Source organism: Pseudomonas sp. DY-1, from assembly GCF_003626975.1.
Taxonomy (GTDB): domain Bacteria; phylum Pseudomonadota; class Gammaproteobacteria; order Pseudomonadales; family Pseudomonadaceae; genus Metapseudomonas.
Window position 1 is genome coordinate 5,316,994 of sequence record NZ_CP032616.1, and the last position, 54,003, is coordinate 5,370,996.

The following is a 54,003-nucleotide window of genomic DNA, read 5'->3' on the forward strand; positions in this document are numbered from 1 at the left end:
CCGAGGCGTTGTGGATGATGGCGCGCAGGCTGTTGGTGCAGGCTTTGAGCGAGTCGATGAAGGCAAGGATCCCGACTTCGCTGGCGAAGTCCGCCTGCAGCGTCACGGCACCGCGTTGGCGCAGGTGCCGGACGCCGTCACGTTCGGTGCGGTAGCTGATGATCACCGGCTGGCCGTCGTCCAGCAGGCGCTCGGCGCAGTAGAGGCCAATGCGCTGGCTGGCGCCGGTGATCAGGATGGGGGCGGTGGGGCGGCTCATTTACGCCTCGAAATCTGAGGACTATGGCCGGCCACGTTATACCAGGGGTGGGGCTTGTACAAATTTCCAGAAGAGCGGGCTCAGCGTGGTTGCACCGCCGCCGCACCGCGTGCCATGGATTCCCGACCGCCTTGCAGCCACGGGGCCAGCAGGCGGGTGGAGAGCGGGATGAACCAATAAGTCATGAGTGGCGTCAGCGCCAGGGTGCTGATCAGGATCCGCAGGGCCAGCGGCAGGTCACCCAGCGCGCCTTCGAACAGCAGGTTGAAGGCCAGGGATACCGGGAAGAAGGCCAGCCAGATGGCCACGCTCTGCTTCCAGCGGGGCGGGCGCTGTTCGGCCTTGCCGAACCAGGCATCCAGGCCCAGGGCGCGATGTTCTTGGGGTTGCTCGAACAAGCCGGTGCCGCGTTCCAGCCAGGCGCGACGCGAAGCGGAGTGCTCCCAGGCGGTCATGGTCGGCTCGTCGGTGAAGCGGAAGATCATCTGGAATTCGTCGTCATCCGGCGGCGGCGCCAGTACGCCCGAACCGAGATAGCCGGGAAAGTCGGCGGCCAGTTGCTCGCCTTCGCGCAGCCAGGCCATGAAGTCGTGGTAGCGCTCGCGGGCGACGCGGCGGGCCACCATCAGGGTGACGGGATCGGCAGACATCGTGTATCTCCTTGCAACCGGGTGCCCGCCCGGGTAGGGCTGTGGCACATCACGCAGCGCCGGGGTGGTGGGCTGCGCAAAAAAAGAGGCAAGGATTATTCCGTTTTTTCAACAAAGCGCCAGCGTGAAGGATGACTGGCGGGTCGTAGCGCGCTTTCCGTGGCCTGCGGCCAATTGGAATCCCCGCCGCAAGGTTTAAACTGCGTGAATCTTTCCCCTGACGATTGCCTGCCATGACCGAATCCGGTGCATCCCTCGCATCCCGCGCCCTGAAACAGGAAGAACTCTTCCCGATTCGGGAAGTTTCGCGCCTGACGGGCGTTAACCCGGTCACCCTGCGGGCCTGGGAACGGCGCTACGGGCTGATCCAGCCGACGCGCACCGACAGCGGTCACCGCCTCTATTCAATGGCGGATGTCGAGGCGGTGCGCAGCATCCTCGCCTGGATCGAGCGCGGCGTCTCGGTGAGCAAGGTGGGCAAGCTGCTGGCCCGTAGCCACGCGGCGAAGGTGCCGGTGGCGCCGGTTCACCACGAAGCGGCCGCAGGGGAGTGGAGCGAGCGGCGCGCCCAGGTGCACAAGGCCTTGTCCACCCTGGACGAGGCGGAGCTGGAACGGGTCTACGGCCAGGTGTTCTCCACCTATCCCCTGCATGTGGCCTTCGCCGATGTGCTGATGCCGGTCTGGCAGGCACTGTTGCTGCGCCAGGATGAGTTCGGCCGTGGCAGCGAGTGGGTCTTTTTCGACAGCTTTCTCCGCGCCCGCGTCCTGCAGCGTCTGCAACTGGCCCGCAGTGGCCAACAGCAGCGCGTGCTGCTGGCGCCGTTGCCAGGGCAGGGGCGTGAACTGGAGCTGCTGGTGGCCGGCCTGTTGCTTGGCAGCAGCGAGGTGGCCGTCAGCGTGCTTGGCCTGGGCCAGCCGCTGGCCGAGCTGGAGATGGTTTGCGGCAAGCTGCAGCCCCAGGCCATGGTGCTGTTCTCCAACCAGCCGCCGGACGATGACCTTGGCCAGCAACTCACCCGGCTGGCCCAGGGCCTGGACTGTCCTCTGGCCCTGGCCGGCGATACCTCCGACCTGATGAGCGAGGAGCTCGACGGCACGCCCGTCGCCTGCCTCGGCAGCGAGGGACGACTGATGCAGCGGCGCCTGCGGCAGTTCCTTTCCGGTCACCTGGATACCTGAAGCTGCTTTCGCCCGTCTTTCGCCGAATTCATCGAGGCTAAGGCTGCTGGCCGGCTAGCGGCCCGACACGCTGCGCTTCAAGCGACCGTTCGGCAGGAAGAGTCCAGCAACCCCTTGCTGGCGTGCTGATCAAATTCTATACAATAACTTGTACATAAATTTGTTTTGTACAGATTTTGTCTGCGCTACCGGTGGCCGATTTGTTCACCCTTCTTGGGCTACCGGTTTTTTTCAGCCTTTCAAGGCCGCCAGCTCGGCCTTGAGGCTGGCCAACTCCGCTTCCAGTTCACGCACCCGCTGACGAGCTTCCACCTGTTCGGTGACATCTTTCTGGATGCCGATGAAGTAGGTGAGTTGGTCGGACTCGTTCAGAACCGGGGTAATCGACAGCTCGTTCCAGAAGGGACTGCCGTCCTTGCGGTAGTTACGTAGGATCTGCCGGCTCGGCTGGCCATTGCGGATCGCCTGGCGAATGGCGGCCAGGCCCAGCTGGTTGCGGTCCTTGCCCTGGAGGAAACGACAGTCCTGATAAAGGATTTCGTCGCGGGAGTAACCGGTCAGGCGTTCGAAGGCGGCATTGGCATAAATCAGGATATTGTCTTCGCCTTCCTGCTCGGCGACCACGATGCCATCGTTGGAGGCGTCTATTACCAGTTGCAGCAGCTTGGCATTGATCATTTTTTCGGCTCGTTCGACCTGACCGGAAGCAGTCTAAGGCATCCTGCGCCCGCTGCCAGTTGCGGCATAATGCGCGGCATTTCGCCCCAGACTCGGAGTACCCATGAAAGTCGCCATCCTGTCCGGCTCGGTCTACGGCACCGCCGAAGAAGTCGCCCGTCACGCAGAAAAGCTGTTCAAGGCCGCCGGCCTCGACGCTCACTACTTGCCGCGGGTGAGCCTGGACGACCTGATCGCCTTCGACCCCGAGGCGCTGCTTACTGTGACCGCCACCACGGGCATGGGCGAACTGCCGGACAACTTGCTGCCCCTCTACGCCGAGCTGCGCGACCGCCTGCCCAACTGGCGTGGCCGCGCTGGCGCCATCCTCGCCCTGGGCGATTCCAGCTACGACCTGTTCTGCGGCGGCGGCGAGATGATGCGCGAACTCTATGCCGAACTGGGCCTGCGTGAAGTGGTGGAGATGCAGCGCCTGGATGCCAGCGAAACCGTCACGCCGGAACTGGATGCCGAGCCCTGGCTGAACAGTGTCGTCGTTGCGCTGAAAGCCTGATGCATCCGCGCGCTGAACAGCTGATCCGCGAACTGCAACTGCTGCCGCACCCGGAGGGAGGTTTCTACCGCCGGGTGTTCGAGTCGGCCATCACCCTGCCAGGTGGCCGAGCGGCATCGTCAGCCATTTTCTTCCTGTTGCCGCAGGGCGGCGTGAGCCGCTGGCACCGGGTGGATGCCGACGAGATCTGGCACTTCTATGAAGGCGAACCGCTGGAACTGCTGGTTGCCGATTCTCCGGAAGAGGTTCGCCGGGAAATCCTCGGCCCGGTCGCGGAGGGCAGCCTGCCCCAGCGTTCCGTACCCGCCCACGCCTGGCAGGCCGCCCGCGCCCTCGGCGCCTATACCCTGGTGGGCTGCAATGTGGCGCCAGGCTTCGAGTTCGCCGGCTTCCGCCTGCTGGCAGACGATCCGCAGGCGCAGCAGGACTGGCCGTTGCTGGATCGCGAACTGCTCTGAACCTGCCTTGCTTGTGCTGTGGAAGATTCCCTGTCAGTCAGCCGCAGCGTACTCGCAGGTTGGTCCGAGCCCACGAGGCCCAACGCGGCAAGGCACAGGAGCCGCAGCGTTGGGTTTCGCTGCGCTCTACGCCAACCTACGAAAAACTCCGCGCCCTATAAGGTTTCGTCTCGCCCCAGCGGCGAATATTCCCGCAACAGCTCCAGCCACGCCTGTGCGGCCCGTGACAGGTAGGCGCCGCGTCGCCAGACGAAGGCGATGTCCCAGCGCAGGTCCGGTTCGCGCAGCGGAACCAGGCGCAGGCCAGGACGTTGCAGCGGGCGGGCGACGATGCGCGGAAGCAGCACCACACCCTGACCAGCAGCCACCAGCGCGGCGAGGAAATCTGCCTGGCCACTTCGGCCCACTTCGCGCGGAGTGAAGCCGGCCTGGCGGCAGGCCAGCAGCAATCGGTCATTGAGGGTGAAGCTCTGCTGGTAGAGCAGGAACGGCGAGTCGGCCAATTGCGCAAGGGCAAGGCTTGTCTCGCCTACCAGCGGATGGCTCTCGGGTACGAGGACATCCAGTGGTTCGTTGCAGAAGGGCTGGTACTCCAGCACCGGATCGCTGGGCGTCAGGCTGCCAGCCAGTTCGAGTTCCCCCTGCAGCAGCGCCTCTTCCATCAGCTTGCTGCCGCCTTCCTGCAAGCGCACCACGATGTTCGGGTAGCGCCGTCGGTATTCGGCGAACAATTCGGCGAACAGCACTTCACCGCCCAGCAGCGGCAACCCCAGGCGCAGTTCACCCCGGCGCAGCTGGCTGAGGTCATCCAGCTCGCTATGCAGGTCCTGGCGCTGGCGCAGCATGTCTTCGGCGTGGCGCAGCACCACGGCTCCGGCGTCGGTCAGGCGCAGATGCGGGCCACTTCGCTCCAGCAACTGTACGCCCAGCCGCTGTTCAAGCTGGGCCACCTGTTTGCTGACGGTGGATTGGGTGGCATGCAGGGTTTTGCCGGCCTGGGTGAAGCCGCCCTGACGGACGACCTCTACGAAGCTGCGTAACTGGCGGAATTCCATGGCTATTCCAATATCGAATGGCTACAAGTCGAATAATTCGCTTTTGGGATGATAGGCGCGGACCTAAGCTGGCCACCAGTACCGAGGGTCACCGCCATGAACCGTTCCCGCCTGCTCCATATCACTCGCCTCGCCGCCGAACTCGTCGTTCTCCTGGGTCTCTACGCCCTGGGCGGCAAACTGGCGACGGTGCTGGGTTGGCCGATTCCCGGTGGCGTGATCGGCCTCGGCCTGCTGTTGTCGGCCTTTGCCACCGGCTGGGTAAAGCCCGCGGCGCTGCAACTGGGTGCCGGACTGCTGATGGCCGAGATGCTGCTGTTCTTCATTCCGGCCCTGATGAGCCTGCTGGACTACGGAGCGCTGCTGCGCGCGGACGGACTGCGCATACTTCTGGTGATCGGCGCCAGCACCCTGCTGGTCATGCTGGCCACCGCGCTGACGGTTGAATTCGTTTGCCGCTGGAGGGTGCGCCATGAACATTGAGCCCATGTCCTGGTTCTGGCTGGCGCTGACGCTCATCGGCTACCTGGCCAGCCGCTGGATGTACCGGCGCACCGGCCGCTACCTGCTGTCGCCGCTGATCTTCGTGCCCGCGCTGCTGCTCGTCGTGGCCGTTCCGCTACACACCGCCTACGCCGAGTACGCCGGGGCAACCCACTGGCTGATGTTGCTGCTGGGCCCGGCTACCGTGGCCTTCGCCGTGCCCATCTGGCAACAGCGCACCTTGCTTGCCCGTCATTGGGCGGCGCTGCTTCTGGGCATGCTGGCCGGGAGCGCGGTCGCTATTGCCAGCTCCTGGTGGCTGGCCAATGCCCTGGCGTTGGAGTCCGAGGTGAGCCTGTCGCTGGTGCCGCGTTCCATCACCACGCCCTTCGCCATGCCGGTGGCCCAGGACCTGGGCGGCGTGCCCGAGCTGACGGCGGTCTTCGTCATGCTCACCGGGGTATTCGGCGCGCTCGCCGGCAGCCTGCTGATCCGCTGGCTGCCCCTGCGCAGTGCGCTGGCCCGCGGTGCGTTGTTCGGCGTTGGCGCTCACGGCGCGGGCGTCAGCCGGGCCCAGGAAGTGGGCCGCGAAGAGGGCACCGTGGCCGGTCTTGTGATGGTCCTTATGGGCCTGCTCAATCTGTTCGCCGCGCCATTGGTGGCATCGCTGATCTGACTCGCAAGGCCATTAAGCTGGCTGCCAAGGCGACTATCGCCGCGGCAGCCCATGGCTAGACTCCTCGCACACATAACAACAACGAGGTTTCGCCATGACAGCCGCCCAAGCTCTCCCGTCACTCAACCTCAAGGACCAGGTGTCCGCAGCCGAATGGCAGACCCGTGTCGATCTGGCCGCCTGCTACCGCCTGATCGCCCTGTACGGCTGGGACGACCTGATCTTCACCCACATCTCCGCCAAGGTTCCCGGCACCGAGGATTTCCTGATCAACCCCTACGGGCTGATGTTCCATGAGATCACCGCGTCCAGCCTGGTGAAGATCGACCTGGCCGGCAACAAGCTGATGGACAGCCCCTACGACATCAATCCGGCCGGCTACACCATCCACAGCGCGGTGCACGAAGTACGCCCGGATGTGGGCTGCGTGCTGCACATCCATACCGCCGCTGGTATCGCCGTGTCGGCGCAGAAGCAGGGTCTGCTGCCGCTGTCTCAGCAATCGCTGTTCGTCCTCGCCAGCCTCGCCTACCACGGCTACGAAGGCGTCGCACTGAACCACGATGAGAAAGCCCGCCTGCAGGCCGACCTCGGTCAGGCCAACTTCATGATCCTGCCCAACCACGGCCTGCTCACCGCCTTTGGCAGCATCGCCGACGCCTTCCTCGGCATGTTCACCCTGCAGCGCGCCTGCGAAATCCAGGTGATGGCCCAGTCCGGTGGTGGTGAGCTCATCCATATCCCGCAGCAGATTCTCGACGGCGCCAGTGCAATGATCGCCGGGGTGATGAAAAGCTCCACCGGCATGGGCGGTGCCTTGCCCTGGCCAGCCCTGCTGCGCAAGCTCGATCAGCAGTTCCCCGGTTATGCCCAGTAAAGGCCTGTCCGGCATTTGCCTGGGCGACTGGCGCGCCCAGGCGAGGGACATGGACTTCCGGGGCCAGCGCATTCGCTACTGGACGGCAGGGGAGGGCGAGCCGCTGTTGCTGATACACGGCTTTCCCACCGCCTCCTGGGATTGGCACTACCTCTGGGCGCCGCTGGCCAGGCGCTTTCGCGTCATCGCCTGCGACATGCTCGGCTTCGGTTATTCGGCCAAGCCCCGCGGCCATGACTACCGCCTGTTGGAGCAGGCGGACCTCAAGCAGGCGCTGCTCGCCCATCTGGACGTAACCGGGCCAGTGCATCTGCTCGCTCATGACTACGGCGACAGCGTCGCCCAGGAGCTGCTGGCGCGGCACCACGAAGGGCGTTTCAACCTGGCCAGCTGCGTCTTCCTCAATGGCGGCCTGTTTCCGGAAACCCACCGGCCGGTGCTGGTGCAGAAACTGCTGCTGAGCCCCATCGGTGGGCTGGTCGGGCGGTTGTTCTCCCGCCGCAAGCTGGCCGCCAGCTTCGCCCAGGTGTTCGGGCCATACACCCAACGCAGTGAAGCGGAGCTGGATGATTTCTGGCGACTTATCGCCGAGCAGGATGGCCCAGCGGTCATGCACCGGCTGATCCACTACATCCCTGAGCGTCGCCAACAGCGTGACCGCTGGGTGGCGGCCATGCAGAAGGGCGGTGTGCCGCTGCAGGTGATCGATGGTGCGGTGGACCCCATCTCCGGTGCGCACATGGTCGCGCGTTATCGGGAGCTGATTCCGGACGCCAATACCGTGTTGCTCGAAGGTATTGGCCACTATCCACAGACAGAGGCGCCGGAACAGGTGCTGGAGCACTTCCTGGCGTTTCATGATCGAGGCCGATAGCGGCATTTCCCACAGACGAATCGGACTTGCTCGCCTCCAGTTGCTGGCGGCGTAGCACTAGCATTTCCGGCCTCATCCATTGGCCGGGCACGGGTTGCCCGGCGCCATCGAGGCTCGATCATGCTGTTCCGTTTCCTGGTGTTCCTCTATCCCGTCATTCGTAACCTGGGACCGGCTGCCGCCGCCCTGCTGCTCATCGCCGGCATCAGCCTGATTGGTTACGCGGTACTGCGCCAGCCCGGCTGGTGGAGCTGGCTCGCCGCCGGCGCTTGCCTGCTGGGCGCCGGGCTGCTGGCGCTGCTCTGCCACAGCTATCACTGGTGGTTGTTCAAACTGCGGCCGCACGGTTGCCTGTTCATTCCCATCAAGTAGCGTTGCCCTTATCGGGCACCATTCATGGCGGCTCCGATTCTTGTGGGTCCGGTTGAGCTGCCGGAGACTCGGCGGATACCCAGGCGTGCCGAGGAGCCCAGCCAATGAGCGATGCAATCCGCTTCCAAGACAAAGTCGTAATCGTCACCGGCGCCGGTGGTGGCCTTGGCCGCGCCCACGCGCTGAATTTCGCCCGGCACGGCGCCCGGGTGGTGGTCAACGACCTGGGTGGCAGCACCCACGGTGAGGGTGCCAACGCCTCGGCGGCCGACCGTGTGGTGGCGGAGATTCGCGAAGCCGGCGGCACCGCCGTGGCCAGCCATGACTCGGTGACCGATGGCGAGAAGATCGTCCAGGCCGCCCTCGATCACTTCGGCCGCGTCGATGTGGTGGTGAACAACGCCGGCATCCTGCGCGACAAGACCTTCCACAAGATGGAAGACGCCGACTGGGAGCTGGTCTACAAAGTCCATGTCGAAGGCGCCTACAAGGTCACTCGCGCCGCCTGGCCGCACCTGCGCGAGCAGAACTACGGCCGCGTCATCTTCACCTCGTCCACCTCGGGCATCTATGGCAACTTCGGCCAGTCCAACTACGGCATGGCCAAGCTCGGCCTCTACGGCCTGACCCGCAACCTGGCCATCGAAGGCCGCAAGAACAACATCCTGGTCAACGCCATCGCCCCAACCGGTGGTACCCGCATGACCGAAGGGCTGATTCCACCGCAGGTGTTCGAACAGCTGAAGCCTGAACTGGTCAGCCCGCTGGTGGTATTCCTGGGCAGCGAGCAATGCCAGGAAACTTCCGGCCTGTTCGAAGTCGGCGGTGGCTGGATCGGCAAGGTGCGCTGGGAGCGTAGCCTGGGCTTTGGCTTCGATCCCAAGGCCGGCTTCGACGCCGAGGACGTGGCGGCCAACTGGAAGACCATCTGCGACTTCGAAGGCGCCGCGCACCCGGCGGACAACGTCGAAGCCCTCCGCGAGATGATGGCCAACCTGCAGAAGTACGCCCTCTGATCCCGCCGTTCACCGGGGCAGTTCCGCCAGTGGGCTGAACATTCCTTCGGTGAAGCACTATGTTGAAGGCCGGCCTTGTTGCCGGCCTTTTTCATTATGTGGGAACGAGTTCATTTGCGATGCAGGCCACAGGCCTGCCCTACGGAGTGCCCAAGGGGGCTGCCGCGCAGCATCTTCGCGAATGAATCTCCCACAAGAAAACTGCCCCTCCATCTGCCAGACCCAGGAGCCCCCCATGAACGTCAAAGTCGAGAAGAACGGTCCGGTCACCACGCTCATCATCGACCGCCCCGATGTGCGCAATGCCGTGGACCGTCCTACCGCCGATGCCCTGGCGGCAGCACTGCGTGCGTTCGAGGCGGATGAGGAGGCTCGGGTCGCAGTGCTTACCGGGGCGGGCGGCACCTTCTGCGCCGGGGCTGACCTGGGTGCGGTGGCGGAAGACGGTGCGCGGCGCAATCGCCTGGAAACCGAGGGTGACGGCCCGATGGGACCGAGCCGAATGCAACTGGCGAAGCCGCTCATCGCAGCCGTCGAAGGCCATGCAGTGGCGGGGGGATTGGAGTTGGCCCTGGTAGCGGATATGCGGGTAATGGCCGAGGACGCGGTGTTCGGGGTGTTCTGCCGACGTTTCGGCGTGCCGCTGATCGACGGCGGCACGGTGCGTCTGCCACGCATCGTCGGCCAGGGCAGGGCGCTGGACCTGATCCTTACTGGACGCCCGGTGAAGTCACAGGAAGCCCTGGCAATCGGCCTGGCCAATCGAGTCGTCCCAAAAGGGCAGGCCCGTGCCGCAGCCGAGGAGCTGGCCCATGCGATTGCGGCCTTTCCTCAACGCTGCATGCTGGCTGACCGAGCCAGCGCCTATGCCCAGTGGGAGCTGCCGTTCGAGGCGGCCATCGCCAACGAATTCGCGGGAGGGATGGAGGTTATCCGCAGCGGGGAAACATTGGCCGGCGCGCGCTCCTTCAAGGCGGGGCAGGGGCGGCACGGCAGTTTCAGCGATTGATTTCGATGGAACGCTGTAGGGGCTAATTCATTCGCCAAGCAGGGCGCAGCCCTGCCTGGAGGCCAGCTTGATCAGCGCGAGATGATCACGTACGTCTTGCGCAGGGTTTCCTTCACATCCCAGATGCCCAGGCTGTTGGCCGGCAGCAGCAGGGCGTCGCCTGCCTTGATCTCGATGGGCTCGCCACCGTCCGGGGTGAAGGTGCAGCTGCCGTGGGTGAAATGGCAGAACTCCTGCTCGACGATCTGCCGGCGGAAACGACCGGGGCTGCATTCCCAGACGCCGGTTTCCACGCTGTCGGTGCGCTCCACCGAATGCACGCGGGTGTGCGGCACGGGCTCGTCGATCGGCACCGCGACCGGGCTAGGAGCGGACAGGGGCATCTCGTGGGTGTTCTGCAGCAAGGTGGCTTTCATGTCGTTGGCTCCGCAAATGCCTGGGTGTGCGAGCTCTGCTCGCGAATGGGTGCAGTAATGTTTCGCGCGGCTCAGCGCATCAGGCCTTCCATGAGGTTGGCCAGCTTCAGCGCCATGGCGCGGCGCCAGGGCGCGCTGTGAGGATTGGCCAGCACCCGGTCTTCGTGGACGAAGCTGCGGATGATGGCGTTGTAACCGAGCCAGCGGCAGGGTTCCGGCTCCCAGGTGCTGAGGCGCTCCAATGGGCCGTCGCCCAAGACCCAGGGCTGGCGGGTGAGCAGGGTTTCCTTGCCGAGGATCAGGTCGGCCAGGGTGCGACCGCCCAGGTTGCTGGCGCCGACACCTTCGCCGCCGTAGCCGCCGGACAGCGCGATGCCGTTCCTGCGGTCCACCAGCATGTGCGGACGGAAGCGCCGCGCCATGCCCAGGTTGCCACCCCAGCTATGGGTGATGCCCACGTTGCGCAACTGCGGGAAGAGTTCGCCGAGCAGGTAACGACGCAGGCCGACTTCGTCGTCGGTGAGCTGGAAGTCCTCCCGCAAGCGGCCGCCGAAGCGATAGCCGCCCCGTGCGCCGAAGGCCAGGCGGTTGTCCGCGGTGCGTTGTGCATAAGTGACCTGGCGGCTGCTCTCGCTGAACGCCTGGCCGTGTCCCAGGCCGATCTCCGCCCATTGCGCGTCGCTTAGTGGTTCCGTGGCGATGAGCAGGCTCTGTACCGGCAACTGGTATTTGCCCAGCGGGGGCAGGCTGGCGGCGTAGCCTTCGATGGCAGACACTACCCAATGCGCCTTGAGCTCGCCCTGCGCGGTGCGCACCAGTCCTGGTTGCCAGTGAGTGGCTGGGCTCTGCTCGAACAGTTGCACACCCATGCGCTCCACCGCCCGGGCCAGTCCGCGCACCAGCCGGGCCGGCTGGATGGTGGCGCAGTGCGGGGTATGGATGCCGCCGTAGGGGTTGGCCACACGGAGCTGGCCATTCAACTCTTCGGGGCTCATCCAGCGGTAGTCGGCTTCGCTGAGGCCTTCGGCATGCAGGTCCGCCAGTTGGTCGCGCAGACGCTTTTCCTGCTCCGGATAGCGGGCGGCGCAGTAAAGGATGCCGCCCTTGCGGAAGTGGCAATCGATGCCTTCGCGTTGCAGCACTTCGGCCACTTCATCGGGAATGCCGTGCAGCAGGTCGAAGGACGCCTTGCGCACGTCAGCAGGCAGCGGTGCCAGGGCGCGGTCCTCGCCCAGCAGGTTGCCCATCAGCCAGCCGCCATTACGGCCACTGGCGCCGAAGCCGGCGAACTGCGCCTCGACGATGGCGATCTTCAGCTCCGGGGCCTGGCGCTTCAGGTAATAGGCCGTCCACAGTCCGGTGTAACCGGCGCCGATGATCGCCACATCCACTTCGAGCGATCCCGCCAGCGCCGGTCGTGGCTTGAGGTCTTCGTCGAGCGTGTCCATCCACAGGCTGATTTGGCGCCAGTTCGGCATAGGCAGGTCCCCGTTGGCAGGTTGTCGTGGCTGGCAAGGCTAGAGGGTGGCAGGGCGCTTGTCGTGTGCGCGGGCACGCTGGGAATGTGCTGGTTGCACATGCCCTGTCGCAGGGGGCGCCGTGCACACCAGAACCCCGGTGCGGGGCTGAACTCTGCTCGGTGCGCGTAGCGCACCCTACGATTTGGGGTGTTGCTTGAGATAGGCCTTGGGTGATTGGCCGGTGTGCTGACGGAAGCAGCGATAGAACGCCGAAAGGGAATTGAAACCGGCGCTGAAGGCCAGTTCGTCGATTCGAACCGGCGGCAGGGCGGTTTTCAGCAGTTCGAGCAAGTGCTGCAGGCGGGCCTGGTTGACGTACTGGTAGAAGCTCTGGCCAAGCATCTGGTTGAGCAGGTAGGAAATCTGGTTACGGGTGTAGCCGGTGGCGTTCGCTACCTGGTGCAGGTCCAGGCTCGGGTCGAGGTAGGGCTGGGAGCGCTGGAAGTACTCCTCGATGTCCCGCGCCAGCATGCCCAGTTGGCGTGCCGAAAGGCCAAGACGGCTGGCCGCCGGGCGCGGCGACTGGGCCTTGCCGGGCTGGGCAGCGGGTTGTACCAGCAGGGCGTATTCGTTGATCCGCCAGATCAGTCCGTCGCGCACGGTGATGGCTTCACTGGCGCGGAACGTGCCACCGCCGGCGACGCTGATGGCGTACTGGATGAATGCGGTGTCCCCATCGATGCGGATGCGGTCGTTGTGCTCGAGGAAGTCTTCCGGGCCGCTGGGCATGGTGGCGATCAGGTAGTCGCGGAGGTCTTCGCGGCGCATGCAGCGGTTCTGGAAGAAGTCGTTGTATTCCACCTCGGGGTGGTAGAGCGCGAGCACGGCCTCGATGTCACGGGCTTTCCAGCTAAGGTGGTAGCGCATCACCACGTCACGGGTGGCGGTGGTCAGGGGATCGGCAGCTTGATCGTGCGAACTCATGAGGCGGTCACGGCGAGGGGAAGCCCAAAGCATGCCCGAGCCAGAGGGTGGCCTTCAATGCAGGGCTTGAACATGCCCCAGCCTGCGCAGGCGCTGAGCAAGTTGCAGGTGCTGGGTCGGGTTGTCGCAGAGCAGCAGGGCGCGCTCAAGGTCGTAGCGCTCGGCCTGCGGGCAATCCAGACGATGGTAGATGTCGGCGCGCGCCAGATGGTCGTGCATGTTCGGCGGGCCAAGCAGTAATACGCGCTCGGCGTCTTTCAGGGCAGCGAGGAACTCGCCGGCCTCGCGGTGTAGCTGGCTGAGGTTGCGTGACAGACGCTGGATCATGTCTCCGGGGCTGGCGGTCTGCAGGTGCACGGCTTTGAGATCGGCCTGCGGGCCTTGAACGCGTATCAGCAGATCCCGGCAGTCACGGGTATAGAGCCGGCGCCCGCTGCACGGGTCGAGCAGGTGATCGGCGCTCGGCACACGTAGCAGGAAGTGGCCCGGGAAGTTGACCCCGACCAGCGGAATGCCCAACCGGGAGGCCAGTTCCAGGGCGATCAGCGCCAAGGACAGCGGCTGGCCACGTCGCGTTGCCAGCACCTGAGGCAGCAGTGCAGCCCGCGGACGAAGGGGCGTTTCGTCGTCTTCGTGAAAGTCCAGTTCGTTCAGACGCCGCAACAGGGGTTGCGCCAACTCCGTCGGCGGCAGTTGTGGCAAGCCGGCAGCGACCAGTTGCAGCAGTGCGCCGAAGTCACGCAGCACTTGTCCGGGCTCCAGTCTCGGATCGTGTTCGGCGGCAATCCACAGCGCCGCCTCCAGCATCGCTGGAGGGTCGCGTTCGAGGCAGGCTAGACAGTGTTGGCGCGGGTCCATGGGTATCTCCGACGGGTTGATTCCTTGTAGTCAACTGGTTGATTTTCGTCCAGTAGTGGCGCGAATAGCGGTTATCTCGATGGCCAGGCTTATGCCCGGATGCGAGGGGGCGGACGGCGAAGCTCGGCCTATACTGGCCGTAACGTCAGGAAGGGAGCCCGCCATGTTCGCCATGATGGAAACCGCCCGGCTGGAGGCGTTGCACCTCGCCAATGATCCCGCCACCGGACTCAAGGCCATCATCGCCATCCATAACACTCGCCTCGGCCCAGCCTTGGGCGGTTGTCGCTATCTCGCCTACCCGGATGATGAAAGTGCCATTCGCGATGCGATCCGCCTCGCCCAGGGCATGAGCTACAAGGCCGCCCTGGCCGGCCTTGACCAGGGCGGCGGCAAGGCTGTGATCATCCGGCCTTCCCATGTGAATGACCGCGCCGCGTTGTTCGAAGCCTTCGGGCGCATGATCGAGTCCTTGAGTGGCCGCTACATCACTGCCGTGGACAGCGGTACCTCCAGCGCCGACATGGACTGCATCGCCCAGCAGACCGGGCACGTCACCAGCACCACCGCTGCCGGCGACCCCTCGCCGCACACCGCGCTTGGCGTGTTTGCCGGGATTCGCGCCACGGCCCATGCGCGCCTTGGCAGCGATGACCTGGAAGGCCTGCGCGTCGCCGTGCAGGGGCTCGGCCATGTCGGTTACGCCCTCGCCGAACAGCTCCATGCGGTGGGTGCTGAACTGCTGGTCAGCGACCTGGACGCCGGCCGCGTGCAACTGGCGATGGAACAGCTTGGCGCCCATCCGGTGGCCAGCGATGCGTTCCTGACCACGCCTTGCGACATTCTTGCGCCCTGCGGTCTGGGCGGCGTGCTCAACGCCCAGACCGTGGGGCAGTTGCGTTGCGCGGCGGTTGCCGGAGCGGCCAACAACCAGCTCGCCAGCCCCGATATCGCCGACGAGATGGAAGCGCGCGGCATCCTCTACGCGCCGGACTACGTGATCAACTCCGGCGGGCTCATCTACGTCGCGCTCAAGCACAAGGGCGAAAGTCTGCCGGCGATCACCGCGCACCTGTCGCGGATCAGCCAGCGCCTTACCGAGATATACGCGCACGCCCAGGCCGACAAGCGATCCCCCGCGCGGGTCGCCGACGCCCTGGCCGAACGCCTGCTATTTGGCTGAGCGACCGCCAACCAGCGGTCCGGCCCGCACGCTCCCGGCGCCACAAGCCCCGGGCCTCGACAGGCACCCACAAGGTGTAAGGAGAGATGCCATGTCCAATCGAATCGAATTGCCCTATACGCGCTTCCTCGACCCTGAGGGACACCTGGTCGGCGAGCTGCCGGTCTGGGCCGACGACTTCAACCTGCTCACCGACCTTTACCGCCGCATGGTGCTGACCCGCCTGTTCGACCAGAAGGCGGTGGCCCTGCAACGCACCGGCCGCATCGGTACCTACGCGCCGACACTCGGCCAGGAAGCCATTGGCGTTGCCATCGGCAGCCTGATGCAGAGTGAGGACGTGCTGGTGCCTTACTACCGTGACACCGCCGTGCAACTGATGCGTGGCGTGCGCATGGAGGAAATCCTTCTCTACTGGGGTGGCGACGAACGTGGCAGTGATTTCCAGGACCCGCGCTCGAAAGAGGACTTCCCCATCTGCGTGCCCATCGCCACCCAGTCCCTGCATGCCTGCGGCGTGGCGACGGCAATCAAGATCCGCGGCCAGCATCGCGCCGTGGTAACCACCTGTGGCGATGGCGCCACCAGCAAGGGCGATTTCCTCGAAGCCCTTAATGTGGCCGGTGCCTGGCAGCTGCCGGTGGTCTTCGTGGTGAACAACAACCAGTGGGCGATTTCCGTGCCCCGGCGTATCCAGAGCGGCGCGCCCACCCTGGCGCAAAAGGCCATCGGTGCCGGCTTCCATGGCGAACAGGTGGATGGCAACGACGTGCTTGCCGTCTACGACCGCATGCAATGGGCGCTGGATCGTGCGCGACACGGCAAGGGGCCGGTGCTGCTGGAGTGCATCAGCTACCGTCTCGGTGACCACACCACCGCCGACGACGCCACCCGCTACCGCAGTGCCGAGGAGGTCAAGGCGGCCTGGCAGGACGAGCCCATCAAGCGCATGCAGGCCTTCCTCGCCAGTCACAAGGTCTGGGACGAAGGGCGCGAACAGGCGCTGATCGCCGACTGCCAGCGCCAGGTGCAGGTCGCTGTGGATAACTTCGAAGGCGCCGGCGTCCAGCCAGTCGAGTCGGTGCTCGACCACGTCTATGCGCGCTGGCCGGCCGCCCTTGGCGAGCAGCGCGAAATGCTCCTTGAACGGGTCGCCCGCAGGGAGGAACAGGATCATGAGTAACCTCAACGCCACCATCGAAAAACGTGCCCTGCTGGAAGCCGTGAACATGGCCCTGCACCGTGCCATGCAGGAAGACGAGAACGTCGTGATCCTGGGGGAAGACGTGGGCGTCAACGGCGGCGTGTTCCGCGCCACCCTCGGCCTGCGCGACCGCTTCGGATTCAAGCGGGTAATCGACACGCCGCTGGCCGAAGCCATGATCGGCGGACTGGCTGTGGGCATGGCCGCCCAGGGCCTGAAGCCGGTGATGGAGATCCAGTTTCTCGGCTTTATCTACGCCGCCATGGAGCATCTGGTATCCCACGCCAGTCGCCTCCGCTGCCGCACCCGTGGCCGGCTTACCTGCCCGCTGGTGCTGCGTAGCCCCATGGGCGCCGGCATCCGTGCGCCGGAACATCACAGCGAAAGCACAGAGGCCTTGTTCGCGCATATCCCCGGCCTGCGAGTCGTGATCCCGTCGTCACCGGCACGGGCCTACGGACTCCTGTTGGCGGCCATCGACGATCCGGACCCGGTGATCTTCCTCGAACCTACCCGGCTCTACCGGATGAACCCGCAACCCATCATCGACGACGGCAAGCGCCTGCCGCTGGATAGCTGCTTCACCCTGCGCGAAGGTTCGGACATCACCCTTGTCAGCTGGGGCGCCAGCGTCCATGAAACGCTGCAGGCCGCCGCCAGGCTGGAAGGGCAGGGCGTGTCTGCCGAGGTCATAGATGTCGCCAGCATCAAGCCGCTGGATCTCGACACCCTGGAAGCCTCGGTGCGCAAGACCGGCCGTTGCGTGATCGTCCACGAAGCACCGCGCAGTTGCGGTGTGGGCGCAGAGATCGCCGCCAGTCTTTACGAGCGCGTGCTGCTCGACCTGCAGGCGCCGATCCAGCGAGTCACCGCACCGGACATTCCGCCACCGTTGTATCGCCTGGAACAGCTCTATATCCCCAGCCCGGAAGACATTCTCGCGGCCTGCGACCTGGTGCTGAACTACGCCTGAGGAGTGCACGATGAAATACTTCAAACTGCCCGACCTGGGCGAAGGTCTGCAGGAAGCGGAAATCGTCCAGTGGCACGTGAAGGCGGGGGACAGCGTCAAGGCTGACCAGTTGCTCGTCTCGGTGGAAACCGCCAAGGCCCTGGTGGACATCCCGGCGCCCCACGATGGCGTGGTAGCGAAGACGTTCGGCAAGGAGGGCGACATCCTCCATGTCGGCGAACCCTTGCTCGGTTATGAGGGGGAAGATGCCGACGCCGGAACCGTGGTCGGTCGCCTGGAAGGTGGCGGCAATGCTCAGGCCGACAGCTTCTTCGTCGGCGCCGCGCCCTCCACCCGTGAACACCTGGCGCCTCGCGCCACTCCCGCTGTTCGCCAGCTTGCCCGGCAAATGGGCGTGGAGCTTGCGGCCCTGGCCGGCAGTGGCCCGGATGGCCTGGTGACCCGCGCCGATGTGGAGCAGGCCGCGCAAAGCGCCCGCGACAGCTTCGGCGGTGAGCGGCTGCGAGGTGTGCGCCGCAGCATGGCGATCAACATGGCGCGTTCCCACGCCGAAGTGGTGCCGGTGACCATCTTCGGTGACGCCGACCTGCACCGTTGGCCGGAAGCCCGTGACCCGCTGATCCGCCTGGGCAAGGCCATTGCCGCGGCCTGTGAGGTGGAGCCGATCCTCAACAGCTGGTTCGACGGCCGCGCCCTTTCCATCCGCCAGCACGACAAGCTCGACCTCGGTATCGCAGTCGATACCCCCGACGGGCTCTTCGTACCGGTGTTGCGCAATGTGGGCGGGCGCAGCGCGGAAGACCTGAAGGAGGGCATGTCGCGCCTGCGGGCGGACGTGAAGGCACGCTCCATCCCGCCGCAGGAAATGATGGGCGCCACCATTACCCTGTCCAACTTCGGCACCCTGTTTGGCCGCTACGCCAATCCCGTGGTGGTTCCGCCCCAGGTGGCGATCATCGGTGCGGGCGGCATCCGCGACGAGGTAGTGGCCTGGCAGGGCAAGGTGGATATCCACCCGGTGCTGCCGCTGTCGCTGACTTTCGACCACCGGGCCGTCACCGGTGGCGAGGCGGCGAGGTTTCTGAAGGCGCTGGTGCACGCGCTGGAGCAGCCGTAGGGCAGGGCTGTGCCTTGCTCAGCAATTGACATCGCCCCCACAGGAAAAGCACGTCGCTAAGCTCCGGCGCGAACTGTCCCCTCTCCCTTTGGGAGAGGGTTGGGGTGAGGGCTGTGTCAGGCGCCGCTCAGTGCCATTCCATTTCGCGAATGAGTTCGCCCCCAAAGATACCTCGACACTCATCTTGCCGATCCGGCGACCGGCAGCTATTGCTGTCTGCCTTGAGCCGGCAGGAGGCCCCTGATGATCGAGTTACCCTGGCAGGGCGCGCTATGGATGGCCCGCGACTTTTGCCTGCTCGAGGGCGTTGCTGGTAGTGCGCGCCCCCACGCCCACTACGCCCACCAGGCGCTATTGGCCAAGGCCTTGCCGTTTCGCCTGACCCTGGAGGGTGAGCTATTTTGCGGGCGCTTCCTGCTGGTGGAATCGATGCGTTCCCATGCCATCGAGGATCCCAGCCAGGAGGTGGTCGCCGTGTATGCCGAACCCCTGGCCTTCAGTCCGGAGACGTTACGCCAGTTGCTCGCGGATGCCCCGACGAACCTTGAAGCGCTGGCCGACCTGCTGCAGGCTGCGCCCCGGCAACAGTTGGACCCGCGAATCGCCAATGCGCTGGCAACGGTGGATACCTTGCTGGAGGAGAAGGTCAGTGCGGTGGCCCTGGCGCAAAGGGCCTGCCTGTCACTTAGCCAGTTGGAAAGACTGTTCAGCGACCAGGTGGGGCTCTCGGTGCGGCGTCTCGTACTCTGGCGCCGCCTGCGTCTGGCGCTGCGTTTGGCCCTCGAAGGCGCGACGCTGACCCGCGCTGCCATGGACGCCGGTTTCGCCGACGCCGCGCACTTCTCTCGCACCATGCGTGCCACCTTCGGAATCCGCGCCGACCGCAACGTGGCGCGGCTGTCGTTGCGGCTGATCGACTAGACCTGGCGCAGCCCTTCCGGTGCCTCGGGGCTGGCTCCATGCGGCTGAGGGCGGAAGGGTTCGATCAACTGGGCCAGGTAGTTGCGCGGATAGTCCGGACGGCTGCCGATGCCAAGATCATGCACGCCCAAGGGGTAGTCGCTGTGGAAAGCGGTGCCAAGCAGGCGGTCCCAGAAGCTGAAGAACAGCGCGAAGTTCACGTCTCCGGCGCGGCCGTACTTCATGTGGTGGAAGCGGTGTACCGGCGCCCAGGCGAACAGATGGCGTAGTGGGCCGATGCGCATGTCGACGTTGCTGTGCTGCAGCAGGAGCTGCAGGGCGATGGCGAAGGCCAGCAGCGCGGCGATGCCCTGCGGCATGCCTAGTAAGAGTAGCGGTGCGGTACCTGCCAGTGCCTCGACGGCCTGGTGCAGCGGATGCTTCATCAGGCCATTGAAGCCATACAGCCGCTGGACGCTGTGGTGCACGGCATGCAGGCGCCAGAGCGGCTCGAGTCGGTGGCTGAGGTAATGCATCAGGGTAACGCCGAGGTCGGCGACCAGGACGGCCAGCAGCAACTGGAAAATCAGTGGCCAGTGATTGGGCCAGGTATCGAGTCCCTGCAGCCAGGTAGCGGCCAGCGGGATGACCGACACGCCGAGCAGGCTCTGGCTTTCGTTGAACAGCGCGTGCAGGCCGTCCCGTAAGCGGTCGCCCCGTGGTCGGTTCCACTGTGGCTCATAGGGCAGCCCGGCTTCGGCGAGGAAGGACAGGGCAATGGCCGGCACCAGCAGGGCCGCGAGCCAGTAGGTCGGATGATGGGCAGTGGTCCAGAGCCCAAGGGCGAGGAAGCCGAAAAGGAACAGTGGGGCGTAGAGCCAGGCAAAGAGTGAGCGCATGGGAGGTCTCCTTGAAAGGGACCTCCAGCGTGAGGGGAAGGTCCTCCGCCGGATTGAAGAAACCGCGCAAGATGGGATTGGGCGACACCCATTGCAGGGGCAATGGGCGGGGCCGTTGGAGAGGGCGGATTACTCGCCAGCCAGCTCCAGTTCGCCCAGGGCGTCGGGCTGGTTCTTGAAGGCGCGGGCGAAGGTGTCGCGATGCTTGGCCATGAAGATGCCGATGTCTTCCACCTGCTGCTCGCTCAGTGACGGAACCGCCTTGTGCAGGACTTCGGCCAGGGATTCGGCCAGTTCGAGCATCTTGTCGTAACGGTCGGCTTCGGCCTTATCCATGAACAGGCGCTCCGGATCGCGGCTGCTGCGGTACACCACTTCGACGGCCATTCATCACCCCTCACCTTCATTGGTTGGAAAAATACTGGATGTGCGTACAGTATTCGGAATGATGGCAAATGGAAATACCCCGTAGGAAATTTCCATTTGCCGGCCTCTCTCAACGGTCGCTGCGAATCGGCCCGAATTCCGCTGGAACCCAAGCATAGTCCGTGCCTCGTCCCTGCGGAGGGCTGGCTGCGACAACCTGCCTCGTGGCGTGGGGGCCAGGGCGGCCCCCATCCTGCATAACCCCACTGTCATTTTTCGCCGGCACCATCGGGGCCGTTGTCGCAAGGAGCTGTATCGTGAAAATCAACTGGGCTGAACAACTGCGTGCAAATGTGCATGGCCTGGCCGAGTCGCTGGGAAATCTCCTGGTGGAGAGTTTCCACTACCTGGCGCTGTTCGCCATCGGCGGTATCACCGCCTGGGCCGCTGTCGTGGCCTTCCTGGGCATGGTGGAGAAGGGGCACATCACGGTCGATGACATCTTGCTGCTGTTCATCTACCTCGAACTGGGCGCCATGGTCGGCATCTACTTCAAGACCAACCACATGCCGGTGCGTTTCCTGATCTATGTGGCAATCACCGCTCTGACGCGCCTGCTGATCTCCGACGTTTCGCACCATCATCGTCCCGACCTGGGTGCGGTATTCGTCTCCGGCGCGATCCTGTTGCTGGCTCTTGCAATCCTGGTGGTGCGCTTCGCTTCTTCGCGCTTTCCCTCCGAGCAGTCCGACGCCCCGCCGCGTCGGCGACACCTGCGTCGTCAGGTCGAGGCGGAAGAGGAAGCCTGACCTCGTGCACGGATAGCGTGCATCAGATGCGCGCTATCTGTGCGGCATTGACCAGCCCCGCGCGGACCGGCGCCACATGACCTCCTGTCATGCTGGTGAGCAGTTCGCCCACCTTGTGCCCGCTCTCGATGGCTATCCCCAGGCGAATGCTTTCGATCACGCGATTGAGGCGTACCACGTCATTACGCTGTGCCGCACTGATCAAACGCCGCGCCACCACGCCGCGTTCATTGGTGAGGGTCAGCATGATGCTGCCGTCCGGGCTCACGAGGCTGAGGTTGACCCGGTATTCGGCCTGGAATGCGTCGGTGAGGATCTGGAAGGGGTTGTACATGGCCTGTCACCTGGTTGATGGAGCGATGTGTCGATGGACGCCAGGAGAACTGCAAAGTTCGAACCGCAATGACCGACGGACCGACCAGCTGTCGCGTATAGCCTGATCCGGGTCGCTCCCTGATGGCTGATAGTATTTCTCTGTTGCAAATATGATGCGTATGTAAATAATTCGCAGTATATTTCTGAAGATGCCTCTTGCCCTGCTGGAACAATCCCGCCGGGAGCGTCCTTGATCAAGGAACTAACGTGAGCAAAGCCAAGACCTCCACGCGCTGGGACGTGACCGCAAGGATGCTGGCGGCGATTCTCGGTGGCTACGCGGCGGCCTATGCGGCCACGGCGTTCCTGTCCGTTTATCTACCGCTGGTGCGCAGCGACCGGGTGGTGTTCGCCAGTCTGTCCTGCTTCGCCGTCTACACCTTCGCCATCATCTACGCCTTTGCCGCGCGTTCGGCCGTGCGCGCCTGGTTCATGCTGGTCGGAGCGACCGTCCTGATGGCGCTGGCCGCCTACCTGCCCAGCGATTTCGGAGTACGTCCATGAGCCTGCGCCAATCCATGGCGGGACTGCACACCTGGGGCGGACTGCTACCGTCCTGGCTGCTGTTCGTCATCTTCTTCGCCGGCAGCATCGCTTGCTTCGACAAGGAACTGGAGCGCTGGATGCGCCCGGCCCTGCATGAGCCATCCAGCCACAGCATGACCGTGGACCAGGTGCGTGAAGCGATGCTCGCCAAGGCGCCGGATGCCCATGCCATCTGGATTCGCCCGCCGAGCGAGCGCGAGCCCTTCTACTGGGCCGGTTACGAGCCGGCCGACGAAAGCGAGTTCGTGCGTTTCGCCCTCGACCCGGCCACCGGCGAGGCGATGCCGGAAACCGTCGGTGGGCTGTTCTTCTTCACGCTGCACTACGACCTCAACGCCGGCATGATCGGTATGTACATCGTGGCCATCGCCGCCATGTTCATGCTGGTGGCATTGATCAGCGGCATCATCATCCACCGGCGCATCTTCAAGGATTTCTTCACGTTGCGTCCGGACGCCAACGGCCAACGGGCCTGGCTGGACGCGCACAACCTGTTCGGCGTGGTGGGGCTGCCGTTCCACCTGCTCATTGCCTACACGGGCCTGGCCATCTTCGTGACCTTCTACATGCCCGCCGGCATCCAGCTGGCGTACAAGGGCAATGCCGAAGAGTTCTTCAACGACACCATGGGCGCGTACCACCGCGAGGATGTGAAGCGCCCGGCGCTTGCGCCCAAGTCCCTCGATGCGTTGCTGGCCGATGCACATCGTCGCTGGGGTGGCACCGAGACCGGCTGGATCAGCGTGCATCATCCGGGAGACGAAGCTGCAGTAGTGGATATCCGCCGCTACGACCGTTCCGGCATTGTCGACTTCCAGTGGACCCTGTCCTACGACGCGGCAAGCGGTGAGCTGCTCCACGAACAGAAGCCCTACAGCCCCGGCTACCAGAGCTATGCCTGGCTGACCAACCTGCACATGGCGCAGTTCGGTGGGCAGATTGTCCGTGCCCTCTATCTGCTGCTCGGCCTGATGGGCTGCGCGATGCTGGTGGCTGGCCTGCAGGTCTGGCTGCGCAAGCGCGAGGCGCGTGGCGGCTACGGCATCGGTCTCGTGCGGGCGCTGAATGGCACAGTGGTCGGCGGCCTGCCGATCGCCAGCCTGGGCTTGCTCTATGGCAATCGCCTTTTGCCGGCCGGTCTGGCCGAGCGCGCCAGTGTGGAAACCTGGGTCTTCGTCGGTGTCTGGCTGCTGGTGGCAGTCTGGGCCGTACTGCGCCGCGATAGCGGCAAGGTCGCCCGCGACGCGCTGGTCGCCGTGGCAGCGCTGGCCCTCGGCTTGCCGCTGCTTAACGCGCTGGTCACTCCTCAGGGCAGCCTGTTGGCGACTCTGGCGCGCGGTGATTGGGACATGGCGGGCATCGACCTGGTGCTGATTGCGGCTGGTACCCTTTGCGGCTTCCTGGCCTGGCGCCGTTCGCAACCGCAGACGGCGAAGGCCCCGCGCGTCCGCCGCCGCCTGGTAGAGGAAAGCGCCTGATGCTGCTCCTGAGTTTCGCCTTCTGCTACCTGGCCATGACCGGATTGGCCCTGGCCATGTCCCGACAACACAAGCTGCTCTTCAGTGTCGCCCTGAGTGAATTCCGTACCCGACTGCTGCGGGTCGGCGCGGCGCTCGCCATGCTGGTTGGCCTGGCCCTGGCCATCGCCGAACTGGGTGGCGAAATCGGCATCGTGATCTGGCTCTGCCAACTGATGCTGTCCGGCCTGTTGCTGGTTGCGCTGCTGGCCTGGCAGGCCCGCTGGGTCCTGCCGCTAGTGGCCCTGCTGCCGTTGGGCGCTGGCCTGCTGCGCCTGTTCTGAACCGTCCGACTGGAGCCGCATCCCGTTCGCAATTGCGGACGTAAACTGGTCCTTGCGGTGCCTCGCTTCGCCGTCAGGAGGTGTTCCATGCGACCCACGCTGCCCCCCGTCGTGCTGGCCCTGGTGATCCTTTCGCCAGCCGTGCTCGCCTCGACCACCGAGGTCAGCTTCAGCCAGCCCGACAAGTACAGTGATGCGCGCCTGAACCGGGATTACGGTCGGGGTGCGGATGACTTCGTGCTGAAGGATCTCAAGGCGCATATCGAGAAGCTCGGCAAGCGCTACCTGCAATCTGGCCAGACCCTCAAGATGGATATCCGCGACATCGACCTCGCCGGCCAGTTCGAGCCCTGGCGGGTCAATTTCAAGGACGTGCGCTTCATGCGCGAAGTGACCTGGCCCAGGATCAAGCTGCACTACAGACTGGAACAGGACGGCAAGACCCTGGTTAGTCGCGATGTCACGGTGATCGACCAGTCCTACCTGCAACACGGCAACTACTACTTCAGCAACGACCGCCTGCGCTACGAGAAGACCATGCTGGATGACTGGTTCCGCTGGAACATCGCGCCTAAGGACAAGACAGTGTCGTACTGAACGGCCATTGGGGCGGACCTGTGGCCCGCTTGGCAAATGAATTCGCCCCTACAGGATTGCGCTGAAGGTGAGCCGGGAGTCACCCCTCTCCCTCTGGGAGAGGGGCTGGGGGTGAGGGCTGTCAGTACTCCACGCTGTAGCTCAGGCTGTAGGTACGACCACGGCCGTGGTAGTCGAACAGGTCGGCCGGGATGTTGGCGCTGTAGAACACCTGCGCGCGCTGGCCCCAGACGGTGGTGTAGTCCTCGTCCAGCAGGTTCTGGATGCCGAAGTTGAGCGTACCCACCGGCAGGACCTGGCTGCCCAGCAGGTCGAAGGTCGCGTAGCCGTCGATCTTGTGGTCGTTGCCGTCGAACTGGCCATTGGCGAGGACATTACCGTCGTCGGAGAGGTTGAAGGTGCGCACACCTTGCAGGCGCAGGCTGGTGTCGTCGTCACGCCAGCCGACGAAAGCGGTCAGTTTGGAGGGACTGGCCGCGGTCACGTCCTGCTTTTGCCAGCGGTCGTCGATCTTCTGCTGGGAACGGATCGCGAGGGCGCTGGTGCCGATCTGCCAGTTATCGTTCAGCCAGTAGTTGGCCTGGCCTTCCAGGCCAAAGTTGCGCTTCTTGTTGTCCAGCTGCTCCACCAGCAGGGTGGTGCGGTTATAGGTGATGCTCTTGTCGGACCACGCATAGAAGGCCGCCAACTGGGCGTCCAAGCTACCGTCGTAGTGGCGCCAGCCGAGTTCCACCTGCTTGGTCTTGATGCCGTCGAGGGCAGAATCCTTCACGTTCACGCCCTTCTGCAGCACCCAGCGGCCGTTGACCGGCGCGGCGGAGTAGGTGCCCTGGCCGTAGTACTTGGCCGGGTCGGGCAGTTCGAAGCCTTCGGAGTAGTTGGTCCAGACTTGCTGCGCCTTGTTCAGCTTGTACACGGCTCCGAAGTTGTAGAGGTCGACCTGGTAGTCCTTCTCGCCGCCGGGAATGGCGTCGGCACTGGTGCCGTTGCCCTTGCTGATCTGGATCTGCTGGGCCGCTGCAACGAAGTCGCCGACGTCGTTGTTGGTGCGCTGGCGACGCACACCACCGGACAGGGTCAGGGCGTCGGTCGCGCGCCAGCTGCCCTGGGCGAATAGCGAATTGCTGTCTGTATCGATCCCCGGGTAGCGGCCGACCTTGGCGTATTCGTCAGCTACCAGGCCGCCGGTCTGGGCAGCTGTGCTGAGGTCGAACAGAGCCTGGTCGGAGTCGAAGCTTTCGCGCTCGACATCGGCGCCGTAAGTCAGGGTGAAGCGGTCCCACTCTTTCACCAGCACGGCCTTAAGCCCGTAGTAGTTGGTGTCCTGTTGGGAGGCGGAGTAGTAGGAGCGGGACGGGTTGATCGCGCCAGTGCCGGTGAAGGTGATGCTCGGATAGGGCTGGAAGGCCATCTCTTCGCTGCGGTAGTAGGCCTGCAGGTAGAGGTCGTGGCCCAGCACTTCGGGGGCATGGTAGGTGGCGTTGAACTGGGTGCGTTCGGTGCGCGGCTCGCGGTCGAAGTTGGCGCCGCCTTCGATCTCGAAGGGCTCCAGTCCACGCAGGCCACGGAAGTTGCGACCGAGGTCTACGCCCTTGTCGCCGTCGTAGCCGGAGTCGTACCACTGGGCACCCAGGCTCAGGCTATGCCCATTGGCAAAGGCAAAGTCGAGGCTGCCCATGACATCCACCGACTGGTTGTACTGCAGGTCGGTCTGGGTGATGTCGAGCATCACCTGGTCGCCGTTGCCGTCATAGGCGGCGCCGTTCTTCTGGTACGCCACCGCGGCGCGGCCCTTGATCTGTTCGCTGCCGCCGCTGACGGACTGGGCCACACGCCAATCGTGTTCCTGGCTGGTTTCGAAGCCGCTGCGCAGGCCCACTTCACTGTTGAATCGGGCTGCGCCAGCGTCACCTTTCTTGGTGACGATGTTGATGATGCCGCCGGTGGCGCCGCCACCGTACACAGCACTGGCACCGGAAAGGACCTCGATGCGTTCGATGTTGAACGGATCGATGGAGTCGAATTGGCGGCTGATGCCACGGGAGCTGTTCAGGGAAACGCCGTCGATCATCACCAGGGCGCTACGGCCGCGCATGTTCTGGCCGTAATTGGTGCGGCCCTGTGGACCTATGTCGAGGCCAGGGATCAACTGACCGAGGGCTTCCTTGAAGGGCACGCCGGCCTTGGTCTGCTCCTGTAGCTGCGGCGCGTCGATGATCCAGACGGTGCCTGGCAGTTCGCTGATGCTGGTGGGCGCGCGGGAGCCGACCACCACCTGGCGATCCACTTCGATGGCCGCGCCGGACGATTGCAGGCTGTAGCCACCGTCCTGGGCCACGGCGTGCAGGCCGCTGCCGGCCAACAACTGGTTCAGGCCTTCTTCGACGCCGTACTGGCCGCGCAGACCCTGGGTCTGGCGGCCAGCGGTCAGCTCGGGGCTGAACGACAGCAGCACGCCGGCTTCACGGCCGAACTGGTTGAGTGCCGCCTCTAGCGGGCCGGCTGGAATGTCGAAGGCTCGGCGCTGGCTTTCGGCGCCAATTTCCAGGGCGGCAGCAATGACCTTGGCGGGCAGGGCAGCGGTCAGGCATAGGCTGAGCAGCAGGGGTTGCATGGCGCGGACCAGCGGTTTTCGGGCGAAGTGGCGAAGGCGGGGCGGGCACTGCATGGGGGCGTCTCGTTCGTGAATTGGGAAGGTCTCTGCCTGCCTTGTCACGCGAGGTCGGAAAAAAGGCTCAGCTTTCGCAAAAAATCTGGCTATCGATGGAGGCCGTAGGTTGGGCTGAGGTACGAAGCCCAACGTCAGAGTCGTGCCGTAGGCTGGGCCTCGCTTCGCACTGTGCCAACCTACGGATACTCCCCTTCAACCGGTGGCGCGCGGATGCACCTTGACCCAGTAGCGGGTCAGGCTATGCACCTCCACTGGCAGCGCCTTGGGCAGCATGGCGAGGATGCGCTCGGTGTTATCCAGCGGATAGCTGCCGGAAATCAGCAGCCCGGCCACTTGCGGGGCGCAGCTGAGGTGGCCATGGCGGTAGCGGCCGAGTTCGGCGAGAAAATCGTCCAGGCGCATATGACTCGCCACCAGCATGCCCCGGGTCCAGGCCAGGCTGTCCTCGCTGACGCTGTCGGGTGTATCGATGCGGGTGGGGCTGAGATTCGTCTGCTGACCGGGCAGCAGCGACTGGCGCTGGCCGTCGGCGAGCAGGTCGGCGCTTCCGGCGAACAGGCTGACCCGGCTACTGCGATCGAGGACGCGCACATTGAAGCGACCGCCACGGCTCTCTATCAGGCCTTGCGGGGTATGGATACGCAGGGGGCGGGAATCGGCGACACCATCGACGAGGATTTCCCCTTGGCGCATCTCGATCAGGCGTTGCCCGGCATCAAAGTGGATATCCACAGCGCTTGCGGTGTTCAGTTCCAGGCGCGAACCGTCGGCCAGGCGCAGCGCACGACGCTCGCCGACGCTGGTGGATTCGTCGCTGCGCAGGACCAGCAGCGGCTCGCTGTTACGCAGGCTGATGGCGCCGCCACCGACCATGGCGCAGAGCATCAGCAGTTTCAGGGCCTCGCGGCGGCTACGGTGGGCCGGAGCGCCGAGGGCTGCCAGCGCCGCGGGGGATTCCAGGCCGCGCAGGCCCACGTTGACCGCCTCGATGCGTTGCCAGGCACGCTCGTGCTCGGCATTGGCGCTGCGCCAATCCTGCCAGGCCTGGCGACGTTGTTCGCTGACCTCGCCACCCTGCAATTCCACCAGCCATTCCACCGCCTGCTCGGCGATGGCCGGGGCGATTCGGTTGCGATCCACGCTGAGCAGGTTCATCTCAAAGGCTCTCCGCGAAATAGCAGCGCTGCGCCGCCTTGACCATGTGGCGCTTGACGGTAGAGAGAGAAATATTGAGTTGGGCAGCGATTTCCACGTAAGTCATGCCGTCCACCTGGGCCAGCAGAAAGACCTTCTTCGCCACCGCCGGCAAGCCGTCCAGCAGGCGGTCAAGCTCCACCAGGGTTTCCAGGATGATGGCGCGCTCCTCTTCGCTCGGCGCGGCCGCTTCCGGCTGCGCGCTCAATGCTTCGAGGTAGGCACGTTCGATGTCCTGGCGCCGGTAATGGTTGGCCAGCACGCGCTTGGCCACCGTGGTGAGGAAGGCGCGAGGTTCGAGGATCACCGGCTTTTCCCGCGCCAGCAGCACGCGCAGGAAGGTGTCTTGCGCAAGATCTGCGGCGTTCTGCGGGCAGCCCAGGCGACGGCGCAGCCAGCCTGTCAACCAGCCGTGGTGGTCGCTGTAGAGCTTCTGCAAAGATTCGACCGGCGGAGGCGGAAGGGCGTCGGCTCCGTGATTCAAGAGCTGGACTCGGAGGCAAATGGGAATGTTTCGCATTCTATATCTGCTGGCCGGAGTTCAGCAATAATCAGTCTGTGGTGAAGAATCTTCTGCTATTGCTGTGGGAAAGCTGGAACCGGCAAACACGTACCGTGGTCAACTGGCAACAAAACCTGGAGAACCATTATGCTTTCACGTCCCTGCAACCGCCGCCTTGCTTCTTTGCTGATTGCCAGCCAGTTCGTTTTCCTTGCGCAGATGCCCTTGGCCCAGGCGGCCATGATTGGCACTCCACAAGCCATGCAGGAACAGCAGGCGCCGCAGCAGCAGCCGGTGGACCAGGCACAACTGCGCGCCATGCTCGATGACGAGAAGGTGCAGCAGAAGCTCGAATCCCTCGGCGTGCCGCGTGAGCAGGTGGAGGCCCGTATCGCCAGCCTGACGCCGGCCGAACTGCAACAGTTCAATCAGCGCCTTGAGCAGGAACCGGCTGGGGGCTGGGTGGGCATCATCGTGCTGTTCCTGGTGATCTTCATCATCACCGACATGCTCTGCGCCACTGACATCTTCAGCTTCATCAAGTGCATCAACTGATGCGGCTCTGGCTCGCTGTCCTGACGCTGGCCTTGGCGGGCTGCGCCGGGCAGCAACCCTTGCTGTCGCCCCAGAGCGACCGCCTGCCACAGCGCACGGAGCTGGCCCAGACGCCGTTCTATCCACAGGAGATCTACCAGTGCGGCCCGGCCGCGCTGGCCACGGTGCTGGTGCAGCGTGGGGTGAAAACCTCACCCGAGGAGCTGACACCCAAGGTCTACCTGCCTTCCCGGCAAGGCAGCCTGAAGCTGGAACTGGTGGCCGCCGCGCGCCAATACGGGATGCTGGTTTATCCACTGGAGCCCAACCTGGATGCGCTGCTGGCCCAGGTGGCAGCCGGCAACCCGGTGCTGGTGATGCAGAACCTCGGCCTGGACTGGTTGCCGCGCTGGCACTTCGCCGTGGTGGTCGGGTTTGATCGAAGCAAAGACGAACTGGTGCTGCGGTCTGGCACCGAGAAGCGCTGGGTGACCGACCTGCGCAGCTTCGATCGCACCTGGCAGCGTGCCGAGCGCTGGGCCGTAGTGACCTTGCCGGCGGATCAACTCCCCGCAGAAGCTCGCCTGGAACCCTGGATCAAGGCCGCCAGCGACCTGGAGCAAACCGCCCAGCGCCCAGTCGCGGAGCGTGCATTCCGTACAGCTGCCGAACATTGGCCGACGGAGCCGTTGCCTCTATTCGCGCTGGCCAATGCGCGTTATGCCGACGGTGATCGTGAAGGCGCCGAGCAGGCCTTGCGCGAGAGCCTGAAGCGCAAGCCTGATTACGCGTTGGGCTGGTTCAATCTGTCTGAGGTGCTCAACGAGAAGGGCTGCGCTGCCCAGGCTGCACAAGCCCGAGCCTGCGCTCGCCAATTGGCGCCGGGGGATGCGCGTCTGTCGGCGCCGCTGGGAACAGCGTCAAGCGGAAAAGGGCAGTGCAGCGCGCTGCCGGTGTGTGGGGAAGGAGCGGCGGGTCGCGAGTGAACTCGTTCCCGCAGGGCACGAATCTGTGCGCGCTAGTTCTGCGCGAGTGGACGCAAACAAGGCTTCGCGAGCAAAGCTCGCTCCTACACCTGATGTCCTGCAATAAAAAAAAGCCCCGCAAATGCGGGGCTTTTTCATGGTGCGAGGTATTACAGGCGCAGGCCGCCGTCCAGCTCCAGAACACGACCGGTGTAGTAGTCGTTCTCCAGGATGTAGGCGACCGAGTGGGCGATTTCCAGCGGTTTGCCCAGGCGACGCAGGGGGATCCCCGAGGTCATCTTTTCCAGGGCTTCCGGCTTCATGCTGGCGACCATGTCGGTCTCGATGAAGCCCGGAGCCACGCCTGCCACACGGATGCCGTAGCGAGCCAGTTCCTTCGCCCAGACCACGGTGTCCGCAGCTACACCGGCTTTGGCGGCGGAGTAGTTGGCCTGGCCCATGTTGCCGGCGCGGGAAATGGAGGAAATGTTGATGATCGCGCCTTCGTTCTCCAGTTCGATCATCTTGGCCGCGACTTCACGGGTGCAGAGGAAGACACCGGTCAGGTTGACGTCGATCACAGCCTGCCACTGAGCCAGGCTCATCTTGGTCATTTCGCCGTCCTTGACCTTGATGGTCAGGCCATCGCGAAGAATACCGGCGTTGTTCACCAGGCCGTTGATGGCGCCAAAGTCTTCGGCCACCTGGGCGACCATGTGGGTCACTTGCTCTTCGTTGGCCACGTTGCAGAGGTAGGCACGGGCATCACCACCGGCGGCCTTGCAGGCAGCCACGGCTTCATCCAGTTTTTCCTGGTTCAGGTCGACCAGGGCGAGCTTCGCGCCCTTGGCGGCCAGATACTCACCCATGGCGCGGCCAAGGCCCTGGCAACCACCGGTAATGATGATGACCTTGTCTTTGAGTTGCATGAGAATCCCCTCGAATAACTGTCGCTTTGTCCCCGCTTGCGCCGTTAAACCGCTATTCTGGGCGCTCGTCCGTTTTCGACGGATTCTTTGCGAGGAGTCATAAGGTGAGCGTGAAAGCCGCAAAGCATGCACGAGAAATGCTGCTCAAGGAATACCAGGGGGTGCTGTCCACCCATTCCAAGACCATGCCTGGCTTCCCTTTCGGATCAGTGGTGCCTTACTGCCTGGACGCCGAAGGCCGGCCACTGATCCTCATCAGCCGTATCGCTCAGCACACTCACAACCTGCAAAAAGACGCCAAGTGCTCGCTGCTGGTGGGCGAGCGCGGCGCCGCGGATGTCCAGGCCGCCGGGCGCCTGACCCTGCTGGCCGAGGCACGGCAAATCAGTGACGAAGCCGAAGTGGAAGCCGCATCAACCCGCTACTACCGCTACTTCCCGCAGGCCGCGGACTATCACCGCACCCACGATTTCGACTTCTGGCGCCTCGAACCGGTGCGCGCCCGCTTCATCGGTGGATTTGGCGCCATCCATTGGGTGGATCAACTGGTGCTGGCCAATGCGTTTGCTGGCGAAGCCGAGATCAGCATGCTGGAACATATGAACAGCGATCACGCCAATGCCATCGCTCACTATGTGGAACTGGCCGGTTTGCCGTCCCAACCTGCGGCGGAGATGGTTGGGATCGACTCTGAAGGATTCCACCTACGCATCGGTCAGACGCTTCATTGGCTGCCCTTCCCAACATCCTGTAACAACCCTGGCGCTGTCCGTCAGGCCCTGGTACAGCTGGCTCGCGCCGAATCCTGGCCGACCAGTGATGAGGCCGTAGCTTGAATTGGGAGGAGGGCGGCTTCATCTAACGGATTATCGGAAACCGTTCTTCCGCCAAGGAAACCCCAGATGCGCGCTTTTCTCTTTCTGTTCCTGCTCTTTCCGCTGATCGAGCTGGCCGTCCTGATCCAGGTCGGCAGCGCGATCGGCGTCCTGCCCACCCTGCTGCTGGTGATTGGCACCGCCGTGCTCGGCAGCGTGCTGCTGCGGGTAGCCGGTGTCGCCACTGCCTGGCGCGCCCGCGAGCGCCTGGCCCGGGGCGAGGTGCCGGAGCAGGAAGTGCTTGAAGGCCTGCTGATCGCCGTCGGTGGCGGCCTGCTGCTGCTGCCGGGCTTCATCAGCGACATCTTCGGCCTGCTCTGCCTGATCCCCTTCACTCGTCGCCTGTTCATTCGCAGCCTGCGCCAGCGCGCTGCGGCCCAGGCGATTCGCCAGCGCGCCTTCGCCGACGACCTTGCCGCCCGCAGCGGCCAAACCCGTCCGCGCGTGATCGAAGGTGAGTACGAGCGCCGCGACCAATAAAGTGCATTTTTTTTGCGCCTCGCCCTTGAAATGCCTTCGCGCGCCCCTATGTATCGGTCACCGCAAGGTTCCTGCTGATCTGCAGGTCTGAATTCAGCGGCGCCCCGTCGCGCTGCAACCGGCTCCGCCGGACATTACCAACCCACCGGTGCTCGCGCCGGTCGAAGTAACAACACTATTGGGAGAGATCGACAATGAAGCTTCGTCCTCTGCATGACCGCGTCGTCATCCGTCGCAGCGAAGAAGAGACCAAAACCGCTGGCGGCATCGTTCTGCCGGGCTCGGCTGCCGAAAAGCCGAACCGTGGCGAAGTCGTCGCTGTAGGTACCGGTCGCCTGCTGGACAACGGCGAAGTGCGTCCTCTGGCCGTCAAGGTCGGTGACCAGGTGGTATTTGGCCCGTACTCGGGCAGCAACACCATCAAGGTCGATGGCGAAGAACTGCTGGTGATGGGCGAGAGCGAAATCCTCGCCGTCGTCGAAGCCTGAGTCTCGCGAATCTCCGCCTACACACTAAAGAATTGAGGATCAATCAACATGGCTGCTAAAGAAGTCAAATTCGGCGATTCCGCCCGCAAGAAAATGCTGGTTGGCGTAAACGTACTGGCCGACGCCGTCAAAGCTACCCTGGGCCCGAAAGGCCGTAACGTGGTTCTGGACAAATCCTTCGGCGCTCCGACCATCACCAAGGATGGCGTTTCCGTTGCCAAGGAAATCGAGCTGAAAGACAAGTTCGAAAACATGGGCGCCCAGCTGGTGAAGGACGTTGCCTCCAAGGCCAACGACGCTGCCGGTGACGGCACCACCACTGCTACCGTTCTGGCTCAGGCCATCGTCAACGAAGGCCTGAAGGCCGTTGCTGCCGGCATGAACCCGATGGACCTGAAGCGCGGCATCGACAAGGCCACCATCGCCATCGTTGCCCAGCTGAAAGAGCTGGCCAAGCCTTGCGCCGACACCAAGGCCATCGCCCAGGTAGGCACCATCTCCGCCAACTCCGACGACTCCATCGGCAACATCATTGCCGAAGCCATGGAGAAAGTGGGCAAGGAAGGCGTGATCACCGTTGAAGAAGGCTCGGGCCTGGAAAACGAACTGTCCGTCGTAGAAGGCATGCAGTTCGACCGCGGCTACCTGTCCCCCTACTTCATCAACAAGCCGGACACCATGGTCGCCGAGCTCGACGGCCCGCTGATCCTGCTGGTGGACAAGAAGATTTCCAACATCCGCGAAATGCTGCCGGTCCTGGAAGCAGTTGCCAAAGCCGGCCGCCCGCTGCTGATCGTCGCTGAAGACGTTGAAGGCGAAGCCCTGGCCACCCTGGTTGTGAACAACATGCGTGGCATCGTCAAAGTCGCAGCCGTCAAGGCTCCGGGCTTCGGCGACCGCCGCAAGGCCATGCTGCAGGATATCGCCATCCTGACCGGCGGCACCGTGATTTCCGAAGAAGTCGGTCTGTCCCTGGAAAGCGCTTCCCTGGAGCACCTGGGTAACGCCAAGCGCGTTGTCCTGAGCAAGGAAAACACCACCATCATCGACGGCGCTGGCGCCCAGGCTGACATCGAAGCCCGCGTTGCCCAGATCCGCAAGCAAGTCGAGGAAACCACCTCCGACTACGACAAGGAAAAACTGCAAGAGCGTCTGGCCAAGCTGGCCGGCGGTGTTGCCGTAATCAAGGTCGGTGCGGCTACTGAAGTCGAGATGAAAGAGAAGAAGGCCCGCGTTGAAGACGCCCTGCACGCTACCCGTGCTGCCGTCGAAGAAGGCGTGGTTCCTGGCGGTGGCGTAGCCCTGGTTCGCGCCCTGCAGGCCATCGAAGGCCTGAAGGGCGACAACGAAGACCAGAACGTCGGTATCGCCCTGCTGCGTCGCGCTGTAGAAGCCCCGCTGCGCCAGATCGTGGCCAACGCTGGTGACGAGCCGAGCGTCGTGGTTGACAAGGTCAAGCAAGGTTCCGGCAACTACGGCTTCAACGCTGCTACCGGCGTTTACGGCGACATGATCGAAATGGGCATCCTGGACCCGGCCAAGGTCACCCGTTCCGCTCTGCAAGCTGCTGCCTCCATCGGCGGCCTGATGGTCACCACCGAGGCCATGGTTGCCGAAGTGGCCGACGACAAGGGCGCCCCGGCCATGCCGGACATGGGCGGCATGGGCGGCATGGGCGGCATGATGTAAGCCACCCGGCCATCCGGTCCGAAGAAGCCCCGCCTCGCGCGGGGCTTTTTCTTGCCCGCGAAAATGTGCGGAAGCGCCGCACGTGGGTATGATCGGTCGTTGCGCGCTGACGGAAACTTCCTGCGGATTCCCGGTGAGGGCGTGCTCTGGCCGGCAAGTGGCCATCAGTGGATGAATGGAGTTGAGCCAATGCGGATCCTGCTAGTCGAAGACAACAACGACATTCTGGGCAACATGGTCGACTTCCTCGAACTCAAGGGTTACTCCGTCGACTGTGCACGGGATGGCCTATCCGGGCTGCACCTGGCCAGTAGTGAGCATTACGACCTGATCGTGCTCGATGTCATGCTGCCGGGGCTGGATGGTTACAACCTCTGTCGTCGGCTGCGTGAAGAGGCTCGACGTGATACTCCGGTCATCATGCTCACCGCCCGCGATGCCCTGGACGACCGCTTGCAAGGCTTCAAGTCCGGCGCCGACGACTATCTGCTCAAGCCCTTCGCCCTCTCTGAACTGGCTGCGCGTATCGAGGCCGTGCTGCGTCGTTCCCAGGGCGGCGGCAGGCGCAGCCTGCAGGTGGGCGACCTCAGCTATGACCTGGATACATTGGAAGTCAGTCGCGCGGGCAAGACCCTCCGGCTCAATCCCATCGGTCTCAAGCTGCTCGCAGTGTTGATGCAGAAGAGCCCGCACCTGGTGCGCCGGGAAGCCCTGGAAGAGGCCCTGTGGGGAGATGACTGCCCTGATAGCGACAGCCTGCGCAGCCATATCCACCAGCTGCGCCAGGTGATCGACAAACCCTTCGGCAAACCCCTGCTGCACACCATGCATGGCCTGGGCTACCGCCTGGCGGAGTCGGCTGATGGAGTTTAAGCAGAGCCTCGCACGGCGGATTCTCATCGCCTTCGTGCTGATGACCGCCTTGGTGGGAGGCACCTTCTCTATCGGCATCATCGAAGTCGTACACCTGATCGAAGAGCAACTGATTTCCCGTGACTTGAACAACGAGCTCCACCGTGTCCTCACCCAAAACATCTTCCAGGGCAAGCCGCCTGCGCTGGATAGCGATACCCGCTTCTACAGTAGCGACAATGCCGGGCCCTATGCGATTCCCGAGACCCTGACCGATCTGGAACCAGGGTTTCACGAGGTCTTCGAGGGCGATAGTTCCTACCATGCGCTGGTCCGCGAAATCGAGGGCCGCCGCTATGTGATGCTGCAGGACCAGAGCGAGTTCGAGGCCCGCGAGCAGGTGCTTTACCGGGTGGTGATGGTCGGCTTCGTGCTCAGCGTGATTCTGGCGCTGATGCTGGGCTGGGTGCTGGCGCGCAAGGTCATCGAACCGGTGGTGCGCCTGGCCGGGCAGGTCCGCCATCGCGACCAGCTGCTGGGCATGGCCCCCCCGCTGGCGCCGGACTATGCCGCTGACGAAGTGGGACAGCTGGCCCAGGCCTTCGACGACACCCTGGGACGGCTGCATGAGGTGCTCAATCGCGAGCGCCTGTTCACCAGCGACGTCAGTCACGAGTTACGGACCCCGCTGATGGTGCTGGCAACCTCCTGTGAGCTGTTGGCGGAGAATCCCCATGTCGATGCTCGTGGCCGTGCCCATGTGCAGCGTATTGCCCGGGCTACCGAGGAAATGCGCGACCTGGTCCAGACTTTCCTGATGCTGGCGCGGTCACAGCGCGATGAAGCCAGCGTGGCGCCCCAGGCGAGCCTGACCAGTGTCGCCGGTGATCTCGCCAACCAGTGGCGCGAAGCCATCGAGCAGAAGGGCCTGCGTTTCGAGTACCAGCCCGGAGTGCCACACGAGCGCGCCTACAACGCCTCATTGCTGCGCTCGGTGCTGGGCAACCTGCTCCGTAACGCGCTGCACTACACCGATACCGGCAGCATCCGCCTGGTGCTGAAAGATTGCGGCTTCGTGGTGGAGGACAGTGGCGTTGGCATTCCCGAAGAGGAGCGAGAAGCGATGTTTCGTCCTTTCGTGCGTGGTCCGGCGAAGCGCGGCGATGGTCTTGGGCTGGGGCTCTCCCTGGTGCAGCGAATCTGTGACAACCAGGGCTGGACGGTCAGCCTGAGTGCCGTCGAGCCTACTGGTTGCCGCTTTGAGGTGGATCTCGGCGGGCGAAGCGCTCTCGTCGATTGACGTTTTTTTCACCTGCGCTTGACCACTTCTTGACCAGGGGCTGGGTAATTTATGGGCCATCTTCAAGCTGGAGGTGGTCCATGACCCGCCCGATCAACCTCGAATTCTCCGACAAGTACGACCGCAAGCACGCCGAGGCATATCACCGTAAGCATCAGGCCGGCCTGTGGCGTCGCCTGTCCAACTGGCGAGACCTGCAGCTGGCGCGCAAGGCGCTGGCCCTGGCCGACGATCCCGGCCTGGTGCTGGACCTTCCTTGCGGCGCCGGACGCTTCTGGCCGTTGCTGGCGGAAAAGCCGAATCGGGTGATTATCGGTGCCGACAACTCCGAGCAGATGCTGCGCGTGGCCAGCGAGGTCCAACCGGTCGAAGTGGTCAGGCGCGTGCGCCTGCTGCAGACCTCGGCCTTTTCCATCCAGTTGCCCGAGAGCTCGGTGGACAGCATTTTCTGCATGCGCCTGATGCACCACATCGGTGACCCTGCACATCGCATGACGTTGCTTCGGGAGTGCCGGCGGGTCACCCGTGACAGCCTGATCCTTTCCCTATGGGTCGATGGCAACTACAAGGCCTGGCGTCGCCAGCGCCTGGAAAACCGACGCCAGGCCCGCCACAGCGAGCAGGGATACCAGAATCGTTTCGTCCTGCCGGTGGCCACTGCCGAAGCGGAGTTTCGCGAGGCGGGTTTCGACATTCAGGAGCGGCTGGACTTCCTGCCCTTCTACGCGATGTGGCGGGTCTACGTGCTGCGCAAGGTCGCCAGCCATGGCCAGTGAGCTGGTCGGGGCGGCGGGCTCCCGGTCGGATGAGCCGTTCCTGCGTGTCTGGTCGCTGCGTGGTGAATGGGTTGAGGAGCCCAATCGACGTCGCGGTGGTGAAAGCGGCGTACAGCGAGTTGTCCTGGGGGACGGTCGGCAGTGGTATGTGAAGCGTCAGGTCGAGCACCTCTACCGCAGTCTGCGCCATCCCTTTGGTCGTCCGACGGTGCTGCGCGAGCGCGAGGCACTGTTGGCCGTCGAGCGGCTGGGCGTGCGCGTCCCTAGGGTCGTATTCGGGGGTGTTCACCGCTGCCCGCTACAAGGGTGGCAAGGGCTGCTGGTGACCGAAGCGCTGGAAGGCTTCATCGAGTTCGAACGCTGGTACGCCGCCCAGGTGGGCGAAGGCGCCAAACACCTCGTATTGCAACAATTGGCGGCTACCCTGGCCCGCTTGCATCGGGGTGGGTGGCAGCACGGTTGCCTCTATGCCAAACATGTTTTCGTCCGTCCGGCGGGAGAGGGTGGCCTGCCCGAAGTTGCCCTGTTGGATCTGGAAAAAGCCCGGCGCCGACTGTCGAGCAAGCGGGCAGCTCTGCGCGACTTGTGGCAGTTTAAGCGCCACTCGTCGCTGAGCGAAGCGGATTGGCAGGTGCTGATCTACGGTTATGAAGCAGCGTTTGGCAGCGCTATCAAGGGTTTGCGATCATGAAATTAGAAGTCACGCGAGCTTTGTTTCTCGTCGGCGCTTTGGGAGTAGCCTCCCTGGCGGTGGCTGCCTGGCATGAGCCTTCGCCCTCCGTGGTCAGCGTCAACGGCCTCGGCTACTGCCCGTTACCGCCCAATGCGCGGTTGAAGGCGCAAGTGCAGCCGGACCAGAACCTGCTGCTGTTCATGTTCGGATTGTCCCAGGGATTGCGCGCCCAGGAATGAGATCCGAAAACCCCGCGAGAGCGCTTGTTTTGCGCACCTTGGGTAGGGTGCGCCGCGCGCACCAATGGCGTTACCGGTTTACTTCAAACCCCACACAGGCACAGAGCCGGCGCGCATGGCGCACCCTATGATGAGGCCGGCAAAGAAAAGCCCCGCAATCGCGGGGCTTTTCTTTATCGCGTCCGGGCTCAGTGGCTCACCGCCGGCTGGCCCTCGGGCACCAGGTCCTTCTTCGCCAGCAGCGTATAGATGCAGGGCAGGACGAAGAGGGTGAACAGCGTGCCGATGGACATGCCGGTGGCGATCACCAGGCCGATGTCGAAGCGGCTGACCGCACCGGCGCCGGTGGCGAAGATCAGGGGCACCATGCCGAACACCATTGCCGCCGTGGTCATCAGTACCGGTCGCAGGCGAATGGCTGCGGCTTCTTCGACCGCTTCGCGGACAGAGAGGCCCTTATCGCGGCGTAGCTGGTTGGCGAACTCTACGATCAGGATGCCGTGCTTGCTGATCAGGCCGATCAGCGTCACCAGGCCCACCTGGGTGTAGATGTTCATGCTGGACACGCCCAGGAACAGCGGGATAAGTGCGCCACAGATGGACAGCGGTACCGTGACCAGTATCACCAGCGGGTCGCGGAAGCTCTCGAACTGGGCTGCCAGCACCAGGAAGATGATCGCCAGGGCCAGCGCGAAGGTGACGTAGAGCGCGCTGCCTTCCTGTACGTACTGGCGCGACGCACCTGCGTAATCGAAGCCATAACCGCGCGGCGCTTCTTCGCGGGCGATCTGTGCCACCGTGTCGATAGCCTCACCCATGCTCACCGTCGGGAAACCTTCGATGATCGCCGAGTTGAGCTGCTGGAACTGCTTCAGGCGGGTCGGCCGGGCGCTGTCATGCACGCTGATCAGGGTCGACAGGGGCACCATGGCACCGCTCTCGCTCTTCACGTAGTAGTTGCTCAACCAGCCCGGATTGTCGCGGTAGGCGCGCTCCACCTGGGCGATGACCTTGTAGCTGCGGCCGTCGATGGTGAAGCGGTTGATTTCACCCTCGCCCAGCAGGATCGCCAGGGTCGACCCCAGATCCTCCATGGACACGCCCATCTGCGCAGCCTTCGCCCGATCGATGTCAACCACCACTTCGGGCTTGTCGAATGCCAGGTCGACGTTGAGGAAAGCGAACTTGCCGGACTCCATGGCACGCGCCTTGATCCGCTCGGTCACCTGTAGCAGCGACTCGTAGTCGTTGGGGGTGTTGACCACGAACTGGAACGGCAGGCCTTCACCCGTACCCGGCAGCGACGGCAGGTTGAAGCCGAAGATCTGCAGGCCGGGAATCTCGTTCAGCTTGCCTTGGACCTCGTGGAGCAGTTCCATCTGAGTGCGCTCGCGCTCGTCCCAGGGCTTGAGCAGGAAGCCGCCGATACCCGACTGCACGCCGTCGAAGCCGTTGATCTGGAACGAGGAGTAGTACTCGGGGAACTCCTTGAAGATCTTCACGAAAGCCTGGGTGTAGGCGTTCAGGTAGTCCAGGTTGGTTGGTTGCGGGGCCTTGGCCATGATGAAGACGATGCCCTGGTCTTCGTCCGGGGCCAGTTCGCTCTTGGTGAACTTCAGCAATACCGGGATCAGGCAGAGCACGATGACAGCGAATACCACGACTACCGGGCGCGTATTCAGGGTGCCGTGCAGGGCCTTCTGATAGCGCTGTTTAAGGCGGTCGAAGATCATGTCCAGTTTGTGCGCCAGGCCTGACGGGTTCTCGTCGTGGCGCAGCAGCTTGGAACACATCATGGGCGACAGGGTCAGGGCGACGATGCCAGAGATGATCACTGCGCCCGCAAGTGTCAGGGCGAACTCGCGGAACAGCGCGCCGGTCAGGCCTTCCAGGAAACCGATGGGGGCATAGACCGCTGCCAGGGTAATGGTCATGGAGATCACCGGCACGGCAATTTCACGGGCGCCCTCGATGGCCGCATCGAATGGCGTCTTGCCTTCTTCGATATGCCGGTGGATGTTTTCCACCACCACGATGGCGTCGTCCACCACCAGGCCGATGGCGAGAACCATGGCCAGCAGGGTCAGCAGATTGATGGAGTAACCCATCAACTGCATGAAGAAGAGCACGCCGATCATCGACAGCGGGATGGTTATCACCGGGATCAGCACCGAGCGGAAGGCGCCGAGGAACAGGAACACGACCACGATCACGATCAGCACTGCTTCACCCAGGGTCTTCACCACCTCGTCAATGGAGGCCTGGATGAATCGGGTGGCGTCGTAGGCAATGGATGCCTTGAGGTTCGGCGGAAGCTGGGACTCCAACTCCGGCATGATCGCGCGCACGTGCTTGATCACGTCCAGTGGGTTGGCGCTGGGGGTGCCCTTGATGCCGATGTAGACCGACGGAATGCCGTCGAAGGAGCTGATGGAGTCGTAGTTCTCCGCGCCCATTTCCACCCGTGCCACGTCGCGCACCAGCACGCGGCTGTCACCCACGGTCTTCACCGGGATGGCGCCGAAGGCGTCGGGGGACTTGAGGTCGGTGGTGGCATTGATGCTGGTGACTACGTACTGGCCCTTCACCTCGCCAGCGGCGGAGAGGAAGTTGTACTTGCGCACCGCGTCGTTGATGTCGTTGGCGGTGATGCCGTAGGCCGCCATCCGCACCGGGTCCAGCCACAGGCGCATGGCGAAGACCTGGTTGCCGAGGATTTCCGCCTCGGCCATGCCCGGCAGGGTCGCCAGCTTGGGCTGGATCACCCGCGAGAGGTAGTCGGTAATCTGCGGGTTGGACAGCTCATCGCTGTAGAAACTGATGTACATCAGCGCCGAAGCGTCTGCCGCTTCCTTGGACAGCACCGGGTCTTCGGCGTCCTGTGGCAGCTGGTTCTTCACCTCGTTGGCCTTGGCCAGGAGTTCGGTGAAGAGGCGGTCCGAGTTGGCGCCGATGCGTGCATAGATCTGGATGACCGACATGTTCTGCTGGCTCGACGACGTCATGTAGTCGATGCCCTCGGCACTGGCCAGGCTCTGTTGCAACGGTTGGGTAATGTAGCCCTGGATGGTCTCGGCGTTGGCGCCAGGGTAGGCGGTGGTTACCGTGATGAGGGCGTTTTCCATCTGCGGGTACTGGCGGATCACCAGCTTGCTGAAGGCCTGGAAGCCCAGCAGCACGATCAGCAGGCTGACCACGGTCGCCAGTACCGGGCGACGGATGAAAGGATCTGTGAAAGCCATGTTCCGTTCCTTCGCGCGTATGCCGCTTATTGGGCGCGGGCTTGTTTGTCCGGGGGGCTGGACAGGGTCTGGTCGGGCGCGATGGCGACGTGGGAGCCGTTATCCAGCTTGAGCTGGCCGGACGTCACCACCTGCTCGCCAGCCTGGAGGCCCTTGAGGATCACGACCTTGCCATCGCGATGTTCGCCGGTTTCAACGAAGCGGCGCTCCACCACCAACTGAGGCTGACCGTCCTGGTCTTTCTCGGTCTGGCCCTCGGCATTCTTCTTCTCGTCGATCACATACACGGAGTTGCCGTAGAGGGTGTAGGTGATCGCGCTTTCCGAAACCACCACGCGCTCCTGGTCGCCCGGCAGCAGCACTTCGAGGTTGGCGAACATGCCCGGCAGCAACTTGCCGTCGGGGTTCTGCAGCATCGCGCGCACCTGCAGGTTGCGGGTGGCTTCCTCGACCTTGGGGTTGAGCGCGGCGATGTCGCCTTCGAAGGATTCGCCAGGGAACGCGGCGACGCTGATGCGCACCTTCTGTCCGACTTTCAGCAGCGGAGCGGATTGCTCCGGCAGGAAGAAGTCGACGAACAGGGTGTTCAGGTCCTGCAGGGTGGCGATGATGGTGCCCGAGGAGAGGAAATCGCCGACGTCGACCTGGCGGATGCCGATGGTGCCGGCGAAGGGCGCGACGATGCGCTTCTTGTCCATCAGGGCTTTGAGCTGGGCAACCTTGCCAGTGGCGGCCTGGAGTTCCGAAGACAGGCGGTCGAACTCGCTCTTGGAGATGTTCTGCCGGCTGACCAGGCTGCGGCCGCGTTCGAACTCGACGCGGGCCAGGGACAGTTCGGCTTCCGCGGTGGCCAGGCTGGCGCGTTCGACGTCGCTGTCCATCTGGATCAGCGGTTGGCCCAGCTTGATCTTCTCGCCGGAAAGGAAGAGCACGTCCTGGACGGTACCGCTGGCTTCCACGGTGAGGTCGACGCCCTGGAAGGCTTTCAGCGAGCCGATGGCGGGCAGGCGGCTTTGCCAGGGCTGCTCGACGGCCTGCTCGGCAGAGACGCTGATGGGAGGCTGGGGCGCAGAAAACTGCTGGATCTGCTGGTAGATCGAGAAGCCTTTATAGGCGGCAAGGGCGGTCACCACGAGGGCAACCACGCCCAGCATGATGAGCATGCGGCGGAGCAACATATTCCGGTTCCTTGGCAGGGAAAAAGTGGCCTGGGAATAGGCGAGGCAAGCACCTTAGTACCAGAGTTAGACCAAGTCAAAGACAAGAAATTGCAGAACGTTGCGTTCACGCAGTTTGCTGCTTATGCGCCGTGAGAATCGCTGGAGATCGAATCAGATCGATGAATTTCCTGTGGAAGGATTCGGACCTTTCTGATCGTGGGACAAGGCCCGGCAGCACTTCCCTGTGCTGCATTCGGTTCAGGCTTGGAGGCGTCCCGTAAGCTGGTTGAGGTCGCCGGAAAGTCCATGCAGGTGCTGGCTGGCGCCCTGGGTGCGCCGCACATTTTCCTCGTTGGTGGTGGCGATGGCGGTTATCTCGGTGAGGTTGCGCGAGATGTCCTCGGCCACCGAGGTCTGTTCTTCCGCGGCGGTAGCGATCTGCCGGTTCATGTCGCGGATTGCTTCGACCGAATCGGTGATGCGTTGCAGCATGGCGCCGGCCTCGGTGACCTGGGCAACGCTTTCCTCGCTGCGGTTCTGGCCGTTCTCAATGGCGCGGACAGCGTTGAGGGCGCCGGTCTGAACCGTGTCGATGATCTGATGGATCTCGGCGGTGGATTCGGCAGTGCGCTGTGCCAGGGTACGTACCTCGTCGGCGACGACCGCGAAGCCACGGCCCTGGTCACCCGCACGGGCCGCCTCGATAGCGGCGTTCAGCGCCAGCAGGTTGGTCTGTTCGGCGATGCCACGAATCACTTCCAGCACCTTGCCGATGCGGCCGCTGTCGCTTTCCAGGCGACGGATCACTTCGGCAGTGTTGGCGATCTCGCTGCGCATGCCGGTGATGCTGTGGATGGTCGCCTGCATCACCGCGCCACCCTGCTGCGCCGAATGGTCGGCCTGATCGGCCGCACCGGCGGCCTCGGCGGCGTGGCGAGCCACCTCCTGGGCCGTGGCGGACATCTCGTGCATGGCTGTGGCCACCTGGTCGGTGCGTGAGAACTGCTCACGGGTACCTTCGGCCATCAGGCTGGCGATGGCGCTGAGTTCGCCGCTGGCGCTGTCCAGTTGCGCGGTGCTCTGCTTGAGGCGGTTGAAGGTATCGGCGAGGAAGTCGCGCAGGGTGTTGGCGGCTACGGCCAGCCGGCCCAGTTCATCCGCGCGGCGGGTATCGACGCGCTGGCCGAAGTTGCCCTGGCTGAGTTGGGCGATGTGCTCGATCAACGAGCTGATGGGCGCGATCAGGTTGCGGTTGAGCAACCAGAGGCTGAACAGGCCGATGCCGATGCTCGACAACAGCATGACCGCCAGGCCGAGGTTCACGGTGTTGTCGGCGCCGGCGCTGATGGCTTCGGATTGCTGGGTGCCACGGGCATGCAGTTCAGCCACCAGTGCGCTCATCTGCTCGCTGGCGGCGCGGTCGATGCCCTTGACCGCGTTGTCGCCGGCCGCCGGATCAGCGCCGGAGGCGACGAACACGTCACGGCCCTTGCGGTAGGCGATGCCGAGGTTGCGGTGTTCGTTGCGCAGGTTCTCCACCTTTGCCCGCAGGGCGCTGTCGTCGAGGTCGCGGGCCTTGTCGAGCAGCTTGCCGAGTACGGCCTGGACCTTGGCTTCCTGGCCTTCGAACTGGCTCCAGTACTTGTTCAGGTTCTCCTGGTCCTTGCCGCGCAAGAGCACGTTCTTCCACTCCTGGACCTGCACCTTGAATTCGAGGTTGGCCTCATCCACCAGACTTGAAGCTTCCAGCGTGCCGTCCACCAGCCCGCGATAGGACTGGATGCCGCCGGAGAGGAAGTGGAAACAGGCCAGGGCGATCAGCAGGAGTAGAAGCAGGCTGCCGCCGAGCAGGGTGAGGATCTGGCCGCGCAGGGAGCGTCGCAGAGACATGATGTTGCGCCTCGTGGAGAAAGGAAGGGATGGTGGCTCTCTACCTGACGAATGTTGCAGTTGTGTGAGCGCCAGGAAGGCGCGTTGGGGGTATGTCAGGCAGGCATACACATAGTCGGCACGGCGCGGTGCCGCTGAAGGGCTGCGACAGGGAATTTGTGGGGTACGGAAGTGCCAGGAAGCCAGGAGTGGCGGGGCTTTCACTGGTGCCGGACGAAGGCCGGGCCTCTGTAGGAGCGAGCTTGCTCGCGAAAGAGTGCGCGCGGACTGTTCGCGAGCAAGCGCGCTCCTACACGGCCAAGTGCAGGTGGTTGTCCCAGAAGCTTGCCGGCAGCTGCAGCGGGGTGGCGGTGAACTGGTCGCTGCGGCAGTCGTAGACACGGCAGCGACCTTGGCCCGAGGTGACGACGAAACCGTCTTTCACGGCCCCGACACCGGCGCAATCCGGCAGCGGTGCGTCGAGGCGTACGGCGCCGCTATCCAGGTCCCAGATGAAGAATCGGTTGCCTCTCGGTGCAGTGAGGGCCACCAGGCGCAGCTCGTCATGAATGGCGACGCTGGCGGTGTACTGGACCATCGCCAGGCGTTGCTCGTCCTCCAGCGGGAAGGGCTGGAAGGGTTGGCCTGGGCGCTTGATCGCGACCAGGTCGGCGCGATCGGTGGCATCTCCCATGTACTGCTGGCCGGCGACGATGGTGCCATCGGCACCAATGGCCAGGTGACGGACGCTGTTCATCTGCTGTGGCAGGGTTTCCTTCGACAGCAGGCCGCCGTCGCGGCGCATCAGCACCAGGCTCGGTTCCATGGCGTCGAGGTTCATCTCCACACGGCTTTCGGCCTCGGTACGGATTCCGCCGTTGGCCACTACCAGGGTTTCACCGTCGGGCATCCAGGAAACCTGATGCGGACCGAGGCCGTGGGTGGAAATTTCGCCCTCGTGGGTTAACTGGCCCGACTGGTAGCGGTAGCGGCCGAGCATGCCCCGGCCCGGGTCGGTGGTGTCGTTCTCGGTGGCGTAGAGCCATTCACCGTCGCGATGCCAGACGCCGTGACCGTAGAAGTGGCGGTCCTTCTGCGAGGTCAGCGTCTGCAGCAGGCGACCGTCGCGCAGGTCCACCAGGTAGCTCTCGGTGCCCGGACGACGGGCAACGAAAAGCGCCACCGGTTCACTGGGATGCTCGACGATGTCGTGGCAACGCTGGGCGACACGGGTAGCGAACACCTGGGTGCCATCCAGGCGGAAGCCCACGGCGTAATGCTGGCCGTCGGCGTCGTCGCGGGCGGAGAGCAGCAGGGGCGATTCGCCCTTGCGGCTCAGGGTCCAGCCGCCGATGCCAACGGCACCGAGTAGCAGGCTGGCGAGGGTGAGGACCTGGCGCCGGAGCATTTCAGTCACCGTCGTTGGCGTTGAAGCCGAGCTGTACATTCAGGGCCTTGGCCAGCTCGCCGGAGTGGAGGCGCTGTACGCGGTCGAGGCTGTCGTAGAAGTCATTGAGCTGCTTGAGGCCGTCTTCGCTGGCCAGCAATTCGCTGAGCGGCTGCTTGACGGCGGCCAGCTTGCCGCGCGCTTCGCTGTAGCCAGCGTCGATCTTCTCGGCCAAGGCCTTCTGGTCGTCACCCAGCAGGCTGCGGATGCCATGTTTGTCCTTGCCCAGCCAGAGGGCTTCGGCGCTGGCCAGGCTAGCGCTCAGGCTTTCCAGGGAAGAGTCGCTGCGCCAGCCGTCGGCCTGCATCGGCTGCGGAAGGCTCTTGGTCTGGCGACCCATAGGTGTGCCGAGTTTCTTCTTCAGGGTGTCCAGGGCGGTGACCTGGACGCGCAGCAGCTCGGAAATGGCCTCGTGGGAATCCGCGTAGCGCTGGTTGGGGAACTTGCTCAACTGGTCGAGCATGCCGTCCTTGCTGTTCCAGCGGGTGAGGATCTCCTCGGCCAGGGTCTTCTGACGCTCGCCGATGGCTTGCAGCAGCGGGCAGTAGCGTGCTTTCTGGGCGCCGTCGGCCATGTCCAGGTTGCTGTCGAAGAGGATGTATTCGTAGGCCGAAAGGCCCTGGACCACCACGCTGGCCTTGGCCAGGGAGGTGGCGTCGAGGTTGGGCTGGGCCTTGATCAGCTGTTCCACCTGGCGGCCGACCAGATTCTTCTTGTCCGGCCAGAACTGCACCTGCCAGGCGCGGTTGCCTTCGGCCAGCGGGCCCACCATCAACGGCTGAAGTTCAGCCCAGGCTTTTTGCGCGGCAAGGAAGTCGGCGCGGGCCTTGGCCAGATCCTCCTTGCCGGAGCAGAAGGCCAGGGCGCTTGCGGCGAGTTGGCGGTCCGCATCGACCCAACGGCTGTAGGTTGGCAGGATCACGTCCTTGGCCAGGGCCGAGGCGGTCTGCGCCTGGGGGTCCTGCGGGGCGCAGGCGCCCAGGGCCAGGGCGGCGAGGCTGGTGAACAGCAGTTTGGGACGGAACATGCAGGGCTCCTTATAGAGAATTCAGGAAAGCCAGCAGCGCGGCACGCTGTCCGGCATCGTATTTCAGGACCTTCTGCTTCGCCGCTTCCGCTTCGCCTCCGTGCCAGAGAATGGCCTCCAGCAGGTTGCGTGCGCGGCCGTCGTGCAGGAACTGGGTGTGGCCGCTCACGGTTTCGGTCAGCCCGATGCCCCAGAGCGGCGGGGTGCGCCAGTCGCGGCCAGTGGCCTGGAACTCAGCGCGGCCGTCGGCCAGGCCCTCGCCCATGTCGTGGAGCAGCAGGTCGCTGTATGGACGGATCACCTGGTTGGCCAGCTCGGGTTCGGCGGCATCGGCCGCAGTGGTGAAACTTGGGGTATGACAGGACTGGCAGCCAGCCCGGTGGAACAGGCCCTTGCCTTCCAGTACTTGCGCACTATCCACGTCGCGGCGGGCCGGTACGGCCAGGTTGCGGGTGTAGAACAATACGAGGGACAGGATGTTATCGCTGACTTCCGGCTCTCCACCATTCACCGTGGTCTTGCAGGCGGTCTGTGCCGCCGTGCAATCGTCCTTCGACAGGGCGTTGGTGGTAAGGCCCATATCACCAGAGAAGGCGTGAAAATTCTGTTGATTCAGATTCGGCTGCCCGGCCTTCCAGCCGAAGCGACCGAGCACCGTCTTGCCGGCGACATCGTCCCAGACCTGGTTGGCGCGGCCGCGGACACCATTACCATCGGTGTCGTCCGGGTCCGCATTGGCGAGAATCGCCGCTTCGGGGATCGCCTCGAGCAGGCCCAGGCCGATCATCGGCGGGGCGACGCGTGCGGAGAACAACGTATCGGGATGCATCGCGCCATAACCGAGTTGGGTGATTTCCAGGCGCGGCTTGCGCAGCTCTAAAGTCGTGCCGTCGGCAAAGGTCACTGGAACGGTGTCGTAGCTGACCCGCACTTTGCCCTCGGGCTCGAGGCCGGGAATCGATACGTCCTGCAGCTGGCCGCCGTAAACGGGTTCCGGCACCACGCCCAGACGTTCGAGCTGCCTTGCGTGTTCGGCCGAGGCGTCAGACGGAATCGACAGGCGTACCAGCATCGACACGGCGTTGCTTGCACCTGGTTCCGGCGGATGGCCGCGACCGTCTTTCACGTGGCAGTTCTGGCAGGCATTGGTATTGAACAGGGGGCCGAGGCCGTCACGCGCCGTGGTGGTGGAGGGCGCGATAACCCAGGGGTTGCGGAAAAAGCTGTTACCCACGCTGAAGTCCAGCCTGCGCGAGGGCGTCAGGTTGCCCGAGGGCATGGAAAAGGCGTTGTGGTCGAACTGGCGGACCGAAGCAGCTCCGCCGGAAAGGTGCTCGCCGGGTTCGGCCTGGGTGAACCGCGGCGCGTCGTCACAGGCACTGAGGCCAAGGGCCAGCAGCAGGGGCGACAGGCGGCGAAAGGCCGGTGGAGCGAGCATTGGCGGGGTCCGGTCGGCAAATAAACAGGCCGGCAAGCTTATCAGGACTGGGGGCTCTGAATAAGAGGGATTTGCGTTTGGCTTGCATTCTTGGCCGGAGTCCGTAGACATCCTTGTGGGGGCGATTTCAATCGCCAAGCAGGACGAAGTCCTGCCCCGAAGCCGCGCAGGGGCGGCTGCGCCACCCTTGGCGAATGAATTCGCCCCTACAAGGAAACGCACGGAACTTCAGGCACAAAAAAGCGGATGCGGCACTGGGCCGCATCCGCTTCCTGCTACCGCTGTGTCGATCAGAACTGGTGATCGGCGTTGTCCGGCTTCAGGTCGGTGATGCCGAGTTTGCCAGCGGCATCCTCGATGGCACCGGTCTGTTTGACAAGAGAGGCGATGGCGTCACGCACCAGTTGCTGGCCGGCGGTATTGTCGGCGGCAATCAGCTGGTCGAAATGCACGCCCTTGTTGGCGCTGTCCACCAGGGCTTGCAGCTTGCCTTCGGTGGCTTCCAGGTCGGCCTTCAGGGTGGTGTCGGTCTGAGCATCAGCCTTGGCCACCAGGGAGGACAGGCTCGGGCCGGTCAGGGTGGTGCCGTCGACCTTCTTGTACTCGCCCAAGTAGACGTTACGGATGCCCTTGCCGTTGTAGAAGTGAGAGTTGTGGGTGTTGTCGCTGAAGCAATCGTGCTCGTCTTCGGTGGAGTTGGCTTCCAGGGCGACCTTCATGCGCTCGCCGGCCAGCTCGCCGAGAGACAGGCTGCCCATGCCGAACAGCATCTTGCGCAAGCCGGATTCGGCCGGTTCGGCTTCCAGCTTGGCGCGGTAGTTGTCGGCAACGCCCGGTTTCCACTGGCCAACCATGTACTCGAGGTCGGAAACCAGCAGGTCGGTCACGGCCTTCAGGTACTGGCGGCGACGCTCGCTATGACCGCCGGTGGAGCCTTCGCCGACCACGTAGTCGGTGGCGGGACGGTTGCCGGCGCCCGGGCCGGTGCCGTTCAGATCCTGACCCCAGAGGAGGAATTCGATGGCGTGGTAGCCGGTGGCGACGTTGGCTTCGGAGCCGCCCAGTTCGTTCAGGCTTGCCAGTTTCTCACCGGTGATTTCGGTGACGTCGATCTTTTCTTCGCCGACCTGGATGGTGGTATTGGCGATGATGTTGGCGGTGGCGCCAGGGTTACCCAGGGCGTGCTGGTAGTCGCCGGCGACGTAGTCGATCAGGCCTTCGTCCAGCGGCCAGGCGTTCAGTTGGCCTTCCCAGTCGTCGACCACCGGGTTGCCGAAGCGGAACACTTCGGTCTGCATGTAGGGCGCGCGGGCGGCCAGCCAGGCTTCACGGGCTGCCTTCAGGGTGTCGGCGTCGGGCTTGGCGAGGAATGCGTCAACGGCTTTCTGCAGGTTTGCGCCGGTGGCGTGGGCGTCGGTGAAGACGGCCAGGGCGAGGTCTGCATAGTGAGCAACGACTTTCTTGGCCTCGGCCTCATCGACCTTGGCAGTTGCAGCCGGGGCCGCGGCAGTGCTGGCAGCCGGTGCGGTGGCTTGCGGTGCTGCAGCTTCTTTCTTGTCGTCACCGCAACCGGTGAGGGCAATGGCGACGGCGAGCAGGCTGGCGGCAGCCAGGGGCTTACGAATCATGGGCGAGGTCCTTTGCTTCTGGGTGATGGCAATCTGAAGTTGCGCAAATGAAAACCGCAACATAATGCGAAAGATTTTCATTTTTGGAAAGGATGTTGTCGGGCGTTTTGCAACAGCTGTGTACGGGGTCTCCGCGTCCCTGTACGAATGCCATTAGAATCGCCCGGTTCCCCATGACCCGCAGCCTGAAGGAGAAGCCTGCATGAGTCTGACCAGCGTTGCCCTGATCGTGGTCCTGCTTCTGGTCGCCGCCTACGCGGTGATCCTCTACAACGCGCTGGTGCGGCTCAAGCACGGGGTAGGCAAGGCCTGGTCGAACATCGAAGTGCTCCTCAAGCAGCGGCATGACGAACTGCCCAAGCTGGTGGAGACCTGCAAGCAGTACATGCAGCACGAGCGCACCACCCTCGAGCGGGTGATCGCAGCGCGCAATGCCGTGGCCAGTGCCCGCGAGAAGGGTGACATCGGCGCGCTCGGCCAGGCCGAGAGCGGTCTGCGCGCCGGCCTCGGGCAGCTCTTCGCGCTGGCGGAGAGCTACCCGCAACTCAAGGCCAACGAGAGCTTCCAGTTCCTCCAGCAGCGCATCAGCGGCCTGGAGAACGGCATCGCCGACCGCCGTGAGCTGTACAACGAGGCGGTGAACCTGAACAACGTGCGCATCGAGCAGTTCCCGGATGTGATCATCGCCGGCCTGTTCGGCTTCAAGGCTGCCGAGCTGCTGGAGTTCAGCGACGCCGAGAAAGCCGACGTCGATCTCAAGAGCCTGTTCAGCTGACATGGCAGTGGATGTAGCCGGGCTGGCCATCAGCCTGGGATTCAGCTTGGGCGCCTTTGCCGGTGGTGGCTGGTGGTGCCTGCGCCGCCTGGCCCAGGCGCGGCTGCTGCTGGATACCCCGACCTCGAAGATCCGCTCAGCGGCCCAGGGATACGTGGAGCTCTACGGCATGCTCCATCCCAATGGAGACGGCCAACTGGTGGCGCCACTGACGGGCAAGCCCTGCCTCTGGTGGCGCTATCGCATCGAGGAGTACAGCGAGCGAGGCAAGAGCAAGAGCTGGCGAGTGGTGGACAGTGGCGTCAGCGACGCCTGGCTGCGCCTGGCCGACTCCACTGGCGAATGCCTGATCGATCCGCGCGGTGCCGAAGTGCGCCCGTCGACCCGCGAAGTCTGGAAAGGCCATCAGCGTCATCCTCGTGGTGCCCGCGTTTCTGGCGGCCTGAGTGGCTGGTTGTCTGGCGGCGAGTACCGCTATACCGAGGAGCGTCTGCATGCCGACGAGCCGCTGTACGCCATCGGTGACTTCCGCACCAGTGGCGGTGGTCGGCAGGGTCTGGACCCGATCTCGGCCCAGGGGGCGGTGATCCGCGAATGGAAAGGCGATTTCACCGGCCTGCTGCAACGCTTCGACAGCAACGGCGATGGCCAGCTGGACGAAGCGGAGTGGTCGCGCGTGCGCCTGGCCGCCAGCCTCGAAGCCGAAGACCGTCATCGCCAGACCAGCGCGGCGCCTGCCGTGAATCAGATGCGTCGTCCGGTGGAGTCGCACCCTTTCCTGCTCTCCAGTCATGGTGAAGATGTGCTCGCCCGGCAGTTCCGTTGGCAGGCACTGCTTGGCGCAGTGCTCTGCGTCGGCGGTGCGGTGGCGACCGTCTACCTGCTGAAGGTGACTGGGCTCCTGTAGATCCAATCACGCTTCATCGATCCACCATTGGCGCTCAATGTGGGGGCGCCATCCACCCTGCGGGGTCACTGCGCGACCCTTGGCGAATGAATTCACTCCCACAAACGAATCCTGAGCTTTGCACGGTAAGCACCCTCTCCCTTCAGGGAAAGGGTAGGGGGAGAGGGTTGACGTCAGAGTGTGGCGGGATTGGACGCAGCGTTGGACAGGCGACGGGCCTGCTTGAGGTAGAGGGTGAGTTCGCGGGCGGGCAGGGGCTTGCTGTAGAGATAGCCCTGACCCTCGTTGCAGCCCTGGGCGATGATGTAGGCCTCCTGCTCGGTGGTTTCCACACCTTCTGCGATCACCTGCATGCCCAGGTTGCGCGCCAATTGGATGATGGCGCGGACGATGGTGGCGTCGTCTTCGTCTTCCAGCACGTCCTGCACGAAGCTCTTGTCGATCTTGATCTTGTCCAGCGGCAGGCTCTTCAGGTAGCTCAGCGAGGAGTAGCCAGTCCCGAAGTCGTCGATCGCGATCAGCGCGCCGGAGCGGCGCAGGCTCAGCAGGTGCTGGGCGGCAGTGGAGATGTCTTCCATCAGGCCGGTTTCGGTGACTTCCATCTCCAGGCTGCGTTGTGGCAGGCGATAGACCTGCAGCAGGTTGTTCACCACCCGTGGCAGCTCCGCATGGTGCAGCTGCACGGTAGAAAGGTTGATGGCCATGCGCAGTTCGCTGAAGCCCTGGTCGTGCCATTCGCGAAGCTGGCGGCAGGCCTGGTCCAGCACCCACTCGCCGATGGGAATGATCGTGCCGTTCTGCTCGGCCAGCGGGATGAACAGGTCCGGCGGCACGAAACCGTGCTGCGGGTGTTGCCAGCGCAGCAGCGCTTCGACGCCCACTACACGGTGGTCGCGGTAATCCACCTGGGGTTGGTAGACCAGGTGCATCTCGCCTCGGTTGAGGGCTTCGCGTAGATCCTTCTCCAGTTCGCGGCGCCGCCGCATTTCGCTGTCGACGCTGGCGATGTAGAACTGGTAACGGTTGCGCGAGCGGCTCTTGGCCAGGGTCATGGTCTGCTCGGCTTTCTGCAGCAGCTTCTCCGTGCTGTCGCCATCCTCCGGGAAGAGGGTGATGCCGATGGTGGCGCGCAGGCGTACTTCCTGCTGTTCCAGGGAGAAGGCCACTTCGAGATCGTCCAACACGCTCTGGGCCAGTTCGGCGGCTTCGTAGGGCTGCTCGATATCGGCCTGGACCAGGGCGAACTGGTCGCCCCCCAGGCGTGCCAGGGCGCCCAGTCGGCCGCTGTGGCTGCGCAGGCGGTCGGCCAGGGCAATCAGCAACTGGTCGCCGGTCTGGTAGCTGAACTGTTCGTTGACGCCCTTGAAGTCGTCCAGGCCGACGCAGAGCACCGCCACGCGGCGCTGCAGACGGCCGGCGTCTTCGAGAATCTGGTCGAGTTGTTGCTGCAGTTGCTGGCGGTTGGGCAGACCGGTGAGGAAGTCGTACTGGGCCATGCGCAGCAGGCTGTTCTCGGCTTCTCGGCGCAGGTGGGTATTGCGTTCGATGGAGGCCAGCAGGTCGTTGGCCGTGTTTATCCACAGGCCCAGTTCGTTCTTCTCGTTGCCCTTGAGCATGGGCAGCTTGTGCTCGCTGGGGCGGTCAGGGTTGATGCTGGAGAGGTGCTCGATGATCTTCGACAGCGGCTTGGTCAGCAGCCAGTGGTAAACGAGGT

The 54,003-nt window shown here is 64.1% G+C and carries 56 protein-coding genes and 1 pseudogene (2 of these 57 cut by a window edge); 33 read left to right on the plus strand and 24 right to left on the minus strand.

Going from position 1 to position 54,003, the window contains the following annotated elements:
* Together folM and D6Z43_RS24990 are read right to left on the minus strand one after the other, a co-directional pair.
* On the minus strand, nt 1-259 hold the start of the coding sequence (gene folM / locus D6Z43_RS24985; protein ID WP_120654675.1) for a dihydromonapterin reductase. 452 nt of this gene lie to the left of the window's left edge; the window shows 259 of its 711 coding nt (coding positions 1-259); its start codon is at nt 257-259; the stop codon falls past the left edge of the window.
* A gap of 80 nt (nt 260-339) precedes the next feature.
* On the minus strand, nt 340-909 hold the full coding sequence (locus tag D6Z43_RS24990; RefSeq protein ID WP_120654676.1) for an antibiotic biosynthesis monooxygenase: 570 nt from the start codon (nt 907-909) through the stop codon (nt 340-342).
* A 233-nt stretch (nt 910-1,142) separates the two neighbouring features.
* Here D6Z43_RS24990 and D6Z43_RS24995 point away from each other — a divergent pair, with 233 nt between their 5' ends.
* Entirely contained in the window at nt 1,143-2,090 is a 948-nt protein-coding gene (locus tag D6Z43_RS24995) for a MerR family transcriptional regulator (protein ID WP_120654677.1), read from the plus strand.
* Between the two features lie 231 nt (nt 2,091-2,321).
* Here D6Z43_RS24995 and D6Z43_RS25000 read toward each other — a convergent pair whose 3' ends face one another.
* On the minus strand, nt 2,322-2,768 hold the full coding sequence (locus D6Z43_RS25000) for a PAS domain-containing protein (RefSeq protein ID WP_120654678.1): 447 nt from the start codon (nt 2,766-2,768) through the stop codon (nt 2,322-2,324).
* A 103-nt stretch (nt 2,769-2,871) separates the two neighbouring features.
* On the opposite strand from D6Z43_RS25000, the gene D6Z43_RS25005 reads away from it, so the two are divergent.
* Complete coding sequence (locus tag D6Z43_RS25005) at nt 2,872-3,321, plus strand: flavodoxin (RefSeq protein ID WP_120654679.1); 450 nt, start codon at nt 2,872-2,874, stop codon at nt 3,319-3,321.
* Entirely contained in the window at nt 3,321-3,779 is a 459-nt protein-coding gene (locus tag D6Z43_RS25010; protein ID WP_120654680.1) for a cupin domain-containing protein, read from the plus strand. Before D6Z43_RS25005 ends, D6Z43_RS25010 begins: the two co-directional genes overlap by 1 nt.
* A 155-nt stretch (nt 3,780-3,934) precedes the next feature.
* Here the strand turns inward: D6Z43_RS25010 and D6Z43_RS25015 are convergent, their stop codons facing one another.
* Nucleotides 3,935-4,834 (minus strand): LysR family transcriptional regulator, encoded by a 900-nt coding sequence (locus D6Z43_RS25015; protein WP_120654681.1) that lies wholly within the window; start codon nt 4,832-4,834, stop codon nt 3,935-3,937.
* A gap of 96 nt (nt 4,835-4,930) precedes the next feature.
* Here D6Z43_RS25015 and D6Z43_RS25020 point away from each other — a divergent pair, with 96 nt between their 5' ends.
* The 7 genes from D6Z43_RS25020 (at nt 4,931) to D6Z43_RS25050 (ending at nt 10,141) form a co-directional block, all read left to right on the plus strand.
* The gene (locus D6Z43_RS25020; RefSeq protein ID WP_120654682.1) at nt 4,931-5,317 is read left to right on the plus strand and encodes a CidA/LrgA family protein; all 387 of its coding nucleotides are present in this window, start codon (nt 4,931-4,933) and stop codon (nt 5,315-5,317) included.
* Entirely contained in the window at nt 5,307-5,993 is a 687-nt protein-coding gene (locus D6Z43_RS25025) for an LrgB family protein (protein WP_120654683.1), read from the plus strand. Before D6Z43_RS25020 ends, D6Z43_RS25025 begins: the two co-directional genes overlap by 11 nt.
* Nucleotides 5,994-6,087: 94 nt before the next feature.
* Nucleotides 6,088-6,870: a class II aldolase/adducin family protein gene (locus D6Z43_RS25030; protein ID WP_120654684.1), complete on the plus strand. Its 783-nt coding sequence runs from the start codon at nt 6,088-6,090 to the stop codon at nt 6,868-6,870.
* The gene (locus tag D6Z43_RS25035; RefSeq protein WP_120654685.1) at nt 6,860-7,744 is read left to right on the plus strand and encodes an alpha/beta fold hydrolase; all 885 of its coding nucleotides are present in this window, start codon (nt 6,860-6,862) and stop codon (nt 7,742-7,744) included. Before D6Z43_RS25030 ends, D6Z43_RS25035 begins: the two co-directional genes overlap by 11 nt.
* Nucleotides 7,745-7,864: 120 nt before the next feature.
* Nucleotides 7,865-8,116, plus strand: a complete 252-nt coding sequence (locus tag D6Z43_RS25040; protein ID WP_120654686.1) for a hypothetical protein — start codon at nt 7,865-7,867, stop codon at nt 8,114-8,116.
* 104 nt (nt 8,117-8,220) lie between these two features.
* A complete protein-coding gene (locus D6Z43_RS25045; protein WP_120654687.1) occupies nt 8,221-9,132 on the plus strand; it encodes an SDR family oxidoreductase in 912 nt (303 codons plus the stop codon).
* 235 nt (nt 9,133-9,367) lie between these two features.
* Nucleotides 9,368-10,141, plus strand: coding sequence for a crotonase/enoyl-CoA hydratase family protein (locus D6Z43_RS25050; protein ID WP_120654688.1), 774 nt, complete (start codon nt 9,368-9,370; stop codon nt 10,139-10,141).
* A gap of 71 nt (nt 10,142-10,212) precedes the next feature.
* On the opposite strand, the gene D6Z43_RS25055 is transcribed toward D6Z43_RS25050, so the two are convergent.
* The 4 genes from D6Z43_RS25055 to D6Z43_RS25070 form a co-directional block, all read right to left on the minus strand.
* Nucleotides 10,213-10,557 carry a cupin domain-containing protein gene (locus D6Z43_RS25055; protein WP_120654689.1) on the minus strand — a complete coding sequence of 115 codons (345 nt, stop codon included), beginning with the start codon at nt 10,555-10,557 and terminating at the stop codon, nt 10,213-10,215.
* A 71-nt stretch (nt 10,558-10,628) separates the two neighbouring features.
* Nucleotides 10,629-12,035, minus strand: a complete 1,407-nt coding sequence (locus tag D6Z43_RS25060; RefSeq protein WP_120654690.1) for an FAD-binding oxidoreductase — start codon at nt 12,033-12,035, stop codon at nt 10,629-10,631.
* A gap of 177 nt (nt 12,036-12,212) precedes the next feature.
* Nucleotides 12,213-12,944, minus strand: a complete 732-nt coding sequence (locus D6Z43_RS25065; RefSeq protein WP_120655359.1) for an AraC family transcriptional regulator — start codon at nt 12,942-12,944, stop codon at nt 12,213-12,215.
* 111 nt (nt 12,945-13,055) lie between these two features.
* Entirely contained in the window at nt 13,056-13,859 is an 804-nt protein-coding gene (locus D6Z43_RS25070; protein ID WP_120654691.1) for a SirB1 family protein, read from the minus strand.
* 163 nt (nt 13,860-14,022) lie between these two features.
* Here D6Z43_RS25070 and D6Z43_RS25075 point away from each other — a divergent pair, with 163 nt between their 5' ends.
* The 5 genes from D6Z43_RS25075 (at nt 14,023) to D6Z43_RS25095 (ending at nt 19,257) form a co-directional block, all read left to right on the plus strand.
* Entirely contained in the window at nt 14,023-15,042 is a 1,020-nt protein-coding gene (locus tag D6Z43_RS25075) for a Glu/Leu/Phe/Val dehydrogenase dimerization domain-containing protein (RefSeq protein ID WP_120654692.1), read from the plus strand.
* A 91-nt stretch (nt 15,043-15,133) separates the two neighbouring features.
* A complete protein-coding gene (gene pdhA / locus D6Z43_RS25080) occupies nt 15,134-16,225 on the plus strand; it encodes a pyruvate dehydrogenase (acetyl-transferring) E1 component subunit alpha (RefSeq protein ID WP_120654693.1) in 1,092 nt (363 codons plus the stop codon).
* The gene (locus D6Z43_RS25085) at nt 16,218-17,219 is read left to right on the plus strand and encodes an alpha-ketoacid dehydrogenase subunit beta (RefSeq protein WP_120654694.1); all 1,002 of its coding nucleotides are present in this window, start codon (nt 16,218-16,220) and stop codon (nt 17,217-17,219) included. The genes pdhA and D6Z43_RS25085 overlap by 8 nt, the downstream gene beginning before the upstream one ends.
* 10 nt (nt 17,220-17,229) lie before the next feature.
* On the plus strand, nt 17,230-18,336 hold the full coding sequence (locus D6Z43_RS25090) for a dihydrolipoamide acetyltransferase family protein (RefSeq protein ID WP_120654695.1): 1,107 nt from the start codon (nt 17,230-17,232) through the stop codon (nt 18,334-18,336).
* A gap of 243 nt (nt 18,337-18,579) precedes the next feature.
* A complete protein-coding gene (locus D6Z43_RS25095; protein WP_120654696.1) occupies nt 18,580-19,257 on the plus strand; it encodes a helix-turn-helix domain-containing protein in 678 nt (225 codons plus the stop codon).
* Here the strand turns inward: D6Z43_RS25095 and D6Z43_RS25100 are convergent.
* Together D6Z43_RS25100 and D6Z43_RS25105 are read right to left on the minus strand one after the other, a co-directional pair.
* Nucleotides 19,254-20,135, minus strand: coding sequence for a sterol desaturase family protein (locus tag D6Z43_RS25100; RefSeq protein ID WP_120654697.1), 882 nt, complete (start codon nt 20,133-20,135; stop codon nt 19,254-19,256). The two genes, D6Z43_RS25095 and D6Z43_RS25100, sit on opposite strands and share 4 nt — an antisense overlap.
* A gap of 129 nt (nt 20,136-20,264) precedes the next feature.
* Nucleotides 20,265-20,522: a YebG family protein gene (locus D6Z43_RS25105; RefSeq protein WP_120654698.1), complete on the minus strand. Its 258-nt coding sequence runs from the start codon at nt 20,520-20,522 to the stop codon at nt 20,265-20,267.
* Between the two features lie 296 nt (nt 20,523-20,818).
* On the opposite strand from D6Z43_RS25105, the gene D6Z43_RS25110 reads away from it, so the two are divergent.
* The gene (locus D6Z43_RS25110; RefSeq protein WP_120654699.1) at nt 20,819-21,310 is read left to right on the plus strand and encodes a phosphate-starvation-inducible protein PsiE; all 492 of its coding nucleotides are present in this window, start codon (nt 20,819-20,821) and stop codon (nt 21,308-21,310) included.
* A gap of 22 nt (nt 21,311-21,332) precedes the next feature.
* On the opposite strand, the gene D6Z43_RS25115 is transcribed toward D6Z43_RS25110, so the two are convergent.
* Nucleotides 21,333-21,644 carry a DUF3509 domain-containing protein gene (locus D6Z43_RS25115; RefSeq protein WP_120654700.1) on the minus strand — a complete coding sequence of 104 codons (312 nt, stop codon included), beginning with the start codon at nt 21,642-21,644 and terminating at the stop codon, nt 21,333-21,335.
* Between the two features lie 293 nt (nt 21,645-21,937).
* Here D6Z43_RS25115 and D6Z43_RS25120 point away from each other — a divergent pair, with 293 nt between their 5' ends.
* The 4 genes from D6Z43_RS25120 to D6Z43_RS25135 all read left to right on the plus strand — a co-directional run bounded on the left by D6Z43_RS25120 (nt 21,938) and on the right by D6Z43_RS25135 (nt 24,629).
* Nucleotides 21,938-22,189, plus strand: a complete 252-nt coding sequence (locus tag D6Z43_RS25120) for a DUF3649 domain-containing protein (RefSeq protein ID WP_120655360.1) — start codon at nt 21,938-21,940, stop codon at nt 22,187-22,189.
* On the plus strand, nt 22,186-23,709 hold the full coding sequence (locus D6Z43_RS25125; RefSeq protein WP_120654701.1) for a PepSY domain-containing protein: 1,524 nt from the start codon (nt 22,186-22,188) through the stop codon (nt 23,707-23,709). The genes D6Z43_RS25120 and D6Z43_RS25125 overlap by 4 nt, the downstream gene beginning before the upstream one ends.
* Nucleotides 23,709-24,032, plus strand: a complete 324-nt coding sequence (locus tag D6Z43_RS25130; protein ID WP_120654702.1) for a DUF3325 domain-containing protein — start codon at nt 23,709-23,711, stop codon at nt 24,030-24,032. The genes D6Z43_RS25125 and D6Z43_RS25130 overlap by 1 nt, the downstream gene beginning before the upstream one ends.
* 87 nt (nt 24,033-24,119) lie before the next feature.
* Complete coding sequence (locus D6Z43_RS25135; protein ID WP_120654703.1) at nt 24,120-24,629, plus strand: DUF3016 domain-containing protein; 510 nt, start codon at nt 24,120-24,122, stop codon at nt 24,627-24,629.
* A 121-nt stretch (nt 24,630-24,750) separates the two neighbouring features.
* On the opposite strand, the gene D6Z43_RS25140 is transcribed toward D6Z43_RS25135, so the two are convergent.
* The 3 genes from D6Z43_RS25140 to D6Z43_RS25150 form a co-directional block, all read right to left on the minus strand.
* On the minus strand, nt 24,751-27,297 hold the full coding sequence (locus D6Z43_RS25140) for a TonB-dependent receptor (protein WP_120654704.1): 2,547 nt from the start codon (nt 27,295-27,297) through the stop codon (nt 24,751-24,753).
* Nucleotides 27,298-27,492: 195 nt separating this feature from the next.
* Nucleotides 27,493-28,455 carry a FecR domain-containing protein gene (locus D6Z43_RS25145; protein ID WP_120654705.1) on the minus strand — a complete coding sequence of 321 codons (963 nt, stop codon included), beginning with the start codon at nt 28,453-28,455 and terminating at the stop codon, nt 27,493-27,495.
* Between the two features lies 1 nt (nt 28,456).
* Nucleotides 28,457-28,978 (minus strand): sigma-70 family RNA polymerase sigma factor, encoded by a 522-nt coding sequence (locus D6Z43_RS25150; protein WP_256660920.1) that lies wholly within the window; start codon nt 28,976-28,978, stop codon nt 28,457-28,459.
* A 165-nt stretch (nt 28,979-29,143) separates the two neighbouring features.
* Between D6Z43_RS25150 and D6Z43_RS25155 the strand changes: the two genes are divergently transcribed.
* The gene (locus D6Z43_RS25155) at nt 29,144-29,551 is read left to right on the plus strand and encodes a PA2779 family protein (protein WP_120654707.1); all 408 of its coding nucleotides are present in this window, start codon (nt 29,144-29,146) and stop codon (nt 29,549-29,551) included.
* Nucleotides 29,551-30,516 carry a PA2778 family cysteine peptidase gene (locus D6Z43_RS25160; RefSeq protein ID WP_120654708.1) on the plus strand — a complete coding sequence of 322 codons (966 nt, stop codon included), beginning with the start codon at nt 29,551-29,553 and terminating at the stop codon, nt 30,514-30,516. The genes D6Z43_RS25155 and D6Z43_RS25160 overlap by 1 nt, the downstream gene beginning before the upstream one ends.
* 149 nt (nt 30,517-30,665) lie before the next feature.
* On the opposite strand, the gene D6Z43_RS25165 is transcribed toward D6Z43_RS25160, so the two are convergent.
* Nucleotides 30,666-31,424, minus strand: coding sequence for an SDR family oxidoreductase (locus tag D6Z43_RS25165; RefSeq protein WP_120654709.1), 759 nt, complete (start codon nt 31,422-31,424; stop codon nt 30,666-30,668).
* 104 nt (nt 31,425-31,528) lie between these two features.
* On the opposite strand from D6Z43_RS25165, the gene D6Z43_RS25170 reads away from it, so the two are divergent.
* The 9 genes from D6Z43_RS25170 to D6Z43_RS25210 all read left to right on the plus strand — a co-directional run bounded on the left by D6Z43_RS25170 (nt 31,529) and on the right by D6Z43_RS25210 (nt 38,796).
* Nucleotides 31,529-32,260, plus strand: a complete 732-nt coding sequence (locus D6Z43_RS25170) for a HugZ family protein (protein ID WP_120654710.1) — start codon at nt 31,529-31,531, stop codon at nt 32,258-32,260.
* 66 nt (nt 32,261-32,326) lie between these two features.
* Entirely contained in the window at nt 32,327-32,779 is a 453-nt protein-coding gene (locus tag D6Z43_RS25175; protein ID WP_120654711.1) for an FxsA family protein, read from the plus strand.
* Nucleotides 32,780-32,973: 194 nt separating this feature from the next.
* Entirely contained in the window at nt 32,974-33,267 is a 294-nt protein-coding gene (locus D6Z43_RS25180) for a co-chaperone GroES (RefSeq protein WP_028628402.1), read from the plus strand.
* A gap of 48 nt (nt 33,268-33,315) precedes the next feature.
* Complete coding sequence (gene groL, locus D6Z43_RS25185) at nt 33,316-34,956, plus strand: chaperonin GroEL (RefSeq protein WP_120654712.1); 1,641 nt, start codon at nt 33,316-33,318, stop codon at nt 34,954-34,956.
* Nucleotides 34,957-35,145: 189 nt separating this feature from the next.
* The gene (locus tag D6Z43_RS25190) at nt 35,146-35,829 is read left to right on the plus strand and encodes a response regulator transcription factor (RefSeq protein ID WP_120654713.1); all 684 of its coding nucleotides are present in this window, start codon (nt 35,146-35,148) and stop codon (nt 35,827-35,829) included.
* The gene (locus D6Z43_RS25195; RefSeq protein WP_120654714.1) at nt 35,819-37,108 is read left to right on the plus strand and encodes a HAMP domain-containing sensor histidine kinase; all 1,290 of its coding nucleotides are present in this window, start codon (nt 35,819-35,821) and stop codon (nt 37,106-37,108) included. Before D6Z43_RS25190 ends, D6Z43_RS25195 begins: the two co-directional genes overlap by 11 nt.
* A gap of 80 nt (nt 37,109-37,188) precedes the next feature.
* The gene (locus D6Z43_RS25200; protein WP_120654715.1) at nt 37,189-37,884 is read left to right on the plus strand and encodes a class I SAM-dependent methyltransferase; all 696 of its coding nucleotides are present in this window, start codon (nt 37,189-37,191) and stop codon (nt 37,882-37,884) included.
* Nucleotides 37,874-38,575, plus strand: a complete 702-nt coding sequence (locus D6Z43_RS25205; RefSeq protein WP_120654716.1) for a lipopolysaccharide kinase InaA family protein — start codon at nt 37,874-37,876, stop codon at nt 38,573-38,575. The genes D6Z43_RS25200 and D6Z43_RS25205 overlap by 11 nt, the downstream gene beginning before the upstream one ends.
* The gene (locus D6Z43_RS25210) at nt 38,572-38,796 is read left to right on the plus strand and encodes a hypothetical protein (protein WP_120654717.1); all 225 of its coding nucleotides are present in this window, start codon (nt 38,572-38,574) and stop codon (nt 38,794-38,796) included. Before D6Z43_RS25205 ends, D6Z43_RS25210 begins: the two co-directional genes overlap by 4 nt.
* A 188-nt stretch (nt 38,797-38,984) precedes the next feature.
* Here the strand turns inward: D6Z43_RS25210 and D6Z43_RS25215 are convergent, their stop codons facing one another.
* From D6Z43_RS25215 to D6Z43_RS25250, 8 genes and pseudogenes are all read right to left on the minus strand, one after another.
* On the minus strand, nt 38,985-42,038 hold the full coding sequence (locus tag D6Z43_RS25215) for a multidrug efflux RND transporter permease subunit (RefSeq protein WP_120654718.1): 3,054 nt from the start codon (nt 42,036-42,038) through the stop codon (nt 38,985-38,987).
* A 26-nt stretch (nt 42,039-42,064) separates the two neighbouring features.
* A complete protein-coding gene (locus tag D6Z43_RS25220; RefSeq protein ID WP_120654719.1) occupies nt 42,065-43,216 on the minus strand; it encodes an efflux RND transporter periplasmic adaptor subunit in 1,152 nt (383 codons plus the stop codon).
* Nucleotides 43,217-43,456: 240 nt separating this feature from the next.
* Nucleotides 43,457-44,224 (minus strand): methyl-accepting chemotaxis protein, encoded by a 768-nt coding sequence (locus D6Z43_RS28850; RefSeq protein ID WP_371924433.1) that lies wholly within the window; start codon nt 44,222-44,224, stop codon nt 43,457-43,459.
* 165 nt (nt 44,225-44,389) lie between these two features.
* Nucleotides 44,390-45,088: pseudogene (locus D6Z43_RS28855) on the minus strand (methyl-accepting chemotaxis protein); the annotation flags it as partial.
* Between the two features lie 289 nt (nt 45,089-45,377).
* Nucleotides 45,378-46,475: a DUF1513 domain-containing protein gene (locus tag D6Z43_RS25230; RefSeq protein ID WP_120654721.1), complete on the minus strand. Its 1,098-nt coding sequence runs from the start codon at nt 46,473-46,475 to the stop codon at nt 45,378-45,380.
* Nucleotide 46,476: 1 nt separating this feature from the next.
* A complete protein-coding gene (locus tag D6Z43_RS25235; protein WP_120654722.1) occupies nt 46,477-47,541 on the minus strand; it encodes an imelysin family protein in 1,065 nt (354 codons plus the stop codon).
* A gap of 10 nt (nt 47,542-47,551) precedes the next feature.
* Entirely contained in the window at nt 47,552-48,979 is a 1,428-nt protein-coding gene (locus tag D6Z43_RS25240; RefSeq protein ID WP_120654723.1) for a di-heme oxidoredictase family protein, read from the minus strand.
* A 290-nt stretch (nt 48,980-49,269) separates the two neighbouring features.
* Nucleotides 49,270-50,607, minus strand: coding sequence for an imelysin family protein (locus D6Z43_RS25250; protein ID WP_120654725.1), 1,338 nt, complete (start codon nt 50,605-50,607; stop codon nt 49,270-49,272).
* 202 nt (nt 50,608-50,809) lie between these two features.
* Here D6Z43_RS25250 and D6Z43_RS25255 point away from each other — a divergent pair, with 202 nt between their 5' ends.
* Both D6Z43_RS25255 and D6Z43_RS25260 read left to right on the plus strand, forming a co-directional pair.
* Complete coding sequence (locus D6Z43_RS25255) at nt 50,810-51,382, plus strand: LemA family protein (protein ID WP_120654726.1); 573 nt, start codon at nt 50,810-50,812, stop codon at nt 51,380-51,382.
* 1 nt (nt 51,383) lies between these two features.
* Nucleotides 51,384-52,289 carry a GIDE domain-containing protein gene (locus D6Z43_RS25260; RefSeq protein WP_120654727.1) on the plus strand — a complete coding sequence of 302 codons (906 nt, stop codon included), beginning with the start codon at nt 51,384-51,386 and terminating at the stop codon, nt 52,287-52,289.
* Between the two features lie 173 nt (nt 52,290-52,462).
* On the opposite strand, the gene D6Z43_RS25265 is transcribed toward D6Z43_RS25260, so the two are convergent.
* Nucleotides 52,463-54,003 carry the 3' portion of a bifunctional diguanylate cyclase/phosphodiesterase gene (locus tag D6Z43_RS25265; protein WP_120654728.1) on the minus strand. The gene runs 526 nt beyond the window's last position, so the window shows 1,541 of its 2,067 coding nt (coding positions 527-2,067); the start codon falls outside the window, past its right edge — the gene reads right to left on this strand; its stop codon occupies nt 52,463-52,465.

What these genes read in the sequence shown, in the direction of transcription:
- D6Z43_RS24990 (WP_120654676.1), bottom strand. Translation starts at nt 909, where the DNA reads ATGTCTGCCGATCCCGTCACCCTGATGGTGGCCCGCCGCGTCGCCCGC.
- D6Z43_RS24995 (WP_120654677.1), top strand. Translation starts at nt 1,143, where the DNA reads ATGACCGAATCCGGTGCATCCCTCGCATCCCGCGCCCTGAAACAGGAA.
- D6Z43_RS25000 (WP_120654678.1), bottom strand. Translation starts at nt 2,768, where the DNA reads ATGATCAATGCCAAGCTGCTGCAACTGGTAATAGACGCCTCCAACGAT.
- D6Z43_RS25005 (WP_120654679.1), top strand. Translation starts at nt 2,872, where the DNA reads ATGAAAGTCGCCATCCTGTCCGGCTCGGTCTACGGCACCGCCGAAGAA.
- D6Z43_RS25010 (WP_120654680.1), top strand. Translation starts at nt 3,321, where the DNA reads ATGCATCCGCGCGCTGAACAGCTGATCCGCGAACTGCAACTGCTGCCG.
- D6Z43_RS25015 (WP_120654681.1), bottom strand. Translation starts at nt 4,834, where the DNA reads ATGGAATTCCGCCAGTTACGCAGCTTCGTAGAGGTCGTCCGTCAGGGC.
- D6Z43_RS25020 (WP_120654682.1), top strand. Translation starts at nt 4,931, where the DNA reads ATGAACCGTTCCCGCCTGCTCCATATCACTCGCCTCGCCGCCGAACTC.
- D6Z43_RS25025 (WP_120654683.1), top strand. Translation starts at nt 5,307, where the DNA reads ATGAACATTGAGCCCATGTCCTGGTTCTGGCTGGCGCTGACGCTCATC.
- D6Z43_RS25030 (WP_120654684.1), top strand. Translation starts at nt 6,088, where the DNA reads ATGACAGCCGCCCAAGCTCTCCCGTCACTCAACCTCAAGGACCAGGTG.
- D6Z43_RS25035 (WP_120654685.1), top strand. Translation starts at nt 6,860, where the DNA reads ATGCCCAGTAAAGGCCTGTCCGGCATTTGCCTGGGCGACTGGCGCGCC.
- D6Z43_RS25040 (WP_120654686.1), top strand. Translation starts at nt 7,865, where the DNA reads ATGCTGTTCCGTTTCCTGGTGTTCCTCTATCCCGTCATTCGTAACCTG.
- D6Z43_RS25045 (WP_120654687.1), top strand. Translation starts at nt 8,221, where the DNA reads ATGAGCGATGCAATCCGCTTCCAAGACAAAGTCGTAATCGTCACCGGC.
- D6Z43_RS25050 (WP_120654688.1), top strand. Translation starts at nt 9,368, where the DNA reads ATGAACGTCAAAGTCGAGAAGAACGGTCCGGTCACCACGCTCATCATC.
- D6Z43_RS25055 (WP_120654689.1), bottom strand. Translation starts at nt 10,557, where the DNA reads ATGAAAGCCACCTTGCTGCAGAACACCCACGAGATGCCCCTGTCCGCT.
- D6Z43_RS25060 (WP_120654690.1), bottom strand. Translation starts at nt 12,035, where the DNA reads ATGCCGAACTGGCGCCAAATCAGCCTGTGGATGGACACGCTCGACGAA.
- D6Z43_RS25065 (WP_120655359.1), bottom strand. Translation starts at nt 12,944, where the DNA reads ATGCGCTACCACCTTAGCTGGAAAGCCCGTGACATCGAGGCCGTGCTC.
- D6Z43_RS25070 (WP_120654691.1), bottom strand. Translation starts at nt 13,859, where the DNA reads ATGGACCCGCGCCAACACTGTCTAGCCTGCCTCGAACGCGACCCTCCA.
- D6Z43_RS25075 (WP_120654692.1), top strand. Translation starts at nt 14,023, where the DNA reads ATGTTCGCCATGATGGAAACCGCCCGGCTGGAGGCGTTGCACCTCGCC.
- pdhA (WP_120654693.1), top strand. Translation starts at nt 15,134, where the DNA reads ATGTCCAATCGAATCGAATTGCCCTATACGCGCTTCCTCGACCCTGAG.
- D6Z43_RS25085 (WP_120654694.1), top strand. Translation starts at nt 16,218, where the DNA reads ATGAGTAACCTCAACGCCACCATCGAAAAACGTGCCCTGCTGGAAGCC.
- D6Z43_RS25090 (WP_120654695.1), top strand. Translation starts at nt 17,230, where the DNA reads ATGAAATACTTCAAACTGCCCGACCTGGGCGAAGGTCTGCAGGAAGCG.
- D6Z43_RS25095 (WP_120654696.1), top strand. Translation starts at nt 18,580, where the DNA reads ATGATCGAGTTACCCTGGCAGGGCGCGCTATGGATGGCCCGCGACTTT.
- D6Z43_RS25100 (WP_120654697.1), bottom strand. Translation starts at nt 20,135, where the DNA reads ATGCGCTCACTCTTTGCCTGGCTCTACGCCCCACTGTTCCTTTTCGGC.
- D6Z43_RS25105 (WP_120654698.1), bottom strand. Translation starts at nt 20,522, where the DNA reads ATGGCCGTCGAAGTGGTGTACCGCAGCAGCCGCGATCCGGAGCGCCTG.
- D6Z43_RS25115 (WP_120654700.1), bottom strand. Translation starts at nt 21,644, where the DNA reads ATGTACAACCCCTTCCAGATCCTCACCGACGCATTCCAGGCCGAATAC.
- D6Z43_RS25120 (WP_120655360.1), top strand. Translation starts at nt 21,938, where the DNA reads ATGCTGGCGGCGATTCTCGGTGGCTACGCGGCGGCCTATGCGGCCACG.
- D6Z43_RS25125 (WP_120654701.1), top strand. Translation starts at nt 22,186, where the DNA reads ATGAGCCTGCGCCAATCCATGGCGGGACTGCACACCTGGGGCGGACTG.
- D6Z43_RS25130 (WP_120654702.1), top strand. Translation starts at nt 23,709, where the DNA reads ATGCTGCTCCTGAGTTTCGCCTTCTGCTACCTGGCCATGACCGGATTG.
- D6Z43_RS25135 (WP_120654703.1), top strand. Translation starts at nt 24,120, where the DNA reads ATGCGACCCACGCTGCCCCCCGTCGTGCTGGCCCTGGTGATCCTTTCG.
- D6Z43_RS25140 (WP_120654704.1), bottom strand. Translation starts at nt 27,297, where the DNA reads ATGCAGTGCCCGCCCCGCCTTCGCCACTTCGCCCGAAAACCGCTGGTC.
- D6Z43_RS25145 (WP_120654705.1), bottom strand. Translation starts at nt 28,455, where the DNA reads ATGAACCTGCTCAGCGTGGATCGCAACCGAATCGCCCCGGCCATCGCC.
- D6Z43_RS25155 (WP_120654707.1), top strand. Translation starts at nt 29,144, where the DNA reads ATGCTTTCACGTCCCTGCAACCGCCGCCTTGCTTCTTTGCTGATTGCC.
- D6Z43_RS25160 (WP_120654708.1), top strand. Translation starts at nt 29,551, where the DNA reads ATGCGGCTCTGGCTCGCTGTCCTGACGCTGGCCTTGGCGGGCTGCGCC.
- D6Z43_RS25165 (WP_120654709.1), bottom strand. Translation starts at nt 31,424, where the DNA reads ATGCAACTCAAAGACAAGGTCATCATCATTACCGGTGGTTGCCAGGGC.
- D6Z43_RS25175 (WP_120654711.1), top strand. Translation starts at nt 32,327, where the DNA reads ATGCGCGCTTTTCTCTTTCTGTTCCTGCTCTTTCCGCTGATCGAGCTG.
- D6Z43_RS25180 (WP_028628402.1), top strand. Translation starts at nt 32,974, where the DNA reads ATGAAGCTTCGTCCTCTGCATGACCGCGTCGTCATCCGTCGCAGCGAA.
- groL (WP_120654712.1), top strand. Translation starts at nt 33,316, where the DNA reads ATGGCTGCTAAAGAAGTCAAATTCGGCGATTCCGCCCGCAAGAAAATG.
- D6Z43_RS25190 (WP_120654713.1), top strand. Translation starts at nt 35,146, where the DNA reads ATGCGGATCCTGCTAGTCGAAGACAACAACGACATTCTGGGCAACATG.
- D6Z43_RS25195 (WP_120654714.1), top strand. Translation starts at nt 35,819, where the DNA reads ATGGAGTTTAAGCAGAGCCTCGCACGGCGGATTCTCATCGCCTTCGTG.
- D6Z43_RS25200 (WP_120654715.1), top strand. Translation starts at nt 37,189, where the DNA reads ATGACCCGCCCGATCAACCTCGAATTCTCCGACAAGTACGACCGCAAG.
- D6Z43_RS25205 (WP_120654716.1), top strand. Translation starts at nt 37,874, where the DNA reads ATGGCCAGTGAGCTGGTCGGGGCGGCGGGCTCCCGGTCGGATGAGCCG.
- D6Z43_RS25210 (WP_120654717.1), top strand. Translation starts at nt 38,572, where the DNA reads ATGAAATTAGAAGTCACGCGAGCTTTGTTTCTCGTCGGCGCTTTGGGA.
- D6Z43_RS25215 (WP_120654718.1), bottom strand. Translation starts at nt 42,038, where the DNA reads ATGGCTTTCACAGATCCTTTCATCCGTCGCCCGGTACTGGCGACCGTG.
- D6Z43_RS25220 (WP_120654719.1), bottom strand. Translation starts at nt 43,216, where the DNA reads ATGTTGCTCCGCCGCATGCTCATCATGCTGGGCGTGGTTGCCCTCGTG.
- D6Z43_RS28850 (WP_371924433.1), bottom strand. Translation starts at nt 44,224, where the DNA reads ATGGCCGAAGGTACCCGTGAGCAGTTCTCACGCACCGACCAGGTGGCC.
- D6Z43_RS25230 (WP_120654721.1), bottom strand. Translation starts at nt 46,475, where the DNA reads ATGCTCCGGCGCCAGGTCCTCACCCTCGCCAGCCTGCTACTCGGTGCC.
- D6Z43_RS25235 (WP_120654722.1), bottom strand. Translation starts at nt 47,541, where the DNA reads ATGTTCCGTCCCAAACTGCTGTTCACCAGCCTCGCCGCCCTGGCCCTG.
- D6Z43_RS25240 (WP_120654723.1), bottom strand. Translation starts at nt 48,979, where the DNA reads ATGCTCGCTCCACCGGCCTTTCGCCGCCTGTCGCCCCTGCTGCTGGCC.
- D6Z43_RS25250 (WP_120654725.1), bottom strand. Translation starts at nt 50,607, where the DNA reads ATGATTCGTAAGCCCCTGGCTGCCGCCAGCCTGCTCGCCGTCGCCATT.
- D6Z43_RS25255 (WP_120654726.1), top strand. Translation starts at nt 50,810, where the DNA reads ATGAGTCTGACCAGCGTTGCCCTGATCGTGGTCCTGCTTCTGGTCGCC.
- D6Z43_RS25260 (WP_120654727.1), top strand. Translation starts at nt 51,384, where the DNA reads ATGGCAGTGGATGTAGCCGGGCTGGCCATCAGCCTGGGATTCAGCTTG.